The 57671-nt window shown below is 45.7% G+C and carries 56 protein-coding genes (2 of these 56 only partly in view); 20 read left to right on the forward strand and 36 right to left on the reverse strand.

Features of this window, described 5'->3' with window-relative positions; translation table 11 throughout:
* The 9 genes from fabF to MKX30_RS11860 all read right to left on the reverse strand — a co-directional run.
* On the reverse strand, window positions 1–980 hold the 5' portion of the coding sequence (fabF, locus tag MKX30_RS11820) for a beta-ketoacyl-ACP synthase II (protein WP_023988165.1). Its footprint begins 259 nt before the window's first position; 980 of the gene's 1239 nt are visible here — the first part of the coding sequence; it begins with the start codon at window positions 978–980; its stop codon lies beyond the left edge, outside the window.
* Window positions 981–1208: 228 nt separating this feature from the next.
* Complete coding sequence (locus MKX30_RS11825; RefSeq protein ID WP_007429985.1) at window positions 1209–1442, reverse strand: acyl carrier protein; 234 nt, start codon at window positions 1440–1442, stop codon at window positions 1209–1211.
* Window positions 1443–1549: 107 nt separating this feature from the next.
* Entirely contained in the window at window positions 1550–2299 is a 750-nt protein-coding gene (fabG, locus tag MKX30_RS11830) for a 3-oxoacyl-[acyl-carrier-protein] reductase (RefSeq protein WP_023988164.1), read from the reverse strand.
* Between the two features lie 51 nt (window positions 2300–2350).
* On the reverse strand, window positions 2351–3295 hold the full coding sequence (fabD, locus tag MKX30_RS11835) for an ACP S-malonyltransferase (protein WP_339201874.1): 945 nt from the start codon (window positions 3293–3295) through the stop codon (window positions 2351–2353).
* 81 nt (window positions 3296–3376) lie between these two features.
* Window positions 3377–4366 (reverse strand): beta-ketoacyl-ACP synthase III, encoded by a 990-nt coding sequence (locus MKX30_RS11840; RefSeq protein WP_023988162.1) that lies wholly within the window; start codon window positions 4364–4366, stop codon window positions 3377–3379.
* A gap of 8 nt (window positions 4367–4374) precedes the next feature.
* Window positions 4375–5367: a phosphate acyltransferase PlsX gene (gene plsX / locus MKX30_RS11845; protein WP_023988161.1), complete on the reverse strand. Its 993-nt coding sequence runs from the start codon at window positions 5365–5367 to the stop codon at window positions 4375–4377.
* Window positions 5351–5947, reverse strand: a complete 597-nt coding sequence (gene fapR / locus MKX30_RS11850; RefSeq protein WP_007429980.1) for a transcription factor FapR — start codon at window positions 5945–5947, stop codon at window positions 5351–5353. Before fapR ends, plsX begins: the two co-directional genes overlap by 17 nt.
* 282 nt (window positions 5948–6229) lie before the next feature.
* Window positions 6230–6403, reverse strand: coding sequence for a 50S ribosomal protein L32 (gene rpmF / locus MKX30_RS11855; RefSeq protein WP_007429979.1), 174 nt, complete (start codon window positions 6401–6403; stop codon window positions 6230–6232).
* A 187-nt stretch (window positions 6404–6590) separates the two neighbouring features.
* On the reverse strand, window positions 6591–7109 hold the full coding sequence (locus MKX30_RS11860; RefSeq protein WP_023988160.1) for a YceD family protein: 519 nt from the start codon (window positions 7107–7109) through the stop codon (window positions 6591–6593).
* Between the two features lie 355 nt (window positions 7110–7464).
* Here MKX30_RS11860 and MKX30_RS11865 point away from each other — a divergent pair, with 355 nt between their 5' ends.
* Window positions 7465–8700 (forward strand): nucleotidyltransferase, encoded by a 1236-nt coding sequence (locus MKX30_RS11865; RefSeq protein ID WP_341062845.1) that lies wholly within the window; start codon window positions 7465–7467, stop codon window positions 8698–8700.
* Here the strand turns inward: MKX30_RS11865 and MKX30_RS11870 are convergent.
* Window positions 8690–9721 carry a YlbL family protein gene (locus MKX30_RS11870; protein WP_341062846.1) on the reverse strand — a complete coding sequence of 344 codons (1032 nt, stop codon included), beginning with the start codon at window positions 9719–9721 and terminating at the stop codon, window positions 8690–8692. The genes MKX30_RS11865 and MKX30_RS11870 overlap by 11 nt on opposite strands.
* 197 nt (window positions 9722–9918) lie before the next feature.
* On the opposite strand from MKX30_RS11870, the gene MKX30_RS11875 reads away from it, so the two are divergent.
* A complete protein-coding gene (locus tag MKX30_RS11875) occupies window positions 9919–11202 on the forward strand; it encodes a nucleoside recognition protein (protein ID WP_053325226.1) in 1284 nt (427 codons plus the stop codon).
* On the opposite strand, the gene coaD is transcribed toward MKX30_RS11875, so the two are convergent.
* The 8 genes from coaD to MKX30_RS11915 all read right to left on the reverse strand — a co-directional run bounded on the left by coaD (window position 11165) and on the right by MKX30_RS11915 (window position 18355).
* A complete protein-coding gene (gene coaD, locus MKX30_RS11880) occupies window positions 11165–11686 on the reverse strand; it encodes a pantetheine-phosphate adenylyltransferase (protein WP_013309846.1) in 522 nt (173 codons plus the stop codon). The genes MKX30_RS11875 and coaD overlap by 38 nt on opposite strands.
* Window positions 11679–12320, reverse strand: a complete 642-nt coding sequence (gene rsmD / locus MKX30_RS11885) for a 16S rRNA (guanine(966)-N(2))-methyltransferase RsmD (RefSeq protein ID WP_028542741.1) — start codon at window positions 12318–12320, stop codon at window positions 11679–11681. The genes coaD and rsmD overlap by 8 nt, the downstream gene beginning before the upstream one ends.
* 315 nt (window positions 12321–12635) lie before the next feature.
* On the reverse strand, window positions 12636–12758 hold the full coding sequence (locus MKX30_RS11890) for a cyclic lactone autoinducer peptide (RefSeq protein WP_023988155.1): 123 nt from the start codon (window positions 12756–12758) through the stop codon (window positions 12636–12638).
* Window positions 12759–12763: 5 nt separating this feature from the next.
* Complete coding sequence (locus tag MKX30_RS11895) at window positions 12764–13279, reverse strand: accessory gene regulator ArgB-like protein (RefSeq protein ID WP_341063004.1); 516 nt, start codon at window positions 13277–13279, stop codon at window positions 12764–12766.
* The gene (locus MKX30_RS11900) at window positions 13272–13904 is read right to left on the reverse strand and encodes a hypothetical protein (protein ID WP_023988153.1); all 633 of its coding nucleotides are present in this window, start codon (window positions 13902–13904) and stop codon (window positions 13272–13274) included. The genes MKX30_RS11895 and MKX30_RS11900 overlap by 8 nt, the downstream gene beginning before the upstream one ends.
* Before the next feature lie 171 nt (window positions 13905–14075).
* The gene (locus MKX30_RS11905) at window positions 14076–15194 is read right to left on the reverse strand and encodes an acyltransferase family protein (RefSeq protein ID WP_068940628.1); all 1119 of its coding nucleotides are present in this window, start codon (window positions 15192–15194) and stop codon (window positions 14076–14078) included.
* A 313-nt stretch (window positions 15195–15507) separates the two neighbouring features.
* Window positions 15508–17325, reverse strand: a complete 1818-nt coding sequence (locus tag MKX30_RS11910; protein WP_023988151.1) for an APC family permease — start codon at window positions 17323–17325, stop codon at window positions 15508–15510.
* Between the two features lie 193 nt (window positions 17326–17518).
* On the reverse strand, window positions 17519–18355 hold the full coding sequence (locus MKX30_RS11915; RefSeq protein WP_023988150.1) for an AraC family transcriptional regulator: 837 nt from the start codon (window positions 18353–18355) through the stop codon (window positions 17519–17521).
* 138 nt (window positions 18356–18493) lie between these two features.
* Between MKX30_RS11915 and MKX30_RS11920 the strand changes: the two genes are divergently transcribed.
* From MKX30_RS11920 to MKX30_RS11930, 3 genes are all read left to right on the forward strand, one after another.
* Window positions 18494–20521 carry a beta-galactosidase gene (locus MKX30_RS11920; protein WP_254348077.1) on the forward strand — a complete coding sequence of 676 codons (2028 nt, stop codon included), beginning with the start codon at window positions 18494–18496 and terminating at the stop codon, window positions 20519–20521.
* 69 nt (window positions 20522–20590) lie between these two features.
* Entirely contained in the window at window positions 20591–21817 is a 1227-nt protein-coding gene (locus tag MKX30_RS11925; RefSeq protein ID WP_254348076.1) for an MFS transporter, read from the forward strand.
* A 210-nt stretch (window positions 21818–22027) separates the two neighbouring features.
* The gene (locus MKX30_RS11930; protein WP_023988147.1) at window positions 22028–22663 is read left to right on the forward strand and encodes a hypothetical protein; all 636 of its coding nucleotides are present in this window, start codon (window positions 22028–22030) and stop codon (window positions 22661–22663) included.
* Window positions 22664–22736: 73 nt separating this feature from the next.
* Here MKX30_RS11930 and MKX30_RS11935 read toward each other — a convergent pair whose 3' ends face one another.
* Window positions 22737–23567 carry a DegV family protein gene (locus tag MKX30_RS11935; RefSeq protein ID WP_025718529.1) on the reverse strand — a complete coding sequence of 277 codons (831 nt, stop codon included), beginning with the start codon at window positions 23565–23567 and terminating at the stop codon, window positions 22737–22739.
* A gap of 21 nt (window positions 23568–23588) precedes the next feature.
* A complete protein-coding gene (locus tag MKX30_RS11940; protein WP_071640431.1) occupies window positions 23589–24026 on the reverse strand; it encodes a MarR family winged helix-turn-helix transcriptional regulator in 438 nt (145 codons plus the stop codon).
* A 191-nt stretch (window positions 24027–24217) separates the two neighbouring features.
* Here MKX30_RS11940 and MKX30_RS11945 point away from each other — a divergent pair, with 191 nt between their 5' ends.
* A complete protein-coding gene (locus MKX30_RS11945) occupies window positions 24218–24685 on the forward strand; it encodes a GNAT family N-acetyltransferase (RefSeq protein WP_023988144.1) in 468 nt (155 codons plus the stop codon).
* A 188-nt stretch (window positions 24686–24873) separates the two neighbouring features.
* Here MKX30_RS11945 and MKX30_RS11950 read toward each other — a convergent pair whose 3' ends face one another.
* The 3 genes from MKX30_RS11950 to MKX30_RS11960 form a co-directional block, all read right to left on the reverse strand.
* Window positions 24874–25455 carry an NAD(P)H-dependent oxidoreductase gene (locus tag MKX30_RS11950; RefSeq protein ID WP_028542747.1) on the reverse strand — a complete coding sequence of 194 codons (582 nt, stop codon included), beginning with the start codon at window positions 25453–25455 and terminating at the stop codon, window positions 24874–24876.
* A 73-nt stretch (window positions 25456–25528) separates the two neighbouring features.
* Entirely contained in the window at window positions 25529–25951 is a 423-nt protein-coding gene (locus tag MKX30_RS11955) for a MarR family winged helix-turn-helix transcriptional regulator (protein WP_053325221.1), read from the reverse strand.
* Window positions 25952–26291: 340 nt separating this feature from the next.
* Entirely contained in the window at window positions 26292–27413 is a 1122-nt protein-coding gene (locus tag MKX30_RS11960; protein ID WP_028542748.1) for an NADH:flavin oxidoreductase, read from the reverse strand.
* 245 nt (window positions 27414–27658) lie between these two features.
* Here MKX30_RS11960 and MKX30_RS11965 point away from each other — a divergent pair, with 245 nt between their 5' ends.
* On the forward strand, window positions 27659–28255 hold the full coding sequence (locus tag MKX30_RS11965) for a TetR family transcriptional regulator (protein ID WP_023988140.1): 597 nt from the start codon (window positions 27659–27661) through the stop codon (window positions 28253–28255).
* 95 nt (window positions 28256–28350) lie between these two features.
* On the opposite strand, the gene MKX30_RS11970 is transcribed toward MKX30_RS11965, so the two are convergent.
* Complete coding sequence (locus MKX30_RS11970) at window positions 28351–29502, reverse strand: iron-containing alcohol dehydrogenase (protein ID WP_023988139.1); 1152 nt, start codon at window positions 29500–29502, stop codon at window positions 28351–28353.
* Window positions 29503–29753: 251 nt separating this feature from the next.
* Between MKX30_RS11970 and MKX30_RS11975 the strand changes: the two genes are divergently transcribed.
* The 7 genes from MKX30_RS11975 (at window position 29754) to MKX30_RS12005 (ending at window position 38536) form a co-directional block, all read left to right on the forward strand.
* Complete coding sequence (locus tag MKX30_RS11975) at window positions 29754–30788, forward strand: C40 family peptidase (RefSeq protein WP_069080042.1); 1035 nt, start codon at window positions 29754–29756, stop codon at window positions 30786–30788.
* A gap of 239 nt (window positions 30789–31027) precedes the next feature.
* A complete protein-coding gene (locus tag MKX30_RS11980; RefSeq protein ID WP_254348074.1) occupies window positions 31028–31558 on the forward strand; it encodes a GNAT family N-acetyltransferase in 531 nt (176 codons plus the stop codon).
* A 160-nt stretch (window positions 31559–31718) separates the two neighbouring features.
* Window positions 31719–32090, forward strand: coding sequence for an iron chaperone (locus tag MKX30_RS11985; protein WP_028542750.1), 372 nt, complete (start codon window positions 31719–31721; stop codon window positions 32088–32090).
* 172 nt (window positions 32091–32262) lie between these two features.
* On the forward strand, window positions 32263–32940 hold the full coding sequence (locus tag MKX30_RS11990) for a tetratricopeptide repeat protein (protein WP_254348072.1): 678 nt from the start codon (window positions 32263–32265) through the stop codon (window positions 32938–32940).
* A gap of 228 nt (window positions 32941–33168) precedes the next feature.
* The gene (locus MKX30_RS11995; protein ID WP_023988134.1) at window positions 33169–34581 is read left to right on the forward strand and encodes an efflux RND transporter periplasmic adaptor subunit; all 1413 of its coding nucleotides are present in this window, start codon (window positions 33169–33171) and stop codon (window positions 34579–34581) included.
* Entirely contained in the window at window positions 34578–37658 is a 3081-nt protein-coding gene (locus tag MKX30_RS12000; RefSeq protein ID WP_254348070.1) for an efflux RND transporter permease subunit, read from the forward strand. Before MKX30_RS11995 ends, MKX30_RS12000 begins: the two co-directional genes overlap by 4 nt.
* Window positions 37655–38536, forward strand: a complete 882-nt coding sequence (locus MKX30_RS12005) for a TetR/AcrR family transcriptional regulator (protein WP_254348068.1) — start codon at window positions 37655–37657, stop codon at window positions 38534–38536. The genes MKX30_RS12000 and MKX30_RS12005 overlap by 4 nt, the downstream gene beginning before the upstream one ends.
* A gap of 104 nt (window positions 38537–38640) precedes the next feature.
* Here MKX30_RS12005 and MKX30_RS12010 read toward each other — a convergent pair whose 3' ends face one another.
* From MKX30_RS12010 to MKX30_RS12055, 10 genes are all read right to left on the reverse strand, one after another.
* Window positions 38641–39279 (reverse strand): GDSL-type esterase/lipase family protein, encoded by a 639-nt coding sequence (locus MKX30_RS12010; RefSeq protein ID WP_254348066.1) that lies wholly within the window; start codon window positions 39277–39279, stop codon window positions 38641–38643.
* Between the two features lie 71 nt (window positions 39280–39350).
* The gene (locus MKX30_RS12015) at window positions 39351–39773 is read right to left on the reverse strand and encodes a GNAT family N-acetyltransferase (protein WP_023988130.1); all 423 of its coding nucleotides are present in this window, start codon (window positions 39771–39773) and stop codon (window positions 39351–39353) included.
* A 42-nt stretch (window positions 39774–39815) separates the two neighbouring features.
* Window positions 39816–40370, reverse strand: coding sequence for a nucleotidyltransferase family protein (locus MKX30_RS12020; RefSeq protein ID WP_023988129.1), 555 nt, complete (start codon window positions 40368–40370; stop codon window positions 39816–39818).
* Between the two features lie 19 nt (window positions 40371–40389).
* On the reverse strand, window positions 40390–41643 hold the full coding sequence (locus MKX30_RS12025; protein WP_028542757.1) for an MDR family MFS transporter: 1254 nt from the start codon (window positions 41641–41643) through the stop codon (window positions 40390–40392).
* A gap of 54 nt (window positions 41644–41697) precedes the next feature.
* Entirely contained in the window at window positions 41698–43413 is a 1716-nt protein-coding gene (locus tag MKX30_RS12030; protein ID WP_071558900.1) for an ATP-binding protein, read from the reverse strand.
* A 49-nt stretch (window positions 43414–43462) separates the two neighbouring features.
* On the reverse strand, window positions 43463–44527 hold the full coding sequence (locus MKX30_RS12035; RefSeq protein ID WP_254348064.1) for a cobalamin B12-binding domain-containing protein: 1065 nt from the start codon (window positions 44525–44527) through the stop codon (window positions 43463–43465).
* 193 nt (window positions 44528–44720) lie between these two features.
* The gene (locus MKX30_RS12040; protein WP_013309820.1) at window positions 44721–45182 is read right to left on the reverse strand and encodes a MarR family winged helix-turn-helix transcriptional regulator; all 462 of its coding nucleotides are present in this window, start codon (window positions 45180–45182) and stop codon (window positions 44721–44723) included.
* A 199-nt stretch (window positions 45183–45381) separates the two neighbouring features.
* Complete coding sequence (locus MKX30_RS12045; RefSeq protein WP_023988125.1) at window positions 45382–45831, reverse strand: VanZ family protein; 450 nt, start codon at window positions 45829–45831, stop codon at window positions 45382–45384.
* Complete coding sequence (gene rpiA / locus MKX30_RS12050; RefSeq protein ID WP_023988124.1) at window positions 45831–46499, reverse strand: ribose-5-phosphate isomerase RpiA; 669 nt, start codon at window positions 46497–46499, stop codon at window positions 45831–45833. Before rpiA ends, MKX30_RS12045 begins: the two co-directional genes overlap by 1 nt.
* Before the next feature lie 60 nt (window positions 46500–46559).
* The gene (locus MKX30_RS12055; RefSeq protein ID WP_028542760.1) at window positions 46560–47030 is read right to left on the reverse strand and encodes a GNAT family N-acetyltransferase; all 471 of its coding nucleotides are present in this window, start codon (window positions 47028–47030) and stop codon (window positions 46560–46562) included.
* Between the two features lie 467 nt (window positions 47031–47497).
* On the opposite strand from MKX30_RS12055, the gene MKX30_RS12060 reads away from it, so the two are divergent.
* The 3 genes from MKX30_RS12060 to MKX30_RS12070 all read left to right on the forward strand — a co-directional run bounded on the left by MKX30_RS12060 (window position 47498) and on the right by MKX30_RS12070 (window position 54225).
* The gene (locus MKX30_RS12060) at window positions 47498–49267 is read left to right on the forward strand and encodes a methyl-accepting chemotaxis protein (protein WP_023988122.1); all 1770 of its coding nucleotides are present in this window, start codon (window positions 47498–47500) and stop codon (window positions 49265–49267) included.
* 144 nt (window positions 49268–49411) lie between these two features.
* Window positions 49412–53107 (forward strand): non-ribosomal peptide synthetase family protein, encoded by a 3696-nt coding sequence (locus MKX30_RS12065; protein WP_071558901.1) that lies wholly within the window; start codon window positions 49412–49414, stop codon window positions 53105–53107.
* Window positions 53108–53226: 119 nt separating this feature from the next.
* Window positions 53227–54225, forward strand: coding sequence for a polysaccharide deacetylase family protein (locus MKX30_RS12070; protein WP_053325209.1), 999 nt, complete (start codon window positions 53227–53229; stop codon window positions 54223–54225).
* Window positions 54226–54315: 90 nt separating this feature from the next.
* Here MKX30_RS12070 and MKX30_RS12075 read toward each other — a convergent pair whose 3' ends face one another.
* Window positions 54316–54936, reverse strand: coding sequence for a TraX family protein (locus tag MKX30_RS12075; protein WP_339201865.1), 621 nt, complete (start codon window positions 54934–54936; stop codon window positions 54316–54318).
* Between the two features lie 22 nt (window positions 54937–54958).
* A complete protein-coding gene (locus MKX30_RS12080) occupies window positions 54959–55669 on the reverse strand; it encodes a CBS domain-containing protein (RefSeq protein WP_028542764.1) in 711 nt (236 codons plus the stop codon).
* Between the two features lie 185 nt (window positions 55670–55854).
* Here MKX30_RS12080 and fsa point away from each other — a divergent pair, with 185 nt between their 5' ends.
* The 3 genes from fsa to MKX30_RS12095 all read left to right on the forward strand — a co-directional run.
* Window positions 55855–56502 carry a fructose-6-phosphate aldolase gene (gene fsa / locus MKX30_RS12085; protein WP_013309811.1) on the forward strand — a complete coding sequence of 216 codons (648 nt, stop codon included), beginning with the start codon at window positions 55855–55857 and terminating at the stop codon, window positions 56500–56502.
* Window positions 56503–56703: 201 nt separating this feature from the next.
* Entirely contained in the window at window positions 56704–57159 is a 456-nt protein-coding gene (locus MKX30_RS12090) for a MarR family winged helix-turn-helix transcriptional regulator (RefSeq protein ID WP_341062847.1), read from the forward strand.
* Window position 57160: 1 nt separating this feature from the next.
* A protein-coding gene (locus MKX30_RS12095) for an MFS transporter (RefSeq protein WP_279831061.1) crosses the window boundary here: on the forward strand, window positions 57161–57671 show its start. 689 nt of this gene lie beyond the right edge of the window; 511 of the gene's 1200 nt are visible here — the first part of the coding sequence; it begins with the start codon at window positions 57161–57163; the stop codon falls past the right edge of the window.

The raw sequence follows: 57671 nt of genomic DNA on the forward strand, positions 1-57671 counted from the left end.
TTATAGGCATGCTCTCCCAGCGTTTTCTTGACTGCTTCCGTTTCGGATTTATCACCGACTGGCGTAGATGTACCATGTGCATTGATATAATCAATCTCTTCAGGATTCAATCCAGCATCACGGATCGCCATTCTAATGCAGCGTGCTGCTCCCTCTGGATCAGGCTCCGTCATATGATGGGCATCGCCAGAAAGACCGTAGCCAATCACTTCACCGTAAATACGCGCACCACGCTTCAAAGCATGATCCAACGATTCTAGAATAAGAACACCAGAGCCTTCGCCCATAACAAACCCGTCTCTTTCGGTATCAAAAGGACGGCTTGCCTTTTCAGGCTCGTCGTTACGCGTGGACATTGCTCGCATGGAACAAAATCCAGCCATACCAATCGGACGAATAGTCGCCTCAGCTCCTCCGCAAATCATGGCGTCTGCGTCACCACGCTGAATCATGCGGAAGGAATCACCAATAGCATGACTGCCCGTGGCACAAGCCGTAACCGGTGATGTATTGGGGCCTTTAGCACCGAGTGAAATTGACACTTGACCGGAACCCATATTAGCAATCATCATCGGGATGAAGAAAGGGCTTACGCGTTTAGGTCCTTTTTCAATCAGTGCGTTGTGCTGATCCTCCCAAGTTCCCAATCCACCAATACCGGAACCGACAGATACACCAACACGCTCAGCATCCGCATTTTCTCCGATTACAAGTCCGCTGTCCTCAAGCGCCAATTTACTAGCAGCAACCGCAAACTGCACAAAGCGGTCCATTTTACGCGCATCCTTACGTTCAATATAATCCTCTGGATTAAAATCTTTAATGGAAGCGGCTATTTTCGTAGTGTACTCACTTGTATCGAAAGCTTCGATTTCACTGACGCCGGATTTTCCAGCCATCAGATTATCCCATAGTGTGTTCAAATCCTGTCCCAGCGAAGTGATTACACCCATTCCTGTTATGACAACACGTTGTTTCAAAGATAATCACCTCTATGTCTACTGCATATTGTATTTTAAGACCGCACTCTCTTGTGCGTAAAAATAATATAGAATCAACTAAAGTTAGTAATGCCGCATACTCCTCAGCCTTTGACTAAGTGAAGCTGAGCCAGACTCAAAAACACGCGGCAATTCCGTCTTTAGTTCAATCTGTATAATTAGGAGAAAGTCCCGCCTGTAACAGAACGGGACTTTTGATGACATGAATTAGGTATGAGATTGTATGTACTTCACAACTTCACCTACAGTTGTAATTTTCTCTGCATCTTCATCAGAGATTTCCATATCAAACTCATCTTCCAATTCCATTACCAATTCAACTACATCGAGAGAATCAGCGCCTAAATCATCTTTAAAAGATGCTTCAAGTGTAACTTCGGCTTCGTCGGCTCCCAAACGGTCAACGACAATGCGTTTTACGCGCTCCAATACATCGGACATCCGGCTCACCTCCTCTTAGGTATTATACGAAAATTACAATTAAAATGCCATAGAAGAGAGTTTTCATTGACAACTCTTCATCGGGGCATGCGGATTGCAACATGCTACTACATATACATGCCGCCATCCACATGCAAAGTCTGGCCCGTCATATATGAGGAAGCATCCGAGGCCAAGAACAGCACCACGTCAGCAATTTCCTCAGGCCGTCCAAGACGGGCCAGCGGAATACCGCTCAGCATATTGTCACGCAAATCATCAGCCAGCACCTGCGTCATCTCAGTATCGATGAATCCAGGAGCCACACAGTTCACTGTAATACCTCTCGAAGCAAGCTCTCGAGCAGAGGATTTGGTAAGACCAATTACCCCTGCTTTAGCAGCAACGTAGTTGGCTTGTCCTGCGTTGCCAAGTACACCAACCACGGAGGAGATATTGATAATTCGGCCAGAACGCTGCTTCATCATTGGACGTGTTGCCGACTTAAGACAATTAAACACACCCTTCAGATTCGTTTCGATCACCTGATCGAATTCCTCTTCCTTCATGCGCATGATTAAATTATCTCTTGTTATGCCGGCATTATTCACCAGGATGTCAATCTTGCCCCAAGCGCCAATCACATCCTTGATCAACTGATCTGCTTCGTCAGCGCGACCGACATTTGCCTGAACTGTAATAGCCTCTACACCTTTGGCACGAATCTGCTCTGCTACCTCAGTCGCAGCCGCTTCACTACCAGCATAGTTTACCGCCACATTAGCACCTGCTTCAGCCAGCGCCAGCGCAATACTACGGCCAATTCCGCGCGACGCTCCCGTAACGAGCGCCGTTTTTCCACTCAATGGCTTAGACATCATAGTCCCCCCCTTGCAAGTATATAACCCGTTAAGGCAATGATTATACTTTTAACGGGCCTCCAAGGCTTCCGTTACAGAAGCAAACGACTCCAGGCTGCTTATATTATACAGCTTAACCGATTTGTCGATTTTTTTAACCAGTCCAGTCAATACACTTCCCGGTCCAAACTCAACAAAGGTGTCAACACCTTGTTCTAGTAGCCATGTTACACTGTCTTCCCACAGTACCGGAGAATAGACCTGATCCACCAACAGTTGGCGAATTTCGCTCCCCTCACGTACAGGTTTAGCTGTTACATTGGCAACAACCGGAACCTGAGCTTTGGAGAAAGTTACAGCCCCCAACTTGCCGGAGAGCTTGATCGCTGCTTCCTTCATCAGTGACGAGTGGAAAGGACCGCTAACCTCCAGAGTAATAGCGCGCTTGCCTCCTGCTTCCTTCACACGTTCAGCGACAGCAGCTACGCCCTCCTTCGTACCAGATACAACAATTTGTCCAGGACAATTGATGTTGGCTAGTTCGACCAGTTGACCAGACTCTGTAATATCACGGCACAATGCTGCCAATGCTTCACGATCAGCTCCCAACACAGCAGCCATCCCGCCTTGCCCATCAGGAATGGCCTGCTCCATGAACTCGCCACGTGTACGAACGATTTCAACCGCATCCTCAAATGCGAGGACACCGGAAGCGACTAGCGCGCTGTATTCTCCTAGACTGTGTCCAGCCACATAATCGGGATGAATGCCCATTTTTTCCTTGAACGCTTCATACAACGCAATGCTCGCCGTTAACAATGCAGGCTGCGTATTGGATGTTTGCTTCAAAGCTGTGTCCGGCCCTTCAAAAATCAGTGTGCTTAGTGCGAACCCTAACCGTTCGTCCGCTTGGCGAAATACTTCTGTTGCAGCTGGAACTGCTTCATAAGCATCTTTAGCCATACCTACAGCTTGTGAACCCTGACCGGGAAATATAAATGCCGTTTTGCCCATCGTGTATGCACCTCTCTGTATCCAATGCTTGTCCTGTAAAACACTACACAAATTCAATATTATATCAAAACTTCCATCTTATTACCAGACAAGAACCGACGCTCCCCAGGTCAAGCCACCGCCAAAGCCCACCATTAATACACGGTCGCCTTCCTTCATGCGGCCTTCCTCAGCTGCTTCCACAAGAGCGAGAGGGATTGATGCTGCCGATGTATTCGCATATTTATGAACATTAACAACTACCTTTTCCTCTGGTAAATCCAGACGTTGCATCGCCGATTGGATGATGCGAACATTGGCTTGATGCGGAACGAACAGATCAATATCATCTTTGGACAGCCCTGCTTTTTCCAACACATCGACCGTTGCCGTTCCCATAACACGAACCGCGAACTTGAACACTTCGCGTCCGTTCATGTAAATATAGTGCTGTTTATTTTCCAGTGTGTCTGCACTCGCAGGCAAACGCGAGCCTCCTGCTTCCAACTTGAGTAAGCTGCCTCCGGCACCCTCAGCCCCGAGATCAAAGGATTGGAATCCTCTACCTTCAGGCACTTCGCCAATCACTACAGCTCCTGCACCATCTCCGAATAGAACACAGGTATTGCGGTCGGTATAATCTGTAATCCGAGAAAGACAGTCTGCCCCAATGATTAATGCATTATTATAGATACCTGTCTTAATGAAGCTCGTTGCCGTAGCCAGTCCGTATACAAAACCCGAGCATGCCGCAGACAAATCGAAAGCTGCTGCGCCTTTGGCTCCCAATTTGTCCTGAAGAATGCAGGCAGTTGACGGAAACGCCATATCCGGTGTAACCGTAGCTACAATAATTAAATCCAGATCCTGTGCCGTCATACCCGCGGACTCCAACGCCTTAATTGCTGCTTCATAAGCTAAATCAGATGTAGCCTGCTCTGGAGCCGCAATATGGCGCTCCTGAATCCCTGTACGGCTGACAATCCATTCATCACTTGTTTCTACGATTGCTTCCAAATCTTTATTGGTCAGAATTTTCTCAGGTACGTATTTCCCTGTTCCGATAACACCAACCGGCCGTAATTTATTCATATCGTCACTCACTTCCTGCTGATTTCCTTGGATATACTTTCCACCAACCGGTTTTGCAAGGCCGTACGAGCCTGCCTTACCGCATTTTTGACGGCAACGCCGTCAGACGAACCGTGACTTTTCAGGACGAGTCCACTCAAACCCAGCAAAGGAGCCCCGCCATGCTCTTTATAATCCAATTTACCTTTCAGACTGCGAAGCTCAGGCATAATCAAGGCTGCCGCAAGCTTGGTCTTCAAGGATTTGGTGAATTGCTCTTTTAAGAGAGAAAATATGGCTCCGGCTGTACCCTCTAGCGATTTTAGCATGATATTTCCAGCAAATCCATCGCACACCAGTACATCGCAATTCCCGGTTAACACATCTCTCGATTCAACATTACCCACAAAATTGACAGGTAACTGCTCAATAAGTGGATATGCCAACTTCGTCAGTTCATTGCCCTTCCCAGCTTCGGTCCCCACATTCAGCAGACCCACCCTTGGAGAAGACACACCGTGAACTTTCTGACGATACAAGCTCCCCATCAGTGCATACTGGGCAAGATGCTCAGGCTTGGCATCCATATTGGCTCCCAGGTCCAGCGCTAGAATACCCTGATCATCTATCGTTGGTATCATCGGCGCGAGAGCCGGACGTTCAATGCCCTCCATTCTTCCAACCACCAGCAACCCTGTGGTCATTAGCGCGCCTGTATTACCTGCGGATATCATGGCATCCGCTTCGCCTTCTCTGACCATTCGACCAGCTACGACCATCGAGGCATCCTTTTTACGGCGCACTGCCTTTACAGGCTCGTCCTGCGCATCTATCATTTCGGATGCATGGCGAATGCTGAGGTTCGTCGGCAACGCCCTACCGTTCAGAACCGATTCAATTCGTTCCAGGTCACCAACCAGCGTAATGTCCGTATCCTTCCATTCCGCTGCCGCAGATAGCGCGCCCTCTACTGTCGCCTCAGGAGCATTATCTCCCCCCATGGCATCAATGGCGATCCGCATGCTGACTTCCTCCTTCGCTATACTCTTCCTCCGTGGAGCGATAAATGACAAAGTTGCCTTGGAACACCATTTCTTCTCCTACGTAGGCAAAGACTTCCACTTTAGCCTTCCCTTTTTGTTCTGGATTTGAGCGTACATATGCCTTGGCAATGCACTTCTCACCTAAATGAACCGGGCGGACAAAGCGTATATCCGCTGATGCAGTCAATGCTATCTCATCATTAATCACGGCAACGGCCAATGAATTGGCCTGAGCAAATACATAATGCCCCCGCGCAATGCCAGTACGCGAAAAAATATGTTCCTCTTTAATCTCAAAAATCGAAATACCGCTTCGATCCAACTGTAGATCAACGATATCCCCGATCACTTCATGCAAAGGCAAGGAACGAACCTGGTCGTAGGAGCGCTCAGCCATCAGCTTTAGCCGTTCCCGCAATTCTGGGATTCCCAGTTCCATCCGGTCCAGCCGAATAGTCTGAATACTTACCTTCAGCTGTCTTGTCAATTCCTGATCCGTTACGAACGGATTATCATCAATTAATTGAGTCAGCCGCTGCTGTCTCTGTCTCTTCGGCAAACGTTCGATGTCAGTGACGCCTCCTTTCCCTACAATAAACTGTCGTTCAGACGACAGTTCGGGTTACTTTACTTCACTTTCTAACGGCGAAACTTCAAGCCGATTTGTCTTCTTGTATGTATAAAGGAACCTCTTCGGCCCTTCTTTCTTAGAACCTGGTACTAAAACAGTATATAGCATGCTGACGTAAAAAGGAAGCATGCAGACAAAAAAAAGTAGCGCCTCACTGAAGTGAAGCGCTACTCTTCCTGCGAAGATTCCAAAGAATCCGCTTATCGGACATTATTGAGAGATGATCTCTCTAGCTTTGTACGTTCCGCAAACTTTGCACACATGGTGAGCAAGTTTCAATTCGCCGCATTCGGAGCATTTCACCATACCTGGTACTGCCAGTTTAAAGTGAGTACGACGTTTGTCGCGACGAGTTTTGGATGTTCTCCGTTGAGGTACTGCCATTATTCCCACCTCCTTAACCAGATCACCCCCGCATAGCGGGTATGACTTCTTATCTCATTCAAGACTGAAAGAAAATGCCAGAAGCAATTATCTTACAGCCGGTGAATCAAGCCTGCAACATCCACGCATCGGTTCAGTAACTCTCCGGCACAAGCGGATGATGATTTTTCAGAATTGAACTCAATTCTCATTTAAAAAAATCCTTAAGCCCTGCCAGACGCGGATCAATCTTTTCCGTATCACCATCGTTACTGTCATCGGAGCCAATACTCCAGTTTTGTCCGGTCTTTGGTGCGATTCCCTGACAATCCTCACTGCACAAAGGCGCAAACGGCACATGCAGTACAAACAGTTCTTCACAATACGGTGCAATGTCGAAGGAGTCCTCCGTCACTGCGATAAAATCGCCATCTTCATCCTCCTCTTCAACACTCGAAGAGGTTTGCTTGAACCGTTCACGGAATTCAATCTTTAAATCCTCGTGCATCGGGCTTAAACAGCGTGAACACAGCATGTCCAGACCTGCGGTCAACGTGCCTTCCACGCTCATCAAGCCTTGACCCAGACTAACGGCGACCAAGTCGGTCTCCAGCGGGGAAACGGCCGTAACATCAGCACGATCATCCACCAATTCACTCACATTAAGAGATTCACGGATAGGAAAAGGACCGTCACTTGTTGCTACTTTTCGAAAAAATAGTTGCATCACTATCACTCCAAACAAACAAAAATTATTATACCGACTGATCGAGTCGTTTGTCAACACCTTTCACTTTACACCACTCACAAATCCACTGGTTTTCCAATGGTTCGACAAGTTTTATGCAGAAGCAAAAATGCATTGTGCTAAACATGTACCGATGAGTATTCGTACCCCCGCCACTCTTCGTGTACAATAATGCGAGTATAAAGCTTTTTCGTCCAGGTCTCAATGGTCTTGTTCATGCCGACGATGAAAAACAGTATAGCTGCCCTGAAAACAATCATTCACGGGTACTTAACCATTATTATCAAAATAGTTACCCAATAAGTTACTTTAAGAAAGGAGCCGACATACGGTCTTGAAAACACTCGGTATGATTGTAGAGTACAATCCTCTGCATAACGGACATGTCCATCACTGGGAGGAGTCTCTTCGCATCACTGGTGCACAGCGCACAGTGGCTGTGATGAGTGGTCCTTTCCTTCAGCGGGGTGAACCCGCGATTACAGACAAATGGTCCCGCACCGAAATGGCACTCGCCATGGGTGTGGACCTGGTTCTGGAGCTGCCTGTGGCCTATGCCGTCCAGCCTGCAGAATGGTTTGCCCGCGGAGCGGTCGCCCTGCTCCATGCGACGGGCATCGTCGATGCGCTCTGCTTCGGTAGCGAGAGCGGAGACATCGCCCCGCTGCGCGCGCTGGCCCGCGTGCTGGCGGCAGAGCCGGCCGAGCTCAAGGCCGGCATCGCGCAGCGCCTAAGCAGCGGCGCGAGCTATCCCGCTGCCTACGCGGGAGCCGCAGCCGCGCTGGCGGCCGAAGGAGAGGACGGCGCTGCGCTCGCCGCCCTCATGCAGCAACCCAACAATACGTTGGGGCTGCATTACTTGATTGCGCTGGAAAGGCTGGGCAGCACAATCAAGCCCTTCACGGTAGCCCGTACGGGATCGGGCTACCATGAAGCCGTGGCCCCTGCGGACGGAGTCATCGCCAGCGCCACGGCCATCCGCCGTCTGCTGCTGGACGGCGGGCCGGTGGCAGCGTCGCCATACATACCTACGGCGACACTGGAGATTTTGCGGCGCGAGTGGCAAACCGAACGCGCGCCGCTGCATTGGGAAGCGTTCAGCCAGCCGCTGCTGAACGCCCTGATCACACGTAGCCCGCAGCAGCTGGCGGAGCTGCACGAGGTCACCGAAGGGCTGGAGCATCGTCTGCGACAATCGCTGTACACGCTCCCCCAGCCTTCTGTGGAGGCCCTGCTCGCCGCTATCAAGACAAGGCGCTATACTCGTACGAAGCTTCAGCGGATGTGTACACATATTTTGCTGAATCATGCCAAAACCGATATGACTCCTGCTGAGCTGGCGAAAGGTCCTGGCTATATCCGCGTGCTCGGCTTTAACAGGGCTGGACGCGAGCTGCTGGCACGTATGAAGCAGACAGCCACCCTTCCGGTATGGGTCAAGCTGTCTGCCGGATCACATCCTCAGCTGGACTGGGATACAGCCGCAGCCGCCATACACGCAGCCGGGATGCCACGTCCCGCCATCCGCGACATGTATGCTGATTACTTGCGACCGCCCATTATGGTTTGATGGGCAGCTTTTCCATATAATTCAGCGCATCGCCAAGCTTGCGAACCGGAACAAGCTTCATCCGGGTTCCAATTTGCTCAGCTTTGGCCTTCGCCTCTTTATAATTATCTGCAGGGACGAAAAACAAATCCGCATCCTGACGGTCAGCAGCAACTATTTTATACTTTGCACCACCAATCGCTCCAACCTGACCGTCCTTATCAATAGTACCCGTACCGGCTGTACGATATCCCTTACTCAGATCACCTGGTGTCAGTTGGTTATAGATTTCCATGGTAAACATCAAACCTGCCGAAGGACCGCCAACATCCGTAGATGTAAAATGAATCGTTTTACGTCCATCCTTCGGCTGTACCTTCTGTACCGTGGCAATACTGACGCCAAATCCAGAACGTTGCTTGCCCGTCTCACTGTCCTTGATGGTCGTTAAGGGAGCTTGCACGGTCAGCAACTTTCCATCACGCTTTAGCTTCACTTTAGCCATTGTTCCCGGTTTTTCGTCCTCCAAAGCCTTCCGAATGGAACGATTATCGGTCACCCTCACTCCGTTCAGCTCCAATATTTCATCTCCAGGCTTGAACACGCTGTTCGAGCCCGGGACCTTAAATACATACACGTAATCTGGCACAATCCGATAGGGGACATGGGCACGGGTGTATGCAGCCTCCATTGCGGAAGATTGGGAATCCCCCATATACCATACCTGCTCTGCCGCATATTCGTCTTCACTTCTTCCATGCAGACGATCCTCTTTGCGTTGAATCTCCGAATTGCGGTCCAACTTGGACAGGCCCAACATGATAACATTGGCATAACGCGCCGATACCGTCGTCATCATAAAAGTCCCCCGTTCGATGCTGTCACCCTCCTGGACTCTAACCATCGGTTTGATCTCGTTTGCCCCACCTGGTCCATAGATCAGATAAGGGGTTGGCATATAGACCAGCACATAGACCATTGCAGCCAGCATTAAGACATAACCGGTTGTAAAAAAAGCTCTTTTCCGGTTTATTCGTTTCATTGCTTCTCCCCCTTGCAGCCTAACTTCTCCTATCTTACCCAAGTGCCTCTACGCCACCTGTTCTCAAGCCTTCCGAAAAAGCATACATTGTTTACGACAACGTATACGAACAACCTATCCCAAGACAACGAACGTGAATAAACGCTGGAGACAGCATCCGACTCTCCTTAGTATATTTATGAGAGGTGAATTCTTTGATGCAAAAGGAAGCCCATTCCGCTCCTTATTGGACAACCGTACTGCTTGGCCTTGGAGCCATTTTACTTGTACTGGCTGTTGTCGCCTCACCAGAAAAAGTATTTCAAGCCTCTACTCAAGGCCTTAAGCTATGGTGGAGTATTATTTTCCCGGCCATGTTGCCTTTTTTGATGCTGTCCGAAATGCTCATCGCCTTTGGTCTAGTACATGGACTAGGTGTCCTGCTGGAGCCGTTTATGCGATTCTGGTTCCGTCTACCCGGGCGAAGCGGCTGGGTGTTGGCCCTCGGCCTGACCGCAGGATTCCCGGCTGCTGCGGAAGCAGTGCGCCAATGGGCACAACAGGAGGATATGACCGCGTTTCAGCTTCGACGTCTAACCGCTATCGCTCATTTCTGCAATCCGATTACCATCCTGCTCGTCATCGGGACAGGGCTACTGCACAATGCTGCCGCAGGTGTGATGTTACTTGCCGTTCACTGGATTTCCGGGCTGCTGGCAGGCTGGATCACAGCCAGACTACCTGTACCGTCCAAAGAATTGCAAAAACGGGAAACGCCAGCTGCCCTCCGGCGCACCTCAGTTTCCCGTACTTCTCCCTCCCTGATCCGATCCGCATGGGAAGCTACCCGCTCTGCCAGAGAACGGGACGGCCGCAGTTTCGGAAAACTGTTGGGCGAAACCGTATCCCATGCTGTACAGACGCTGATGGTGACAGGTGGATTCATTATTTTCTTTTCCGTACTGATTCGACTGCTGTCCATATATACAGGCCAAGGATCGCTTTCTTTCATATGGCCTGCCTGGATGGAAATCCATCTGGGTTCCTATGAAATCAGCCGTCTGCCCTTTGATCTCCGTACACAAGCAGCCCTGATTAGTGCTGTGTTGGGCTGGGGTGGCCTGTGCGGCTGGCTTCAAATTACCGCCGTCACCAGGCCTTCCGACAAGGGCATCACCTTCACCCTGTCACGAGTGCTCCATGGGATCATTGCTTTTGGACTTACCTTGGCGACATGGGTCCCGCTTAGCCGCATCTTCAGCAATACAACTCCCGCTTACGTCAGTCGCAGTTCTGTGTCTTCTTTTGCGGAAAACGTAAATGAATCCGCCACGCATCCTGTCATGGCCGAAGCCAGCGGCTTATTAACACAAATTGAAGGAACATCTATGTACCCCTGGCAACTAACCGTACTGTCCATTGCACTGCTAGGTACAATTATAGTTACCCTGCTGGCCTTTTCCTTTATGACTTCATGGTGGAGCCGCCACGATTCGCGTTGACCTTCGCACGCAGTGCGTCTTCCACCTCCGGTGCCACCAGATCTACAACCTTGCCATCAAAATGCGCAATTTCCTTCACCATACTGGAACTCAGATATGAATAAGCTGGATTGGTCATCATAAAGATCGTTTCCGCATCCGGGTTCAGCTTATGATTTGTAGAGGCTAATTGTAGCTCATATTCAAAATCAGTCACCGACCGAATTCCTCTGACAATAACCTGGGCCCCTTTTTGACGTACATAATTAGCTGTCAGATCACGGAAGCTGTCCACTTCAACGTTCGGGATATCGCGAGTTACCGTTCGCAGTAACTCCATTCGTTCCTCAAGTGAAAACAGCGGATTTTTACTAATATTGTTAAGAACCGCGACAATCAATAGATCAAACTGTCTGGCTGCTCTTTGAATAATATCCTGATGCCCCATCGTCACGGGATCAAAAGTTCCCGGATATACAGCAATACGTGGTTTGTGCTCAATCATGATGGTCCTCCCCGTCTGATTCGCTGATGCCGAATTTGACCCCTCCGGCTTCTGTATGTTCTACGACATCCGACAAAACATCGGCTGCAAAATGATAAATAGATAACGCCGTTTCACCATAAACTGCTTTTCTGACCTGTTCGAACGGCCCGAAGCTTTCCGGATATTCATGTCCCGATTCATACTCCAGCACGATGATTGCATCTGAACGAAGCAAGTTCAACTCAGCCATACGGCTCATTAATTCATCTCCGTGTTTGAGACGATAGGGTGGGTCCAGAAAAACAGCATCAAAAAGAGCTCCACGTTTTGCCAGCACCTTGAGCGCTCGTCCGGCATCATTGCGGAACACTTCAGCCTGTCCTTCCAATCCAGTTTTTCGCAAATTTTCTTTAATGACATCAATGCTTTTGGATTCCATATCAATAAAAACAGCCTTGTCCATTCCCCGGCTAAGCGCCTCTATACCCAGGCCACCACTGCCAGCAAACAGATCAAGTGCGACTCCCCCATCAAAATAAGGACCTATCATGCTAAATAGCGCTTCCTTGACCTTATCCGTGGTCGGCCGCGTCCCTGTGCCGGGAACTGCCTTTAACGGCCTTCCTTTGGCACTACCCGATACCACTCTCACGCTGAAACTCACCTATTTTCTATATGTGTTCATAACCATATAAGATTATGACGCTATCGTACCACATGCACCGCCGTTTGAAAAACTTAGGATGAGGCAGGTATAAAAAACCATTCCCTGGGCATCCTTAGGATATCGGCATTCAACCAATGTCGTAGACAACCGCGGAGAAGACTTACGTTTCCCCATAAGCTCTTCGTCCGGTTTCTCCTCTCCCATTCGGGCGCTCTTTAATGGAGCGCCTGATTTTTTTTGCATAAAAAGAAGCTGCTTAATAGCAGCTCTATGTATCATTTTTCTATTTCAGTATTTTGTTTATTTCAGCAGTTCCTCGGGTGTATCCCCTTGATAAACATACACGTAACTCGCCACTGATACAGCAAATGTTGCAAACATAGACAACGATGTAGCTAATCCATATACCATTTTCCTCATCATTCCACTCACCTCCTTCCCCGGATCAATGTTAGGCTTTGGACCAAAAAAGCAATAGCCACTACAGAGGAACCGATTACAAAATTAGTACATACAAGCAAGGAGGATAACAGTCGCAAGAGGGGATAAAATTGTACTGGAATGCGCGACTGCTTTTCAATTCTGGACGGGGCAAAACATAAAACGAGAATGAGAGCTATTCCGGTAAACAGGTTTGTCCACCAACTATTTAAGGCCATGCAGGATATGTAAGTAAAAGCTGCTGAGGTCACCAACACACATGCCATGCCCGTTTTCAAATGAATGCCTCCTGATATTTGGCGCAGCAGGGCGAAAGCGACGAGAATCATTAGAGCCTCTGCCATCCGCCCCGTGAAGATTGAGGCGAATAGTGTTAACACGATGATCATGGACGCATTCAGAATGAGAGCAAGTGCGTATTTAAGTACCGCGACAGAGGCCGGATGATCAGGCACAGTACGTTTGATCTGGTTAGCAAGTTTGAAAGCCATCGCTTCAATCATCCCGGTATTCCTTTCCGATTGCATAATAGATGAAAAATCCCGAAACCAGTGCAAAAAATATCATATTTAACCATACCTCGTTATAGTAGAGCACAATAGAAGTTGAAATGAGCGACAGGATAATCAGCGTGATGACAATTCCATATTCCTCTTTGAACTTTAGCTTCTTGAAATTAGGGGAAAAGCCGATCCCTTTTCGATACAACATCAATGAAATAAGCAGTCCTACTGCCGCGCTTACCACTTGTAGCAGATAGCCCTTCAAGGACCCATCCTGCAGCTCAGAAACCGGAAGGTTGCCGAACATGACTTTTAGGAATACCGACTGAACAACGGCATATGCAAAATAACCTGTAACCGTCATAATACCGGACCACACAATCGGAATCTTCACGACCGTAGCAAGTAAAAAAATAAAAAGCAGCATATTAACGACGGGCACCAAATACGAAAAGGAAAACTCCTCTCGGAGCATATAACTTTGCAAATTCATAATCAGGTTAACAAAAATGGCCTGCCATAGATAAGGGGTCATTTTAACTTTAAAAATACTCAAAATCAGCGCAAAAACAGCTACTCCCTCAAGCGTGGAGAAAAGCAAAAAGCCGATTGGCTTCAAAAGCATGCGTGCATCTCCTTTACAATTCCAACAAACCTCATCGGTGTATTCAAAAACTTGGATGTACATCGAATATAAAGGGCTGGGAGCTACTTTTCAAGAGGTCTTTTCAATTATTTCATAGATTTATTCAAGCACTTCAACCAAATGTTATCGGATGCTGCTTCAAGTTGCAGCTTAGGCAACACTTTCTTTGACCGAATCTCCCTGCTTGTGCACAGGCTTCATACGTGATATAAGCTTTTTCCCCCAACGGATGCCGGGCTGTTCAATCCACGAGTAGGTAAACCAGGATAGTCCGATGGTGAATAGCAACGTCATGATAAACATAAGTGTGAGGCTGACTAGGGGAGCAAAAGGTAGTTTAACCTGTACGATTAGTCCCAGAACCAGCATATGCGTCAAATACATGCTGTAGCTAAGGCGGCCGATCCATGACCACACCCGATTAAGCAGCCAGATCGGCTGCCAGTGATACAAAGCATACGCTCCCAGCAGCAACCCGACACCCATGAGATAATCGGTCATGCCTCCAAAAAACGCAAATAGCACAGAAACCAGCAGCCAACCTCCACTGACCCGGTCTATACTTTTCCAATGCCGCTCGTCTTTCCAAATGAAAAACAACAATATACCTAGCCCAAAGACAGGCAATTGATTCGGAAACCATAAATACAGATAGTGCCCCCATAAAGAGTGATCATTAATCCATGGATATTGAACAAATACCGTATTTAGCCCGAAGCTTACCACAAGTGCCATCACAACAAACCAGGTCGCATGGCGGACTGATCGGATCAGCTTAAATAATAGGGGGATAAACAGATAAAACATACATTCCACCGCAATGGACCATTCCACACCAATAATGCTGTTGATCCAGTACGGATTCAGACCATTCAAAAACAGGAAATGAGCAGTGATATTGGTGGCAGTGACTCCCTCCTGATCTCCAAGCCAAAATCGTGGACCTGTCCCGTTCACAACCAAATAGATTCCTAACATCACGTAATACAAAGGAGCAATTCGAAAAAAACGACGCAACAGGTAAGCTGAAGTTCTTTCCCTCTTGTCACCTGAACGTCTGCTCAAGGACAGAAATAGTGTAAAAGCGCTGGCCATATAAAATAAAGCGACTCCTTTAGCTCCTATACTCAAGCCTTTTTGCAACCATCCGTTTAATCCGTCTACATGCTGGCTGACATGCACAAGTAAAACTCCAATAATAGCCAGCGCCCTCAGCGTATCTACAAATTGCAGCTTGTCATCTTCCATTTTCCCCTTGGCTTCGGGCATCGTATCCCTCCATAACAGTCTCGAATGATACATTTCGTATCTATAATACACAAAATGTATCACCAAAGTAAATATCTCCGTTATGCAAAAAAAAACACCCTCCGACCGCAAAGAAATGCGGCCAAAAGATGTTCATTTTGTCCTTGCTATAGTCAGTTCACGCAAATGAGTTGGGCTAATTGGCAGTGACTTTATTTCAGGATTTTGCAAAATTCGATTCCAGTCGCTCCGAAGTGCAAGATATAGATGAACTAAAGCATTTCGATCTATATCCTGTTCATCGGAAGTCGCTTATGGGATTTTTGCAAAATCCTCATTTGTTTAAATGAAAAGGTACGGTCGTTACGATCACGTCTTTGTAATTAATCAAATAAGCTCTCATCAGTAAGCTGGTCTGATTGTGTAGAATATTTTCCCACCAGTGCTTGGTGATGAATTGTGGAATGAGAACAGTGATATGGTCCTCGTCTGCTTTTTTCCACTCTACTGTATCGATGAACTTGCGGAGCGGATTAATGATGCTGCGATAACGGGATCTCAGCACTACTAAACGTATGCCCACGTCCCACTCTTCCCACTTCTGTTCCATTTTTTGAATCGCCTCATCATCCACACCCACATATACGGCAACCACATTATCCGACAAGGTTTTGGCATAGCTGATCGTATTCATAACGACTCGCGTAATACCTGCCACCGGAATAATAATCGTATTGCCTTTCACCATAGGTTTATCCTTGGTAATATCAATGCGCAGTTGTTCAGCCGTATTTTTGTAATGCCTGTTGATCTTCATAAAGAAATACAGAACCAAAGGCAGAAAGATAAAGATTACCCACACCTGGCTAAATTTGGTGAAAATAAAGATGAGCGTAATCGACAGCGTGGTCAGCATCCCAACCGTATTAATAGCAAGTTTGACGATCCAGCCTGGCGGTTTGAGCTTGATCCAGCGAATCATCATGCCAAGTTGCGAGAGCGTGAACGGAATAAATACCCCTACGGCATAAAGCGGGATCAGATTTTCTGTGTTGCCGCCAAATACGATAACCAGCAATGCCGAGAAGATACTCAGAAACAGGATACCATTAGAGTATCCAAGCCGATCTCCACGAACCATGAACATGTGCGGCATGTATTTGTCCTTCGCAAGCATAAAAGCAAGCAATGGAAAGGCCGAATAGGCTGTATTCGCCGCCAAAAACAAGATGAGCGCCGTTACGCCCTGAATGATGTAATACATCACACCGCGCCCGAAAGTGGCGTTCGCAATTTGCGAAATGACCGTTTCATGCGGATTAGGACGAACACCGTACCAATAAGCCAGCAAACTAATTCCGATAAACATACACCCGAGAATCAAACCCATCATCATTAGTGTAGTTGCTGCATTTTTGGCAGCTGGCTTGCGGAAGTTCGGAATGGCATTCGAGACAGCCTCTACCCCAGTTAACGCCGAGCAACCCGAGCTGAACGCCTTCAGTAGCAGGAACAGGCTGACGTTGGATACCGTAGCTCCAAATTGCGGTGCTGCAGCATGAGCTCCCCCTGCCACGTAATGAATGATACCGCTAATAATCAAAACAAAAATAGCAACAACAAATAAGTAAATCGGTACAGCCAGCACCGAGGCAGATTCTGTCACCCCGCGCAAGTTCATAATAGTCAAAAAGATAATCATAATCAGAGCAATGGCGATCCGATGATCATGTAACGACGGGAACGCAGATGTAATGGCATCTGTACCTGCTGATGAGCTAACTGCTACCGTCAGAATATAATCGACCAGCAAAGAACCACCTGCAATCAGACTCGGACTCTTTCCCAAATTGTCCTGTGCAACAATGTACGCTCCGCCACCACCAGGATAGGAAAATATGGTCTGTCTATAGGACAGGATCAGAATGATCAGCAAACCCAATACCGCAATGGATATAGGAATGGAATACCATAGGGCAGCGAAGCCAGCTGTAATTAAAACCAGCAGAATTTGCTCCGTTCCGTAAGCTACAGAGGACAAGGCATCTGAGGACAGAATGGCCAGTGCCTTGAGCTTATTCAGTTTCTCATCTTCAAGGGCCGTCGACTTTCGCGGACGACCGATTAATAATCTTTTGACTTTACTCAGCATTTCGTTGACTCCTTCTTTGGATGAGGGTTTTGCAAAAGAACTATGGATCTTATGTTTATTATGTCACCTGCACATCAGTTTGATGAAACAAATGAACTATTATTTTATACTCCCTCATCCTGAAAAAAACAATAAGGAATGCTCCCTAAAAAGAGCATTCCCGAGTAAGAAAGAGTATTTCGATAAAATACCCTTATGTATACAGTAATTTGAACCTTTCCGGGGTAATTCCTTCAGCTCGGCGGAAAGTTGCCACAAAATGACTGGCATCTCGGAATCCTACTCGCTCCGAAATCTCCTTTACTGTTAATTGCGGATATTCCGTCATCATTTCCTTGGCCTTCCGCAGCCGAATTACAATCAGATAAGCATAAGAAGTCACACCAAACGCTTGCTTAAATAATGTATTTAAATGACGGGAGCTGACATTCATCATAACTGCCATATCACCTAGGCCCACATCTGGACTGGCATAATTTTGCTCCATAAAGGCCAGTACAGGGGTTAAACGTTCCACATTATGGGATAGGGAAGGCATCGAGCTATGTTGTCCATGTTTACGCAGTAGAGTCAGAAAACGATACATATTGGCCGAAGCATCTAATCCAGACAAATCACGTTCACTAACCATGGAATGGAGCATAGTTTCCCCAAAGCTGTGCAGCTCGCTATCCGGGTCCCAATGATACCCACGCGTATGCTTCAATCCCAGTGCAGTCAATACAGCAGCGGCGATGGGGCCGTCAAATGTAATGTATAACGTTCGCCATACCTTGGTCGCCCGTCTGTATGCATGGGATTCCCCGGGCAGCAACAGAACCCCGGACTGCTCTCCCAGACGGAAGGTCCCCCCTTTAAATGTAAACATCCCTTCACCAGACACCGTCTGAATCCAGTGAAAGCACGGATAACCCTCTGGACGGGACACATCCTCCTGCCTGCTGTTAAATCCGATACTTTCAATAAAAAGGGGTAAAGAGTGCTCACGTGTAGTCAGGAAAAATCTTAAATGATGGGGAGTTAAAATCATAAAAAGCACCTCCGGCGTATGCGGGTATGTATTCTTCATGTAGATCCATATTGTTATATACATGTTCATTTTATTATATTTAAAAGCAGTTATTTGTATTATAAGATAGAATTATTCTTATATACAGAGGTGATTGGCATGATAAGCAGCAAACTTCCTAAAGTATTTTACGGTGGAGATTATAATCCTGAGCAATGGGATGAGGCCACGCATCAGGAAGATTTACGGATGTTCAGGCAAGCAGGGATTGATATCGCCACGGTCAACGTATTCTCATGGGCTAAAATTCAGTCCGACGAAATCACATATCATTTTGAATGGCTGGATCAATTGATTGACAGTCTTTATGAAAGCGATATCTTCGTTTGTCTAGCTACTAGCACGGCAGCGCACCCTGCTTGGATGGCTACCCGCTACCCCGACGTTCTCCGGGTAGACGCTGACGGACGGAAGCGGAAATTCGGTGGCCGCCACAACTCCTGTCCGAACAGTCCAACGTATCGAAAATACGCGGAGCAGATGGCTGACCGAATTGCAGAACGATACAAAAACCATCCCGCGATCCTCGTGTGGCACGTGTCCAATGAGTACGGCGGGGATTGCTATTGTGATAACTGCGCGGCCGCATTCCGGGTGTGGCTCAAGCAAAAATACGGATCACTGGAAGAGCTAAACCGGGTGTGGAATACTTCCTTCTGGGGTCACACCTTCTATGATTGGGATGAAATTGTACCGCCAAATAACCTGAGCGAGCATTGGGGAGAAAATCACTCCTGCTTTCAGGGCATATCCCTCGATTATGCGCGCTTCAATTCAGACAGTATGCTGGATTGCTACCTATTGGAATATAACGCGATTAAAAAACATGTTCCCGATGCCGTGGTAACAACCAATCTGATGGGCTTTTTTAAGCAACTGGACTATTTTAAATGGGCTAAGTACATGGATATTGTATCTTGGGACAGCTATCCCGGGGCCAATACTCCGATAAGCTATACGGCGATGGCGCACGATCTGATGCGCGGCTTGAAGGATGGGCAACCCTTTATGCTGATGGAGCAAACACCGAGCCAGCAGAACTGGCAGGCGTATAATTCGCTTAAACGGCCCGGCGTTATGCGGTTATGGAGTTATCAGGCAGTCGCGCATGGCGCGGACACGGTCATGTTCTTCCAGCTTCGCCGCTCGATCGGCGCTTGTGAGAAATTCCACGGGGCCGTCATTGAGCATGCCGGGCATGAGAACACACGTGTATTTCGCGAGGTGGCACAGCTTGGCAGTGAGCTTGGCGCATTAGGCAACACACTACTTGACGCGACCGTTAATGCCAAAGTAGCCATTTTATTCGATTGGGATAATTGGTGGGCTTTGGAAAAATCAAGCGGCCCTTCTGTTGCCTTGAAATATATGGATCAGGTACACAAGTATTATGCTCCCCTCTTCCGGCGGAATGTACAGGTAGACCTGGTTTCTGTTGATGCAGATTTCCAGAAATATGATCTCATTATCGCGCCTGTACTCTACATGGTCAAGCCGGGTACCGCCGAGAAGCTGGAACAATTCACAGAGCATGGCGGCACCTTCGTAACGACCTTTTTCAGTGGCATTGTAAATGAAAACGATCTGGTCACAACCGGAGGATATCCTGGTAAACTGCGTAACTTGCTCGGGATCTGGGTGGAAGAAATTGACGCGCTTCTGCCGGAATCACACAATCGCATTGTATTGAAAGAAAAGGTGGGCGTATTACAAAGTGAATATAAATGCGGTCTACTCTGTGACTTGTTACATAGCGAAGGCGCCGAAGTACTGGCCGAATACGGCGATGATTTCTATCAGGGCATGCCAGTGCTGACACGCAATCGTTTCGGTCAAGGTGAGGCATGGTACGTTGCTTCAGACCCTGAAGAAGCTTTCCTTGATGGCCTGCTGGGCTACATTTGTGAGCAAAAAGGGATTCCATCCCTGCTGCGCGCTCCTGCGGGTGTAGAAGCCACTGTACGGACCAAAAATGGAAAATCATATCTATGCGTTCTGAACCATAACGCCCAGACGCAGCAATATCATCTGGATGATCAGAAAGGGAATGAGCTGATCAGCGGTAAATACCTGGAAGGAGAAATTTCTATTGAAGGCTACGGCTTTCAAGTACTGGAGCTATCATAATCACTCAGATTTGACTCATGCAGTTTAGCTTGCCGCATGAGTCAAATCTAGGTATCAAAGGAGTTCATCATGAAACGACTGCTATGGATCGGCAGCTTATCTTATTTTTTAATCGGCCTGGCACACGTGGTTGTAGGCTCCCTACTGCCTGTGTTGTTAGAGCATTACGGTAGAAACTATACGGATGGCGGAAGTCTAATCTTCGCTCAATTTTCCGGTTTTCTGGCTGGAGTCCTGCTGTCGCCGTGGCTTGCCCGGAGTTTCGGCAAACGCCGAAGTCTGGTATTCGCCCTGCTCCTGCTATGCGCGGCGGAAGTGCTGTACTCATTGCTGCCGTCTTGGGGTTGGCTATATGCCGTCGGGGCAGCAGCCGGGTTTGGCTTCGGTATGGTAGAAACACTCATTGGCACTATTATTATCAGCGGTATTACTCAAGGAACGGGCGCGGCTATGAGCCGTCTGGAAGTCTTTTTTGGGATTGGCGCTTTGGCTATGCCCGCTATCGCCAGCCAGCTCATTGCACTCGGTTGGTGGCGATTGGCCTTTCCCATCATTTCCATGTTTGCAGCCGTCACCGTTATAGCTTGGCTGCGCGGGTCCTTCGGCACGCTGGACGCTGTATTAGACCAACAGGAACACCAAGGTGACAACCATACGCGTTCCACTAACTCACCCAAATCCCCCACGGTGGAGGCTTCTAAGGGTAGCCCTATAGGCAATTGGAAGCTACTTGCACTATTTATCGTCTTTTTCTTTATCTATGTAGGGACAGAGATGAGCCTGGCTAATTTCCTGCCCTCCATGTTCATCGAACGGCTGGGTCTCACACAAGCCGAAGCAGCACTTAGTGTCACCTGCTTCTGGTTAGCAATGGCTACTGGCCGGTTATTCACAGGCTACATTGCCGATCGATACGGCTACGGTGTCTTTGTCGCCCTGAGCTCACTGGCAGCGACCGTGCTGCTGTGCGTGTTCCCGCTGATCAAAGGGACTGAAGGCGCCTTTATCCTTATTGTACTGCTGGGGCTGGGCATGTCCGGCATCTTCTCCATCGCACTTGTTTTTGCCAGCAAAATGATGCCGGGTACAGAAGAATCTACCACTAGCCTGCTTATCGGCGCAGGTGGAGTTGGGGGAGCTCTGCTGCCTTTATGGCTCGGAAATAGCATGGATCGTGGTGGAGCAGTCTCATCAGCGTGGTTGCTGGCAGGCTTCGCCTGTATCCTGTGCCTGCTTGGGGGCATCTTGTACGCCCTATATGTGCGCAAAAAACGGCTTCAAACCGCTTCATCATGAGACTCGTCTCTACTGGCGCCTTTGTCTGTTCCTTGGTTGTCATCCAAGTGCACATTCAAAGGTGCTTTTTTACATACTAGACGAATGCACCTTGTACAGCAGCCCGTTTTTAGTCAAAATAGATCGTTTCCTATGAATCACAGGACAGATATCCATGCCTCCTCTAGATGAATGGAGTAGTATACAACAAACCATATGGAGGTGTTTGTATTGGGTCATCCTGAATTAAAACGAAAAAAAGGCCGTAAAAAAAATGTTTTTGTCCGTGCCTGGTTTGATAAGTTAGAAAAAAAGTTTGAGGAGAAGCCCCCAAAGAGAAAAGTCCGCTCGAAACGGAAAGGGGTTGGAAAAGATATCATCGTCAAAAAGCAACTTGTAAGTGTGAATATTAATCATAGCGCTTTAGGGCCTGAAGGGGATCCTGGAACCATAGGTGATTTAGCGCAGTTCGGTTATATTTATAATGTGAAGCCCCAAGTTGTTCCGATTGAAGGGGATGTCATTTTGGATACGAACGGTATACTTACACCTGGAATTGCTCATGTTCCAGGAACTACACAGATTGCTGTATCCGATGCTGGAAAATATGAAGTTCACTTTTCGGTGTCCGGTGTGGAACCTAACCAATTCGCCATCTTTATTAATGGCGCACTGGCTGTGGGAACTGTATACGGCTCAGGAGCCGGGACACAACAGAACACAGGGCAAGCTATCCTCGCTCTGGCATGCGGTGACGTCCTTACTCTGCGAAACCATAGCTCTACTACTGCTGTTACCCTGCAAACACAAGCCGGAGGAACTCAAGCCAGTATAAACGCTTCTGTCCTCATTAAAAAATTGAGATAGGCTTGAACTCCCGCAAAGTCTCAGTGTACTAAAAAGGGTTTATCCATACAGCGAGGATAAACCCTGAATATTTTTAAAAAGCCATAATGATCCCTTTGTCATTGGCATACATTGAACTAATCCCTCTGGTGGACACAATATGAATATCTTTAAATTGATAGCGTTTCTTCAGCGCATTCATTAATTTTTCCGCCAGCCCAGGATTATTGCAGTGAGTAATGACGATGCTTTCTCCTTCGGTAGCCCGGCCACTTTTTTCAATAGTATCTGCCAGCTTTTCGATAATTTGATTCTGACCGCGTGCTTGAGTAAAAAATGCGATATTCCCGTCACCATCCGAGCCTAAAATAGGCCTGATATGCAAGAGTGAAAGTATCTTTCCTGTGATTTTATTCATCCGTCCGTTTTTAACCAAATTATCCAGATTTTCTAAAACAAAGTACGTTTTCATCTTGCTGATAAAGCTCTCCAAGGAAGAAATAATTTCGCTTTTATGATAGCCCTCGTCGATTAGCTTGCGTAGTTTTAGAGCTAACAAGAGCTGTCCAGCCGAAGCGCTTTTCGAATCAAATACATGAACATCCGCCCCCTCTTCTTCCGCCATATCTTTTCCTACCAATGCACTGGAATAAGAACTGGACAGGTTGCTGGATAATGTAATGGCAAAAGAAGTATGCGCACCTTGAAAGGCTTCCTTATACAGCATAGGTGACGGTGATGCGGATCCAATTTTGGTTGTACAGGCTTTCATTTCTTCCATAAACTGAGGCAAGTCCAATGTGTCATCATCTACGAAGCATTTATCTCCTAGCGTCATATTTAACGGAATCGTAGTAACTTGCATCTCTTCTCTAAGCTCTCTCGTTAAATCACAGCAGCTGTCTGCTATTATTTTATATCTCACCCGGTACACCCTCACATTATGTTATTTTTCAATAGAACCCGCATTCATAATACTCAAAGAAAGCTCAATTAACCGTATAAATTCCTTCACATTCTTCTCACCCAAACCTACTACAAGCGCTTCAAAATAACCTTCAATTCTCTGTTGCTTCTGTTTGATCAAGGATTCACCATCTACTGTGAGCCTTACACACATTCGTCGTCTGTCATGCTCAGACATTTCCATAGTCACATAGCCTTTTTTCCTTAATCCCGTAAGCGCTGCCGTAATTCTTGATCTGGATACATGCAGATGATCGCTGAGTAAGGAAGGATTAATTTCATCATCCCGATGCTGAACTAAATATTGAAGCACATGGTTTTCCCCCTGAACAAGCTCCGTCAGGCTACTGAATAATTCCATGTCATAAATCCGGTTAACGGATTCTCTCAATTCGTCTCTTAGTTCATAATCTTTCATAGTGAACCTCCGCAAAACACATAATACATACAGTTAACTATTAATACTATGTACTATAATGAATTGCCCACGATAATAACAATGAAATATTTGTGAATTTTAATACAAGGGTTAATGAGCTCAGCGTCGAATAAGAAAAAATACGCTTGATCACCTCTTGCCAGTTTACGGTAAAGGAGTTGTTACATAAGATGAAACGGTTTACTCTTCGCCAATCCCACAATTCGGATATTGAAAGCATTGCTAATTTACGGGCGATTGTACTGCGGAACGATTTAACCAGATTAGGAAGGTTTGATGAAGAGAAAGTTCGTCAACGCTTTCGTGATGCATTCGATTCTGTCCATACCTGGATCATTGAGGAAGACTCTTCTTTTGTGGGCTGCATAGCTTTTAAACCGAGATTAGACGGTTATTTATTGGAGCATTTTTATATTCATCCCAGTTACCAAGGTAAAGGAGTCGGCAGTCAAATATTAAAAAATCTGCTAGAACAAAATCATGTAAAAGGAAAACATGTAACCTTAAATGTTCTGCAAGGAAGCTCAGCCAGACGTCTTTATGAACGGTTTGGTTTTAAAATTGAACGTGAGGACCCTATTGACGTTTACATGTACTTAATCGTAGAGGGACATTCCAAAACCGTCGAAAGATCATAGAGTCATGCTTCAACACACCCTTGAATGTCCAGTTATATCTGCCCCAAGATGCTATTACAAATTCAAAAGATCTATGAACTGGGATGTTGGAGATATATAAGCACTATAAGAAAAGGCCAACCACTAAATACGGGTTGACCTCATCATTTAAAGAATGTCTTACGTTTCTAAGAGAACATAAACTGACTTTACAGCACCGTTTTAACCGTGTCTTGGACTTGCTTCAGCAGTCCTTTATAACCATCTTCATCAAGGTAACCAATACTTCCAAGCAGCAAGTGACCGACGGATTCAATTCCAACGAAATCAAAAATTCCCGTATCTGATGTGATCTTCAATCCTGCGGTCATACCGATTTCATCGTAGATCGCGTTGGGAGTACCATGTGTATTCACGATAAAACCTTTTTTACCTGTAAGCAGCTTATTAATCCCTTCCGCACCAGCCGTATATGCAAATCCGTATGCAAATACACGGTCAACGTAACCTTTCAGGATGGCAGGAAGACCTGTCCACCAGATGGGAGAAATAAAAGTAATTGTATCCGATTGTGAGATGTATTCCTGCTCCACTTTGATATCAGCCGGAGTTTGCCCTGCTCTCATAGCGGCAGTATCCTCAGGTTTTAATACAGGTTGAAAATCAAGGGCATATAGATCACGTACAACGACTTCGTCACCTTTTTCTTTCAGAGTATTTACAACCGTTTCGAGTATCGCGTGATTAAAGCTTTCAGCGTTAGAGTGAGCATAGATGATAAGATGTTTCATTTAAATAACCTCCAGAAGTTTTATTGTTATTTTGATATTAATATAGATATCTATGCATTTATTCAAAAAAAAATTATAATCTGTTTTTTACATGCTCTAACAGATATTCCAGTTGTTCTTTTTCCTCGTCTTTCAGACCACCATAGATGGTTTCTTTTAATCTATTGGAGATCGCCGCAAACACAGGCTCCAGCTTTCTTCCTTTATCGGTCAAATATATCAGGGTAACTCTGCTATCCTCCCTTTCTTTTTTTCTTTCGACATATCCCAACTTCACTAGCTTGTCGATCAAAACAGTAACAGTGGGTTGCTGACGAGAAATTTTTTGCGTCAATTCCTTAATGGAAAGCCCGTCCTTTTGATAAAGGAACATTAAGATTCCGCCATGAGTAGGAACAATCCCTTCAATTCCATTTGATTCGAGCTCAGACACAATCAATTTATTGATCGAGTCTCTAATGGTTCCTATCAGTGCAGCTGCATTATTTTTTAACATACAAGCATTATTACATAGACATCTATATATATCAAGTGTTTATGTCAGTCTGATTTGGTTTTAACGTATGAAATGCTTCAAAGAATTAAGAATAAGTTTGTTATAATGGGATCTAAAATAGATAGGAGCTTATTAAATGGAGCAGCTTTTAAAGAAAATTAAATACTTGAGTACCCAAGAAAAGAAAACTTTAAAGCAAATATGACTTAATCTAAAATGGTTCATGGTGACTACTGTCGCAGACGCATTAAAAAGCCAAAATACCCGAAGTTCCTTACCTGACTTTGAGTATTTTGGCTTACACTGTTTATTTAAAGAGGTATTCGAAGTATAAGATGTTTTAGTTGAGCGTTTGAAGTACCTCAGGTGTAAAGGTTTGAAGATCATGAATTCGGCCTTCACGTATTTTTGTAGCCCATGCAGGATCACCCAGAAGCGCACGCCCAACAGCTACCAGATCAAATTCATTGTTGTCCAGCCGTTCCAGAAGTTCATTAATATCTTGGTGTCCTGCCCCTTTCCCTTCCGTATAACTTACAAAATCCTCATCCAGACCTACAGAGCCAACCGTAATCGTGGTTTTTCCAGTCAGCTTCTTCACCCATCCGGCAAAGCTCAAATCGGAGCCTTCAAATTCAGGTACCCAAAAGCGACGTGTCGAGCAATGGAAGATGTCCACGCCCGCTTGTACTAACACATTCAGGAGCTGCCCCAGTTTATCCGGTGTATCGAACGGCTTTGCGTTGTAATCATTCATTTTCCATTGGGATAGGCGCATGGCAATAGGGTAATCAGGGCCAACCTCAGCACGAATAGCTTCCACAAGCTCAATGGCGAATTGTGCACGTTTTATGATATCGCCACCATAGCGATCCGTACGTTGGTTCGTTCTCTCCCAAAAGAATTGATCAACCAGATAGCCGTGCGCTCCGTGAATTTCAACGCCGTCAAAGCCCAATCGTTTTGCATTCGCAGCTGCATCGACATAGGCCCCAATGACCTTGACGATTTCTTCTTCTGTCATCGGCTCGGTCACTTTTTTCCCTTCCAGATCCAGCCCTGATGGACCAATCGACAGCGCTTCTGGGTTCGGCTGAGATCCCAAAGGGCGAGCCATCCCCATATGCCAAAGCTGTGGAAAAATTTTACTACCGGCTTCATGAACCTGTCTGACCACTTCAGCCCAACCGTTTAAAGCCGCTTCTCCATAAAAATTAGGTATCCTCGGCTCACTTGTTCCAGCAGGATGGTCAATTACTGCACCTTCAGTAATAATAAGACCTACACCATTCTCTGCGCGACGGCGATAATAAGCGGCTACATCCGGTCCTGGCACACCATTTGGTGAAAAAGCGCGGCCCATTGCCGGCATTACAATACGAGTCTGTAGGGTCAGATTATGAATGGTATAAGGTTGAAATAAAGCTTCTGTTGAATGGACATTTTGCGGTTGATTACTCAAGGATTGTACCTCCCCATTTTCTTTTATCGTTTTTAGCGATATATAAAAAGCTCGTGCACCATCAAACGGGGTGCAAGTGAAATGTTAGCAATGTTTAATTTATCATTCAACCGACAAAATGTTCATTCTGTTGCTTAACCAAAAGGGTTATAAAATTGTTGTATATCTAAACTCACTTGTTGACAAAACAACACATGTTTATAATGGGGGAATCATTTGATTTACCTGAAAGGAGTGTCTTGAGGATGCCTGGTGTAACTTCACCCAACCCAAACGATCCGCGCGTCATTCGAACACGTAGATTAATTCTCGACGCATTCGTTGACCAATTAAATAAGAAAGACTTCTACACGATTACGATCAATGACATTACCCAAAAAGCCACCATTAACCGTGCCACGTTCTATGCACATTTTCAAGATAAATATGCACTGCTTGAAACCCTTTTGTCAGACGCATTTTTGGAGTATGTTATCAAGAGGATTGATGCTGAGGCACGTTTGTCGGAGGAGATCATTCAGAAACTTATTCTTTCGTTATGTGACTATCACGACTCAAGTAACCAATGCGTTCATAAATATAATTCAGTGGCACCGATCCTGGAAGAACATATTAAGAATCAATTAGAGCAATTCATACTTCAACTCATAACAAGAGAAGCCAATAATACAGACCAAAGAACGTTAGAACTTGCCGCGACCATTTTAAGCTGGTCCATTTATGGTGTAACCTTTCGCTGGAATGTGGAAGGAAAAAAAGAGTCTCCTACAGATTTAGCCGAGAGAGCTGTGCCTTTAATCTTCAATGGGGTTGTCTTATCTCTAGTCTCACAAATCTCTTAGCAGAAAATGCGAATAAAAAGGGCCGTTCCCAGTATACTTCGATCAGTTCCTGGGACAGCCCTTATAGTATTTAGTAAAATAATTGCATCTTTTATTTAAAGAATTTTCTTAAACATCTCGATAACTTGTTCTTTGCTAGGTATGAACGGATTGCCCGGAGCGCAAGCATCCTTCATTGAGTTCTCGGCAAGCAGATCCAAATCCACTTCATTTACACCCAGTTCAGAAAGTTTGGAAGGAATCCCTACTTCCTTCGACAGGTCTTTGATTCTTTGGATTACATAGTCTGCGCATTCCTTATCTGTTTTCCCCTTATCTTCAAAACCGATGACCTTAGCGATGGCACGAAACTTCTCTGGTACATGCTTGGCATTCTCCTCCTCCACAATCGGCAGCAGCATGGCATTACAAACACCATGAGGCAAATCGTATACGCCGCCAAGCTGATGCGCCATCGCATGAACGTAACCCAATCCGGCATTATTAAATGCAAGTCCTCCCAAGAAAATAGCGTATACCATTTGCTCACGTGCTTCTATATCATGACCGTTGCTCACTGTACGAGCCAAATGATTAAAAATAATCTCTACTGCTGCCAACGCAGTCGCATTCGTTACAGGATAGGAACCTGGCGTAACCAAAGCTTCAATAGCATGGGTCAAAGCATCTAGTCCTGTAGCTGCCGTTAACGCGGCGGGTTTGTCTACCATCAGCTCAGGGTCGTTGACCGAAATCGTAGCTACACTATTCTTATCAACCATAACCATCTTGACCTTGCGCTCTTCGTCCGTAATGACATAATTGATCGTGATTTCAGCCGATGTTCCTGCTGTGGTATTAATAGCTACAATAGGAAGCGATTTATGCTTGGATTTATGAACGCCCTCATACTCGGTTATATGTCCCCCGTTGGTAGCAATAATGCCGATTCCCTTAGCCGTATCCTGTGGTGATCCTCCGCCAATCGAAATTAAAAAGTCACATCCGTTTTCTTGCAGAAACTGAACACCATCATGTACATTTTTACAGGTCGGATTTGGTTTTACTTCATCGTATACCGCATAGTTCAATCCAATATCATCCAGCAAAGATGTAACCTTGCCTGCAATGCCACTCTTCATCAAAAATTTATCCGTAACGACTAGAGCTTTGTTTAAATTCAGTTCTTTTATATACGGCCCAACTTCATGCAAACAGCCTGTTCCCATAAGATTGATAGATGGTACAAAAAATACATGTGCGCTCATATAAAATCGGCCTCCTAAAGGATTCACTTCTTGTTGCCTCGCTAAATACGGAATTATTCTATAAAGTGAAATATTTCACATTTATAATTTTATCTTTATTTTATTTTGATGTCAATAATAAAACACAGATATTTATTGGTTTTATTTTTGTTTGTTTTGTTTTTTTAGTGAATCCAATATTTGGTACACAACTAATCGGAGGAAGCCTCGTACAACTTAGATGAACACATTAACAACGAGGTGATGACAGCATGACAATCAACAAGGGAGTATTGCTGGCTCTGCTGGCAGTATCGCTGCTCCAAGCAAACCCGTCTTATGCGAAGTCGGTACCACTGACTCCAGTGACGACCGTTTATGTGGATGACCACCCGCTTCAGCTTGCCGCCGAGCCGCTGCTGCTAGACGGGACAACGCTCGTCCCCATGCGTCAGTTGTTTGAGGCGCAAGGAGCTGTGCTTTCCTGGAACGGATTCAGCAAAACCGTAACAGCAACCAAAACCGACACGGTGCTGACCTACCACATCGGGGAACTCGTTGCTACCCTAAACGGCAAAACGCTGTCCCTGAATGTTCCGGGACAGATCGTTGAGGGCAACACGATGATTCCACTGCGTTTTGTGAGCGAAGCACTTGGGAGCACAGTGAAGTGGGATGCCCTTACCCGGACAATCCGGATTGCCTCCAGGGACGATTTTTTCACAACAGTTCTTTCCAGGGTCAACCTGCGCAGCGAACCGGATTCATCGGGAGCTTCCCCTTCCCTGCGGCTTATTCCAGCCAGCGAAAAGGTTCACGTCATCCGCGAGGTCAATGCTCTCTGGCTGGAAGTGCGCACTAAAGACAACCTGACCGGATACATATCGGCAAAACCAAAATACAGCGACTATTCCAGCCCATCCCTGGCGGAACGGCAGGGAGATGAACTCATCGCCTACGGAGAGAAATTTCTCGGTACCCCTTATGAATTCGGCGCAGCAACCGGACAGACATCGACCTTTGATTGTTCTTCTTTTGTGGGGGAAGTGTTCCAGCATACGCTCTCTATCGACCTCCCCCGTGTCTCTTACGATCAGGCTAAAGAAGGGCGGGAGGTCGGGCTGAACGAGCTGCGCAAAGGCGACCTGCTGTTCTTCAGCGCACGCGGGCTAGAGATCGGCCATGTGGCTATCTATGCAGGGAACAACAAATTGCTGCATACATTCTCCAAAGAACGCGGCGTTCATTTTGACACGCTTGACGATAAATGGCAGAAACGTTTCGTAACAGCGCGCAGGCTGTTTTAGGACGAACCAGATAGCCAGTAACAGTAGGCTATTCCAGTCCACATTCATTATCTTCTAATTGCCTTTTGCCGGACGCTCCCTTGCGGATTGCGTTCAGGCGGCAAAAGGTCTGGATTCATTGTAAAATGGAGGTCATAACGTTTAAAGACTACGTTCGCTTAAAAAATTGGATTGAGGTATTAATCGTTTTGAAATACTAGGTAGAGTCTTTTGACTATAGACAGGAGGAATAAATAATTATGCAATTTGAGACAAACCGGCTCATCATTCGTGATATTTTCAGATCTGATTGGGAAAGTATACATACGTACACGTCATTGCCTGAAGTTACTAGATATACAGCCTGGGGACCGAATACAGAAGAAGATACAAAGGCATATATAGAACAAGTTTTAGCTTCGCAGCAGGAACAGCCACGACAAGACTACGAACTAGCCGTTTGTCTGAAAAATAATGGAATCCTGATCGGCGGTATGGGTATTCATGTCAAAGATACTAATGCAGAATTGGGTTACATTTTGAATCCAGATTATCAAGGGAAGGGTTATGCAGCAGAGGCAGCACGAGCGTTACTAGACTTTGGATTTAGCACACTTGCTGTCCACCGTATTTATGCAACATGTCGTCCAGAAAACAAGGCTTCTGAGAAGGTTATGCAACAGATCGGAATGCAACGTGAAGGTTTGATGCGTGAACACTGGTACTATAAAGGCGAGTTTCATGATTCATGTTTGTACTCTATTCTTGCTGAGGAATATAACAGGACATAAACGGTGTTTTTTATATCTAAATATATTTTTGATTATTCAACAGACAATTACTCCTTGAGAAACATGTTACTGCGATAAAATGATATTTAAACCATTTAATGAGAAATAAGTTTGAGGAACTTTTCTGCACGATATAATTTTTAATTAAGGAGGGAACAACATGGAAGCTTTTGCAGAATATTTAGAGCATATTGATAACCCCCAACATCGGGCCCGAACGCAAGAGGTTTTGGCTTGGGTAACCAAGAAGTTTCCAAATTTAATGGAAAAAATTGCGTGGAATCAACCTATGTTTACGGATCACGGCACATTTATTATTGGCTTTAGCGTAGCCAAACATCATTTGGCCGTTGCCCCTGAAAAGGCAGGGATTAATCATTTTTCGGAGTTAATTGTGCAGGCTGGCTATGATCACACCAAGCAGTTGGTACGTATCCAGTGGGATAGTCCAGTTGATTTCTCATTACTTGAGAAAATGATCGAGTTTAATATTTTGGATAAGGCAGACTGTTCAACCTTTTGGCGGAAATAAAAAAAGGTTCCTTTTCTCGTAAAACTATACATCGAGCATCACAAATAAGTATTTCTCTTCTCGCCCCCTCTACCATCCTTCCAAATCTCATCATGCTAATGACCCTTAAAGTGACCCTATGCTATAATGTGGAAAGTATGGATTGTTACATGCACAGGAGGATTGGAGCAGAATGATTGGGAAATTTTTAATTTTCTCTCTACTATGGAGTTTGCTCGGCAACCCGTTTTTGGCAATGCTCGTACTCCTAATCGTGATCTATATATTAGATCGCAGCTTTGTCGGTGTATTGCCCAGCATCAGCAAACCATGGAAAAGAAGACGCAATGCCGCTCGATTGCGCCAACAGATTACGCTAAACGCCAACGATGTGGCTGCCAAGTTCGATTTGGCACGTATCTGGATCGAAAGCAAGAAATATCCGCAGGCTTTGGAGCTGTTATTGGAAATTGAATCCCGTTATGAAGAATCAGCAGACTATTGGAACGCACGGGGAACGGCTGAAGTACACACAAACCATCTGGAGGTTGGAGAACAGCATTTATTGAAAGCACTGGATATTAACCCGCGGGTGCAATACGGTGAGCCTTATTTGCATTTAGCCGCTGCTTTCAAAGAACGTGACGTAAATAAGTCACTTCATTATCTGCAGCAATTTCAGGAGATTCAGTCTTCTTCCAGTGAGGGCTATTATCTGACAGGCTTGATGTACCGTATGCTGGGACGCAAGGATGAAGCCACTATAGCCTTTAACCAGTCCATTGCCGTCTATCGCTCGCTGCCCAAATACCACAAACGAAGTGAGCGCAAGTGGGCTGCACGCAGCTTATTCCGTAAATTAATCGGCTAAACAGCTTATATTTATTTTCTTAACGACCTTTCTCTTCTTTTGAGAAAGGTCGTTTTTACGTTTGTCTACCATGTACTTCCACGGACCTGAATCGGCTCCCTTTCGCTTCCTGAATTTGGGGCATTTTTTTGTAATCAGTTGTTGACATGCCACAAATCAGGTCATATAATCCGTTTATGAACTGATGAGTTTATGCATAAACTTTAAAGTACAAAAAAGACAGAAAGGATGATCATCTTGTTAAAACCCAGTCTCTACATATCTGCTATATTCATTCTTCTGTTCACCTCAGCTTGCTCATCTACAGGATCGAGTGATCAAGAAGCAGCAGAACAACAAAATCAAAAGGTAGAAGCGATGGTTGTTAAAAAAGAACCGCTGTCTGCTTCTTTTGACCTTTCAAGCACGCTACAGCCCTATGAGGATACCTCCGTATCTTTTGAGTTATCCGGACTGATTCGCGACACAGTTGTCAATGTGGGAGACTCCGTATCCCAGGGGCAGATCTTGACGATGCTTGATTCATCCAGCTACCAGCTACAACTGGAGCAGGCTAGTACAGCTATCCTTGAAGCACAGGCAGGTATCAAAAATGCTACAGCTGCCATTTCAAGTGCAGATGCCTCCATTCAATCCGCCGACGCGCAAAAGGCAGCAGCTCAAGCTGGAGTTAACAAAGTGAACAAGGGTGCCCGTGAGCAGGAAAGGGCACAGGTCCGTACCAAAGTGCAAAGAGCACAGTCCGCTTTGACTAAAGCACAGGCTACCGCTGAACGCACCAAGCTTTTATATGATCAGGGAGCTGCAACCAAAAACGATTATGAAAATGCACAGCTTGCTTTAACCAACGCCTCCAGGGACCTGGAGGATGCACAAGATGCCCTCTCCTTAATACAGGAGGGAGCGACAATAGAAGATCGGCAATCGGCAGCATCCAGCTTGCACCAAGCCCAAGCCGGGAAAGAGTCTGCCATCGCCGCGAAGGAACAGGCAGTAGCCACTAAAGATAACGCTACTGCAGCATATCAGCAAGCGGTCATTGCCAAAAAGCAAGCCGAACTTTCCCTCTCCAAGACAGCTTTAAAAGCCCCCATTTCCGGCGTTATTCTGGAGAAAAAAGCAACGGTGGGACAATTGGCGAGCGCTGGACAGCCGGTATATCGTATCGGACAAATCGACAAGCTCAAGGTGCTGCTCCCTGTTCCCGATCATGAAATCACGAACTGGAAGCAAGGTCAGACCGTCCAGCTTCAACTGTACGATGAGAACAGAGAAGGAACGGTCAGTAAAATTTATCCGGCCACCAACACCAATACGGGCAGTATCAACGTGGAAGTGATTGTTCCTAACACCCAGCATGATTGGGCCCCGGGACAAGTCGTAAAGGCAGGCCGCCAATTGACCCAAAGTGAGCAAATTTTGCTCCCAGCCAAGGCTGTCATTAATAACGGTACAGATACTTTTGTCTATAAAGTGGTGAACAACAAAGCGGTCAAGACGGTCGTGAATGTCGGTCAGATGTCCAACAATAAGCTCGAAATTACCAAGGGGCTGAATGTCGGGGATCGTATCGTTACCACCGGAGTAAACCTGATCTACGATGGGCTGCTCGTTCAGATCATGGGGGGAACGAGCAAATGATTGCATATTTTATCAAAAAGAAAAAACTGACCCTCTTTATGTTTATCATGTCGATTGTTGCCGGGCTGTATAGTGTCTCTCAGCTTCCCCGGCAGGAAACGCCGGATATTATCAAGAAAACCGCTGTGGTCACGACCCTCTACCCTGGAGCTACACCCCAAAAGGTAGAACAAACGGTCACAAAGCCTCTGGAACAAAAAATGAAAGAAATCAATCATATTAAAAAGATTTCTTCTACATCCGAAAATGGACTTTCGACGATTATCATTGAGACAGAAGGCAACGCCAATGCCACAGAAGCCTGGGATACATTACGCAAAAAAATGAACGATGCCCAGTCTTCTCTGCCCACAGATGCTCAAAAGCCTCTCGTTAACGATGATTTGAATAAGGTATTTATCCATTCCTACGCCATCACGGGGGACTCTGTGGAGCAATTGTATCAACTAAATGATATGGTGAAATCGTGGAAGGATCAATTAAAAACCATTCCCGGTGTATCGGAAGTAACAATCAAGGGATTACCGGATCAAGAGGTTCAGATTCAAATTGATGCTCAAAAGCTCCAGCAGTACCATATCAGTTGGGAACAGCTCATGAGTGCAGTGCAGAAGGAAAATGATCAATATCCGATAGGCAATCTGGATTACAATGAACGTACCTATCGCTTGAATGTAAAGCAGTCCAAGGATGCTCAGGATTTGAGTAAAGTCATTATTTCCAGAACAGACAGCGGCGCTCCTGTGTATCTCAGTGATGTGGGCACCGTATTGCTTACACATAACACCAGCAGCTATATGGCCTTTTTTAACGGTAAACCAGCTATTACACTGACGATTAACGGTAATACCGGCTCTGACGTAGACACGATTTATAGCAAAGTAAATAAAGAAATGCAGTTGTTAAAACCAAATCTGCCTAATACGTTTCAACTGAATACGTTATTTTCACAGACCGAGCGGATTGATCATATTTTTCATGGCTTGACCCGTGAATTGCTGTTTGCCATTGCGGCGGTTGTGATCGTATGTACATTGGGCTTGAATCTGATTACATCCTCTTTTGTGGCACTGGCTATTCCTATTTCAATCGCCATAGGTCTCATTATTCTCCCTATGCTCGGAATAACATTGAATCAGGTTACGGTCATTGGCTTAATTATTGTAATGGGGATTCTAGTCGATGATGCTGTGGTGGTTAATGATAATATTGAACGCAGAATGATGACCTTGGGCGAGAGTCCCAAGATAGCAGCATTAAATGGAACGAAAGAAGTTTCCATTTCCATTTTGACCGCAACCCTGGCAACTGTAGCCTCCTTTGCCCCGCTGTTCTTTTTATCAGGCGATGCAGGCTCCCTTATCAAACCATTACCGTTTGCTGTTATCTTTACGTTATTGGCTTCCATGCTCATGTCCTTTACCGTCATCCCAATCTTTAGAGAATGGTATGGACAACGAAATCAAAAAACGCCCAACTCCACCATGAAGCCGTCGGGACTGCTGGGAAAACAAATTGATGCTCTTCGTAACGTATATACCAGCAAGCTGATTCCGAGAGTCATTAAGCAACCTGGATTATATGCTGCATTAGGATTATTGATCAGTACCACGCTGTACGGCATACTTGCTCTGATTCCGATCGACCTGTTCCCCAGAACCAACGATCCGGAATTAAGCATTAATGTGCGTATGCCTACAGGTACTTCTATAGAAGAAACCAAGCGGGTCACCGAGGATATTGCCAAATGGGTGAAGCAGCAACCTCATGTGGAAACGATCAGTTATGCGGCTGGCGGCGACGCTCCCCGGTTGTTTCAAGATATGACCGCTGACGCCAAAACAGGCACAACCGTGGGTCAAATTGCTATTATTGGGGAAGAAGGTGCATTTGATCCCGATGAAATGGCAGACAAATGGCCCTCCATCTTAAAGGATCGTTATCCGGGTCAATCCATTTCCTTGAAAATAGCCAAAGTGGGGGTGCCTCTCGGTAAGCCGATCTCCATTCGGATTTTAGGCAATGATGTAGATCAGTTGCGTTCGTTGTCACAGCAGTTAAAAGAAGGCATTATGGCTACCAGAGGAACACAGGACATACAAGACAATATGGAAAATGAAGGCTATACGTTGGATTTCCAAATCAACAAACAAGCGATGGATCAATATCAGGTAAGCAATAATGATCTGACACGTACACTCTTGTTAATGGGTAATGGCGTGAGCTTTAGCCGATTTGATACGGGGAAAGATTTGATAAATATTAAGCTGAAGCTAAGCCAAACCGATCAAAATCCTGAAATTTTGTTTCAGCAATTGAATGTGACCAATGCCAATGGTGTTCAAATCCCTTTATCTCAATTGGCTGAGTTGAAGCCATCCTTTGCAACACAAAAAATTAACCATTATAATTTAAAGCGTTCGATTACTGTTGAAGCTGAAGTTCACGGGCGTACAGCTTCCGAAGTCATGAAGGACGTCAAGCTTAAATTGCAGGACATTAAATTTCCTCCAGGCTACACTTGGGAAATTGGCGGCGAGATTTCAGGACAAGATGACATTTTATCAGAAATAGGATGGTTATATGTTGTCGTCATACTATTAATCTTCATGCTGATCTTTTTGCAATTTTTTTCTTTCTCGACTCCACTCATCATATTGACTACCGTGTATATGGCAGCAGCAGGCGGATTTCTTGGCTTGTTCATTCTAAATACGCCGGTTAGTTTTATGGGCGTGTTGGGCTTAATGACCTTGGCAGGTATTGTCGTACGTAACGGCATTGTGCTGATTGAGTTTATTGAGGATGCAAGACGTGAAGGGATCGAACTGAAGGAGGCCGTTGTTGCAGCGACCAAAGCGCGTTTCCGCCCCATATTGCTTACTTCGCTGACAGCCATTGTCGGTCTGATTCCGATTGCTCTTATTGGGGAACTTATGTTTAGACCTCTGGCGTATACCATTATGTTTGGATTGATGTACTCGACCATTCTTACGATGTTTGTGGTTCCGTCCCTGTATATGGTTATTGCCCGCTGGAAATTAAAGAGACAGAGCAAAAAATTGGGGGTACAATGAAAAAAATAACAAGTGAAGATATCATATATGCTGCCCTTTCCCTATTTTCAGAAAAGGGATACGATGCCACCTCGGTCGATGAGATTGCACGTGAAAGCGGGATGGTGAAGGCTTCCTTTTATAAATACTTTCAAAGTAAAGAAGAGTTGCTGCTGGGGACAATCGTCCTGATTGAAAAGCTTCTTGATGCAGATATTAAAGAACTTTATTTGAAGCACCAGCTACCTTCCCGTGAAAAGTTGAGACAACTGTATTTGATTGCGCTGAGCCGGATTTATAAGAATAAAGTTCATTTGCTGGTATACTCCGTTCCTTTAATCGGTTCTAAGGAAGAAAAAATCGCACAAGCCATTGATCGTGTTGAACATCATTTATCTAACGTGATGATTGATTTATTAATTGATGCTTATGGAGAATCCATAAAAAACTATGCGTATGATATTGAGTTTGTCGTCAAAAGCATGATTGTCAATTCCCTCCGATTGAGCGATTCAGAGCTGTCCTGGACGGAGCAGCAAACACTGGCTGAATTTATGCTCAGCATTACGGATATGCTAGCACAAGGAATGCTGAGCCCTGATGTTCAACATCAAATCATGTGGGGCCGCGATTCCGTATTCCATGAAGATTCTGATCAAATCTGGACCAAGGGAAAACAAATCTCCTATGCACTGCAACGTATGGATACGGTTCTGAAACAAACTAAATTAAATGAAGCTCCCCGGAATGAATATGTGCAAATCCTAAGCAGATTAAAGGGTGAACTCTCAGAAGAAAACGTGGAAATAGCTCACGTGAAAGCCCTCCTTCTATTTTTGGGTCAGCTGCCCGAGTTACAGGCGGACTGCACCAAGTTGAAAGCTATATTGGAGATTTAGCACGCCGAAATGCATAAAAAGAGGTTCATGATGGTCAGTTGCTACTGCCATGATGAACCTCTTTCTTTAATATACTTTGTCCGATCCCAAGCATCCTCTCACGCTCAGCGTAACGGCGCATAACCAAGCCGATTCAGCTCTTCCGCAATCACACGATAACCACGACTGTTCGGATGCACCCGGTCTAACGAAAGTAGTGCCCGTTCATAGCCCTCAAATGCGGGATAAATGTTCGCCACCCGGTAATTGGGTCCGCCCAATGTGTAGAGAAACGAGTTGTACTGGCGCACATATACTCCCGCCTCCCTTACCTCAGGAAAAGGATTATATAATCCCACCATCCGGATGATACATGGCTCACGCTGACCGGATTTTATCTGATACAGGGCATGTACAATTTGGCGCACATGTTCTTTGGTGTGATTCAGCGCTTGCGAAATGGAAGAACCTGACGAGCCGGAACCTCCAGCAAGGGCGCTGATGTATGGGCGCAGATCATTCCCGCCGATCGTTACCGTTATAAGTTCAGCCCGGCTGAGCGCCGACCGAAAAAGCGGATTGTTGCGGACCATTGACAGCAACTCCTGCGATGTCAGCCCGTTGATTCCCAGATTCTCGTAACTGACTGGCGTACGGAGATGTCTTTCTGCCATTCGCCGATAGATAGGTACAAATCCGCCGCTCAGCAACGTCCCCGCACCTGTTGTTAAAGAATCTCCAATCGCTGTATAGTGGTACGCCAATGAAACCCACCTCCCTCTTTCTACATAACATATCTTATGTAGAAAGAGGAACGCGGGACCCGGAGATTCGCTTATTCTTCGTCTATTTCATATACACAATGGAATTGCCCACCATCCGGCAAATCCTCTGATCCATATACGGCAAAGCCCACATTGCGGAAGAAATCTGCCCCCTCCGCATCCGTGTCCACAGTAAGCCGTTTCGGATTACGCTCCTGAATAAGCGTAAGCAGCATACCTCTGGCATATCCTCTATGACGGTTTTCAGGCAACACGGCCAGATGGCGAATTACGGTTGTTCCATCCTCCTGCTCCTCAAAGCCAACAATACCTACAATAAGTCCTTCATCTTCTACACCGAACAGCTTCCAGTCATCCGAGGCTTGATAGGTACGTAAAGCTGCTTCTCCGCGTTCAGGATGATCCAGCACAGCGTAGGTTAACAGCTCCAGAACCTCCTCACGATCTGAATCTGTTTTTATATTTTTAAACATTGTATGTCGTCTCTCCTTAATATCCTGAAATTAGGATTACCTCTAATTCTCCATAATAAGCAACGGCCAGTTATCAAGCCACTGCTTCTCAAATACACGCTGACGAAAAGCCGTTGTGTGACGAAACAAAGGACTTTGCCGTACCCGCATATCCAGCAGATCTTCCAATCCATGCGGACAAATGACCTCTATTTGATCCTTGTCATTCAATCTAACCGCCACAGCCGTTGCCGTCTCTGGCCAGCGGCTCATCGCATCCTCTATCGAGGAATAAGGAGCCTCTCCGTTGCGAATATGCATCCGAGCCTGATTTTTGACAGACCAGTTACGTCCAGCCTGCTTACGGTTCAAGGACAATTCTAGATACTCATCTCGTTCCTCTAGCGTATTTTTCGGGTCAAAGTAAATAACATCAATATCGTTTAAAGGTGTAGCAGTTGTATAGCCATGGAGCTTGTCCCAAACCCGGTTACGTACATAGCCTGCGGCAATACATCCTTGCGGCAACTTCAGCTCTCGCACATATCGCAAGTCTTGCAGTACCTGCGGATCATTCATATATTGTATGATTCGTAGCACATTTTCTTCCGACTTCATCCTGCACTCAACTCCCTTTTTATGATGACAGTTGCTGCACCGATTCTCCTCCTTGAGCCGCGATCCGTGCTGTACGCTGCGCCAGACGGCGGCGTGCGACCAGAAGAAACGGAATGCCAATCACAACCGACAGGGCAACCGGAACAAAAACGGCAAGCGGCGCCGTTTGACCATAGATATCCAGCAACCAGCCACCAAATAAAGGAGCCAGCACGCTTCCCAAATTATTAAAGCCGATTGTACCGAAGTAGGTCCCTTTATATTGAGCATCTGCAATTTGGTCAATCAGTACGTCCAACATCGTGAACAATAACACTTCACCAACCGTAAACAGCACCATATCCAGTATAAACATCCAGCCTGAGTTTAGCATACCGCACAGCAACAGGCTGACCGCAATACATATATTCCCTGCAATCAAGGAATTCACCGGGGAAAATCGACTTGCCAATCGCACCAGCGGATATTGAAATGCCAATACACAAACCGCGTTGACCGTCAGCATGTATGTAAACCATCGGGTTCCTTCTGCGAAGGATAAGGACAAGAATTGAGGCATTGTGGAATTGGAATGAGCATAGCCCATCACACAAAATACCGTTCCCAGCAAAATCGGCATAAACACCGGATCACGGCTGGCTGTACGGAATGCCTCGCCCATCCGCAGTGGAGCCTCTCCCGCCGTTGTACCTATATGCAGATCCGATGCATACCGGGCAAATTGGATCAACAACAGTACCCCGTACAATGCGTACACACCAGCAGCTACCATAAACGGCGTCCCCGTGGATGCAGATCCTAACATTAAACCAAGCAACGGCCCTGCCACCACCCCAACATTAATGGCTGCATATCTCATATTGTAGATAAGCAGTCTTTTCTCCTTCGGGGTTACATCTGATAACAGTGCCCGTGAGGTTGGCTCGAACAAGGATCTGCACAGTCCATTCAGAGCATTAATGACAAAAAAGGCCCAGGCCGCTTCCGCCAACGCAAAAGCAACGAATACAAGCGCCCAGCTCGCAATGGACACCAGCATCACCTTTCGCCGTCCGATTCGATCTGAAATATATCCACCGTAAAAGCTGGCAAAAATGCCGACCAACGAGCTGACCGATACGATCACCCCCGTATGAAAGGGGGACACCCCTAGACGGGTGGTAAGGTAAATAGACAAAAACGGGATACTCATGGATGTCGCCATCCGTCCAAAAATTGTACCGACAATAATCGTCCAGGCCAGCGGGTGAATGGAACGTAACTGTTCTTTCATATATGTCTCTTACGTCCTCCTTCCGTATGCAAGTCTAACAAGGGGGAAACCTGTCTAGCACTGGTGAATATAGCGTTCCAGCTCTAAACACGTTGCTTGATAGACAGATTGGAGCGCAGACAACTTCGCTTTCGCATTCTCAAGTCGGTTCTCCCGTGCAAGCTGTTCAATATCGGACAGCAACGAGGACAAACGCCCGACACCCAGACTCACGCTGCCTGATTTCAACTCATGAGCAGCCTCTACTACTTTTGTGGCTTCGCCCGCAGCAGCCAGTTCTCTTAACCTATTGATTTTGGCAGGTGTATCACTAGTATACATTTCGACCAATGACTCCAGTAGTCCCGTGCTGCCATCCTCGTCCAGCATCATAATTTCACGTATAACTTCCTCATCCAAAATCGGCTTGGTTTCAGGCTTTGGAAGCCATTTGACAAGCTTTTCAGAGAGCCTTTCAATCGTTACTGGCTTCATCAAGTAATCGTTCACTCCAACCTCCTGGCCCCGTGCCTGATCCTCCTCGGACACATTTCCGGTCAAAGAAATGATTGGCACAGGTGGTTGCTGGTTTTCTGCTTCCCGCTGGCGGATCGCTTTCGCCGCATCATGACCATTCAGCAGAGGCATATGATGATCCATTAGAATACAAGCGTAGGATCGTTCGGAGGCCGCTCTTACAGCAGCTTGTCCATCCTCAGCAAAATCAATATGCTGGAATCCCAAGTGGTTAAGCTGTAATTGCACCACCTGACGATTTACCCGATTATCCTCAGCCACCAAAATAGTTTGAGAATGACTGTGCTCACGCAGCAACTCGCTAAACACCTTCAAATCACCAGTTTCATGCTTCTTCATTTCGTCTGCCTGCTCCGATCCTTTCATGAAGGGAATTTCAAACCAGAACGTAGAGCCTTGGCCTTCTTCACTGACGACCCCAATTTCTCCCTGCATGAGTTCCACAAATGAACTGCATATCCATAGCCCCAGACCCGTTCCTCCATATTGGGAGGCGCTTCCTTCACCGGCCTGTACATAGGGCTGAAACAGCTTATTCTGATCCTCCGGTGAAATCCCAATACCCGAATCCTGCACCTCAAACCGAACACGTTGGGAATCTTTTGTTTCCTCCACTAATTTTGTTCGAACGATGAGCAATCCTTCACTCGTAAATTTATTCGCATTGTTCAACAGATTGAGCAAGATCTGCATGATCCTTGCCGAATCTCCCTCCAGATGCTCTGCCACACTGGTATCGGTCTCTATACTCAACCGGTTACCCATCTGATAGATTTGCGGCTCCAACAACTGGGCAACGTGACTCATAATCGCCTGAACTCTGACATTTCCGATCTCCAGTTCCATCTGTCCTGCTTCCACTTTGGATATATCAAGCAGATTATTAATCATGTTCAACAACAGGGAGGCTGACTCACGTATCACACCGATGGCCTGCCGTTGATCTGGGGAAAGTTTGGATGAACCTAACATTTCGATCATTCCAAGTATTCCATTCATTGGCGTTCTGAATTCATGACTAACCACAGCCAGAAAAGTGCTCTTTAGGTCATTAGCCCGTACCGCTTCTTCCTTCGTCCGTGTTAATTCCGCATTACTTTTGGCAAGCTGACGCTGCAGATTGACCAGTTCGTTGTTCATTGATGAAAATTCATTCAGCAGCTTTTCTTCCTCAGCCTTGCTTTTCACAATCTCATCCGTTAATTGTTCGACCGTTTTCCGCAGGACAGCCATTTCTGCTGTCGGTTCCTTCATATTAAAAGGCCCCCTTTACAAAATGACTTACAGGTTCACAAAACTAACCTTATTTCCTGAGCGAAAGTAAGTCACCTGCAACCTCCAGCGCTTCCTCCGCACCTGGCGCGTATCCGTCCGCCCCTACTTCCTGCCACAAGTGGGAATCGAGATTAAAAGGCCAGCCTCCGACCATAATTTTCACATGGCTAGTAGTTGGGTCTTGCCGAATGAGAGCAATCAACTCTTTCACTAAATGGACATGGTAAGCCATGGTAGCTGAGATAGCCACCACATCCGCCTTGTAACTCACAATGGCCTGAAGCAGACTCCGGTTAGGTACATTGGCACCTAAATAATACGTATCCCAACCATCCATTTCAAATATATCAGCCAGCATACGCAGACCAAATTCATGCTGCTCGCTGCCTACACACGCCGCCACGAGGCAGCGTTCCTTACTTCCACTTCCCATCCATCTGGGGTACAGGCTGGAAATAATAAATTGAGTCGCGGCAGTGCAAAAATGCTCTTGACCGACGGTGATTTTGCCTTCATGCCATAGACGGCCTATTTCATATTGCGAAATTTGAAAAATATATTTATACGTATGTTGAATAGAGATACCCTCATCCAGCAAACGGACGATCCAATCCAAAGCCTGTCTGCGATTACCTGAGAGTAAATATTCCAAATATTGAGCCGCATTAGCAGCATAAGGATTATCATCTGTAATAAAAGAGGCATACTCCTCTTTCTTCCCAATTTGCTGTATCCCCAAATCCAGATGCTCCAGCACCATGGTTTTATCCGTATGATCGAAGTGCTCTATCAACGTCTGCTGGATTAATCTGAAATTGATGCTCAAATCTTCTTGGGTTATGCCGAAACCCTCCAGAAGCTTTTTTAACCAGGAAACATACTGTGTAAATAAAATAGGGCTGTTCATGATTACACTTTCAGCTAAATAGTTCAAACTATATATAGAATCCTGTTTTGTCTTTATTTTACCGTTATCCCCAAAACGCTGCAAAAGATCGGGCTGTAATTCGTATTGCTTATGGGTAACTAATTCAGCCAAAGCTCCTGCTTGCATCAATAGCGATTCACCTGCGGTATATTGCTGTATACTCATGTACAGCTCCTTCCCCGACAAGGTATTTGTATTCGAAACAGATACTGGGGATTTGTTCCAGACGTGACTATTAGACAATTATACCTGATTTGCGTCTCTACATTAACCCTACTCCCCAAAATACGACAAAAAAATAAAATACCGAGAAGTCGGTATTTTATCTAAAAGCAGTTTTAACCTGCATACGCACAATTTATGATCCGTTACTCTTCTGCCCCTCAGCCGTTAGTCCAAGCTTTTTTAACAGATGAATAGCCTGCTCTTTCTCTTCCACAGATAAGCCATCTACGGTCTCCATAATGACACGATGATGCTGCGGGAATATTTGCTCAAAGAAATGACGTCCATCATCAGTCAATTCTGCATAAATCACACGCCGATCATCTTGTGATGCACGACGGGTAAGCAAGTTTTTTTTCTGAAGTTTATCTACCACGTACGTAATATTCCCACTAGAGATTAGTACCTTTTCTCCAATCTTCTGCAAAGGCTGTGGTCCCCGATAATACAGCAGATCAAGCACTCCAAATTCTGTTGTATTTAATCCATGACTATGAATGTCCCGATTTGTACGGGACGTGACCGAATTATAAGCACGAGCCAGAACAACGAACAAATTAAGTGCTAAGTCCTGATCATCTGGTTTTACAGACATATTAACAGCCTCCGTTACTCATATCTTTATTCCAAGATATCTTAATTGTGCACTTTTGTCAAGTTTAAGCGTTCCTTTCCCTGCTCTTACGGCCTATAAATGGAGGAATTACCGTCTATTATGAGAAGGTTACAGTTCATTATGTAAAAAAAGCCCGCTCTCAGCCAGTCTTAAAGCACTGATCCAGAGAGCGGGACGATTATGTTGTTATCCCTAACTTCTTACGTACAAATACGTAGGCAACACGGCCGCATAATACTCCCAGAACATTCAGTATGATGTCATCTACATCCATTGTACCTGCGCCCAGTAGCATTTGGGACACCTCAAGAATGACCAGTGCGATCACTATCGTTAACAACAGACTGCCTATACTTCGCATGGACACCCAAATGATAGGCACAAGGATACCGAAGGGAATAAATACGCCAATATTACCGAGCAAATTAACACCCCATACCCGAAAAGGAAACGACTCCATTGCCCGCCAGTATTGCCTAATCGTATCAAACGGAACAATATTATACGAATACGGGGGGCCTGGTCGTAATGTACGACCAAAACCGAGAAACATCCAATATAATAGAAGCCCTGTATATAAAATCAATAACATCAATGCCACATGATGAAGCAGGCGGGTCCTAGACATTACTTGTTACGGACGTCGATCTGTCCATTGGCCCGTGCGATAATAACCTGGTCCGCCATATTAATGAACAGTCCGTTATCGACTACACCCGGAATTTGATTCAAGCGGATTTCCAATTCCTGCGGATTCTCGATCTTACCATAGCGACAATCGGCAATATAATTACCATTATCCGTAAGGAAGCGCTCGCCGTCTTTCATACGCCATTCTGCTTTACAGCCCGTCCCCCGCAAAGCCTCCAACGTCCACTCACTGGCAAAGGGTACGACCTCAACGGGTAAAGGAAATGCACCCAGCACCTTCACATCCTTGGACTCATCGACAATAATGATTAATCGGTCGCTATTGCTTTCCACAATTTTCTCTCTCAGCAGGGCTCCGCCTCCACCTTTCACCAGTACCAGTTGCTCGTTCACTTCATCTGCACCGTCGATGGTAACGTCAAGCCTTCCAATCTGATCAAACGGAATGATGGGAATTCCCAGCTCCCTGGCCTGATCCTCCGAGGCTTGGGATGTAGCTACAGCCTGTATATGTAATCCTTGTGCTACACGCTCACCGATTTTTTGAATAGCCCAAAAGGCTGTCGAGCCTGTACCAAGTCCTACTTTCATGCCGTCCTGAATCGCCTCAACTGCTTTTTCGGCCGCTTTTTGCTTCAAATTCATTATCATCTCTCCCGCTATATAGGCTAGTATTGATCATCATCCATTTTATAAGAGAACGCTTTATAATAACAGAGACAGCTTTTTACCATAACAAAGGCTGTTTTCATCGTGTTCATACTCCCCAAACCGTTCAATAGGTTCGTATCCCCGCTTGGTATAGAGAGCAATCGCTTCAGGTTGAGCCGCTCCGGTCTCCAGTTTAATTCTTACAACTCCTCGTTTGCTGGCTTCCTCTTCCAAAAAAGATAATAGACTCACCGCAATTCCTTGTCTGCGATAAGAGGAATCGACATAAAACCTTTTGAGCTCCATTTCTTCCGCATCTATAGGCCTAAGCCCTCCACAAGCCACCGGTTTTTCGTCCACATACACAACAGCGAAAACCATTTTTTTAACTTTCGGATTGGAAAAATCGACCAAGTAAATTTCGTCGGCAGGATACCTTTCCAGCAAGTCCTCATCCAGCCTTTGAATCAACTTATGCAGATCCTCATGATTACTCTCAACCTTTAAAATCGTAAGCTTGGACATTCTTCTTATCCCTCTTCTCTTTACATGGATATAAGGACTCATTTCGCAAACAATTCACAAAAACCGCGCTAAATCAAGCATTTCCAACGTCAAATATGAAAAATGTCCCAAATTGATAAGTGCATTTGACTCTATTATAAAGTATGATGGTTTCTGTTGAATAGTTGCTTATGGACTGTAATGAAGTCGAATTTCAAGTAGAAGTATAAATTGGAATATACTGAAACACAGACAGCGTTTACCTATTAAAAATTAATTTTTTATTGTGTAAGGTATTCATTTCAAGGGCTTTTCGTACGACATATATATAGGGATATCATACTTGTCTATAAAAGGACTTAAGACCTATTACTTAAAATTCAAGGGTCTATGATCTCGATTAATATGTTTGTAAGGGGGACTTGATTATCTCATTCGATAAGCGGTTCAACACCATATACAAAAATACAACCAGGGAGTGGAACATTTTGAAAAAGTGGAGTAGCTTATCATTCTTCACCAAAAACTTATTATTATCCTTCTTCAACATCGTATTGATTGGGCTAGTCCTTATTGTGTCCAGTTATTTGATCCAACGTACGATTTTGATAGACCAATTGCATGGGCAAGTGGAAAAAATCACATTGAAGTGGGCCCAGGGCATTAATTCCGATGAAGTAACCCAAGCGGTTCAAGAGAAAAATTATGATGGACCCGTTCAAACCAAACTCCGCGCGTATCTAGATAACATCATGGCGACGAATCCGAATATCTCTCATGCTTATATTTTCGGGACGGAGCTCGAAAATGGCAATCTAACATCTATTGTGGCGATGCCAACGGATCTCAGAGAAGCATTTGAAAAAGATAAGCTGCTCGTTGGCTCCATGTACGAGCAACCCAATGTCGTAGCAGTAGGCGTAACCGGTATGCTGGACAGTGGCAAACCAACATTCACCAGCTTCTACGATGATTCTTTTGGTACATGGACGACTTTGATGACTCCGATTAAAGATCCAAGTGGCAAAATCTTTGCATATTTTGCAGTTGATGCAGATGCCGGTGCCGTACCTGCAGGATTGACCAAGCTGCTCATTAGCGGCGCTACCATTTTAGTGATTTTCCTACTGATCTGCCTGGCGCTTCAATATTGGGTTGTGAAACGCACGCTGTCCCCGATTAAGCAACTGATGTACGGTATCAGTGAAGTAAGCAGAGGAAATCTGGATGTTCAAATTCATGCAGGTCATGATGATTTGGGGCTCGTGAATCAGAACTTCAACAATATGGTAAGTCATATTAACAGCATTATGACCAAAGTGAAGCAGACAACGGATGAAGTCAATGAATCTGCCAAGGAATTACTCGCAATCTGCGAGCAAAACGGAATCAATTCCAACATCATCAATCAAAACATCAGTGAAATCACGGAGAATATCCGTTCGCAGGAAAAAGCAACAGGTGATAGTGCACGTGCCATGGCTGAAATGGCTTCGGTAATTCAAAATATTGCCACTAGTTCTTCCAATGTTGCGGAGGAAGCCAATTCGGTAGAGAAACGTTCTAATGAAGGCAACGAGATTGTAGGTAAGGTATCATCCCAAATGCACTTGATTACCGATACAGTAACCAATACTTCCCGTATCATCAAGTTGCTGGACAGTCGTTCGCAGGAAATTGGCAATATCATCAGTACCATTTCAGGCATCTCCAGTCAAACCAACCTGCTCGCTCTGAACGCTTCTATTGAAGCTGCGCGCGTTGGCGAAGAAGGTAAAGGCTTTGCCGTTGTTGCCAGTGAAGTACGTAAGCTGGCAGAACAATCTGCGGATGCAACCAAACAAATTACGTCCCTGATTGAAGAAATTCAAAGTGAAATCGGACAAGCTGTGAAGTCGATGGAGCAAGGAAACGTTGAAGTTCAAAACGGAATCGTCGTTGCCGGACAAGCAGGCGTGCTGTTCAATGATATTCTTCAAGCAACTAAAAATGTAGCATGGCAAATCCAAGAAGTATCCAGTGCTACTGAGCAAATATCTGCGGGTACACAGGAAATGACAGCAACAGCAGACGATCTTTCTTCCACCGTAACCAAAACAGCCAATAACAGTGTTCACATTGTGCGAACGGTGGAGGAACAAAAAGCTTCTTTGGATTCGATCATTGATTCATCCCATAAATTGACATCCATGTCTGAAGAGCTTCAAGAAATTACATCTTATTTCAAAATTGCAGACACCAACCGTACCAAATCATAATAACCATTTATCGACTCCAAAATTTATTTCATAAGTAAATCATTCGGTAATGCCTCCCTCCTGTTCATGCATTTGAAGGGATCGGAGGCATTTACTGAGTTTATCATTTATATTAAGACATCATACATTCAGGAGGTTAGCGTAATGGCTTCATTACTACAAAACAGCACACAGACAATCCCATCCCCATTCCTAGTTCCCTTGGATTGTGCACGTATACAACGCAAGCATACATCCTCTACTTATCAAGTAGAGTTAGAAGCGTCCATCTCGGAACAATTAAATCAGCAAAAAACTGCGGAAGACAAGCAAGCGTTGCTCTTATCAGCATATACTGCATGGGTATATCGCCTATCCGCAGAAGAAGAAGTTTCTTTTTCTACATTTGTGCCACAAACCGGTCTGCTTACAGCTTCGCTGACAGTCGAAAAGGAAACGACTTTTCATGAACTAGCAGACTTATTTCAGGACATGCTCCGTGAGCCTAATGCATACCTTGCGGAACCACAAGCCGATACTTCATTTTCGGCAAATCTGCCTACGGACAGCGGTGTAGAATCCCGTATTATGGACTGGGCTGTTAGTGAACACAATGGCGCTTATCAAATACAGATACGTTATGATCAATCACTCTTGCTGGAAACAACGGTTGTCCGATACGCAGAATACTTTGAAACCCTTTTGCGTGGCGCGCTAACCAACAGCCATGCACTTGTGAATTCCATTGATATATTATCGGATGCGGATCGAGCTGCTCACGAAGCTTTAAATAATACAGTTGTGAAATATCCTGAGCACCAAACTATTCATGGAATGTTTGAGGAGGCGGCTTCACAATATCCTGATCGTCCGGCTATTGCTTCACACACTGGAGAGTACACGTACCGTGAGTTGAACGAACGTGCTAACCAAGTCGCACGTGTCTTGTTATCCAAAGGTCTTACCAAAGGTGAATTCGTGACTATCTTCATGGAACGGAGCTTAGAGACCGTCATTTCACTGCTTGGTATCCTGAAAGCCGGAGGTGTATATGTACCTGTTGATCCCGCCCACCCTGCTGACCGGAGTAGCTACATTGTCGAAGACACGCGTTCTCCTTTTGTCTTAACAACTTCCGCACTCATGGAACAAGCGACTGAACTGTGCGGTTCGATTGAGACGGTAAAAGAAATTTTAGCGATTAACGGGCCACTGGCAGGCTATGCTGCAAGCAATCCGAACGTTAATGTAAGTCCGGATGATCTAGCTTATGTCATCTATACATCCGGCTCTACAGGCAAACCGAAAGGTGCCCTGATCGCTCACCGTGGTGTCGTTAACCTAGGAGCTGTCGTGCAACGCGATTGCGACATTACACCTCAGGATGTGTTGACCCAATTTGCGACCTACAGCTTCGATGCATCCGTTTGGGATACAATTGGAGCCTTGTTTTACGGTGCAAAATTGTACTTGCTGTCTTCCGAAGAACGTGTATCTGTTGAAGAATTCGCTGAAGCCATTGCACGTACAGGCACGACGATTATTACCATTTTGCCGACCGTATTCTTTAATCAGCTATCTACGTACTTGTCAGACGAAGGCTATCGCAAACTCGCTAAGGTACGGATTGTTACCGTGGCAGGCGAAGCGCTGTACGGCTCACAAGTTCGAGCGTTCCAAAGCAAATTCGGTACAGATACCGACATCGTAAACGTATATGGACCGACAGAATGCACCGTAGCAACGACGACCCATCGGGTCCGTGGTGCCGTGCCTGAGCATGTCGTCAATATTCCGATCGGCAAGCCTATTTACAATTACAAAGTGTATATCGTTAACGATGATAACAAGCTTTGCCCTGTCAATATTCCGGGTGAAGTATGCATTGCTACTCCTGCATTGGCCCATGGCTATCTCCATCAGCCAGAACGTACAGCCCAATCATTCGTGGACAATCCTTTTGTTCCGGGTGAAAAAATGTACCGCTCGGGTGATATCGCCAAGCTGCTGCCAGATGGTACAATTGAATACGTAAGCCGCAAGGATTCACAACTCAAAATTCGGGGGAATCGGATTGAAATTGGAGAAATTGAAGACCATTTTTCCAAACATCCAGGTGTTCAGGACGTCGCTGTAGTAGCCGTCAAAGATCACACAGATCAGAACATGTTAGTTGGCTATTTTACCACTTCGGATGGACAATCCATTCCACAAGACGTTATTCAGTCTTATATTGGGGGCAAGCTGCCTTCTTATTTTGTACCAAGCCATGTCGTTCATCTGGAAGCCATGCCAATTTCACCAACTGGCAAGATCGATCGCAAAAAGTTGGCCCTGCGACCACTTCCGGAAGCGTCTGATCTTTCATTTGGCGGGGAACCTCTCCGAGAAGGAACCGAAACACTTATTGCCGAAGCATGGACTCAAGTGCTTGGTAAAAATAACATTGGCGCTACCGATGATTTCTTCCTGATTGGGGGCGATTCGCTTCGTGTCATTCATGTGCTGGCTATTCTAAAGCCGCGCTATGGCGCGCTGCGCATCGGAGATTTTTTCCGCTACAAAACCGTTCGCGAGCTTGCTGAATATGTGGAACAATTAGGTACGGAACAAACGCCGCAACGCAAGCCACTTGCGATTTCTCAAGAAAAAATGGACTTGAATGAGCATCCTATTGAGTTGTCTGGTGCTTCTGACTTAGCTGAAGTCCGCGACTTGCGCGTGATCTTGTTGACCGGTGCTACAGGCTATCTGGGCTCGCACATTCTGTATGACCTGCTTCAACGGACAGAAGCCAAAGTATACGCGATGGTACGCCCTTCTCAGGACGGTCCATCCGGTATCGAGCGTATTCAGTCCGTATTGATGGGATATTTTGGACAAGATATCTCCAGCTTGATCGAAGGACGGGTAAAAGCTGTCTATGGGGATCTGGAGCAAGCTGATCTTGGTCTCTCTTCCGTCGACCGCCATATGCTGGAGCACCAAATCGACGGCATCATTCACAGCGCCGCTGACGTTCGCCATTTTGGTGATTCGGCAGCTTTCGATCGCACGAATGTGACCGGTACACTGGAACTGCTGAAAATCGCCCAAGCCAAGCCGGGAGTATCGTTCCATCATGTCTCCACTATGGGGATACCGGAGGATCTTGCAAACGAAGGAAAATGGGAGTCGGCATTGGAGCTTTCTGCCTTCCCAGACGAATTGAACGTGGACAACCTGTACACGAACAGTAAACTCGCAGCAGAGAAGCTATTGTTCCAAGCAGCTCAAGCGGGTACGCCTGTCTCGATCTATCGCGCGGGTAATTTGACAGCCCATTCGGCCAACGGACGCTTCCAGCGAAATATCGACAGCAATGCTTATTATCGCATGATGAAGGCGATGCTGCTGCTGGGCAAAGCGCCACAAGCCGATTGGCATACGGACTTCACACCGATTGATTACGCCAGCCGTGCTATCGTAGAGCTGTCCGTTCATCAAAAAAGCGCAAACCGCATTTTCCATATCTGCAATCCGAACCCACTGCCATATGATGAACTGATCGCTATGGTAAACCAACTCGGTTACGCAGTAGAAACCCTGCCTTTTGACGATTACAGCGCTTGGCTGCTGAATCCGTCTTCCGGCATTCAGGAGGATGCACTTCACCTTGCTATGGGACAACTGGAAGGTGACGGAGCCAAGGATTCAGCTTACCGTTACGGATGCTCTGTAACCGCAGCTCTGCTGGAACAAGCTGGCGTTCAATGCCCGGCAACCGACCTTAACTTTATTCGGAACATGATCCAGCATGCCGTCGAGATCGGTTACTTCCCGACCTCTTCATCGGTATCTGTAAAAGCAACACAGAGGTAACAAAGTTGTGATATTTCCCCCGCATGTTTTCGGTATGATAGACTAGATTTTGCTAGTTTCATATTTAGTATAAACCTCTATACTTTCAGAATTTTTTTGCATGCGGGGGATGTCATTCAATGAAACACACTTTTTTTAAAAGAACGTTGCTAATCATAAGTTTGTTGGCTATTTTAGGGATTTTGGTGTATGAAGCACGTAGCATATACCACACACCTACAGTTAAAGGGACTCATCGTACACGTACAGCTCATGCAGATCGACTGGTACGCCATTTATTCTCACTGACGCCTACACCAGATAAAGTATATTACCAAAACAAAGTCATTGTCCTGATGTATCATGAGGTGACCAAGACTCCACCTGATCCCGGCGCTCTCAAGCTTAGTAATTTAACGAGGCAGTTGGACGAAATGAAAGCTAACGGCTTCCACTGGATCACGATGAAAGAGTATACCGACTTTATTTTACATAAAGCCAAGGTTCCTGATAATGCGGTACTCATGACATTCGACGACGGCTATGAGTCCTTTTACACGGACACTTTTCCCGTGTTGAAAAAGTACCAGGTACCGGCAACCAATTTTCTCATCACGTCCACGATCAGCAATCCCAAGCACATTGGTATTCCAAAGCTCACATGGGATCAAATTCATCAGATGCATGCCGAAGGCATTGATTTTTACAATCACACCAATGACCAGCATGCTTACGGATACTCCAACACAGCCCGCACCAAACAAAAGCCGCTTCTGATGGGCCCGGTGTATTCGAAAAAGCTGGGGCGAATGGAAACAGAGAATGAGTTCAAACAGCGGGTTTATACCGACTTGGACATGGCTGACAAGAAGCTGTTCAAGCATCTACACAATGATCAGAATGTACTTGCCTTCCCTTATGGTGGGTATACCAAGGAGACGTTGGAAATTTGCCGTTCCTTGGGAATTGACGTTACATTCACGGTAAAACGGGGGATTAACTCGCCTGGGCAAATGAACGGCTATCGCGTCAATGCAGGTGGAATACACAATATTCCAGAAGTATTGGTGCAATACATGAAGGAAGGTGCTCCTCTTCGCCCACTTCCTTTTGCCCAAGGTCCCAACAAGGTATCCTAAACATTGGCTAGCTTAATAAAGGATAAAAAAGAACCTTTAAAACCATTTATGTCGTGGTTTTAAAGGTTCTTTTGCTGTATGAGATGTAGATTAGGGCCAGATGCGAATTGTCGCGATAACAGCCAGATGTACCGGGTAAAAGCTGCGCCACAACCAACGCGGTACCCGACTATAAAATCCGCTCTCTCCCGTTGCAAAACATACGATCAGAATGCTGGACAGCAGACTAAAGTGTTGGAGATTTGCGTGGTGCACCATATCATACACAACGTTCAAAGCAAAATGGGCTGCAATCATCATATATGAGCGAGTGTATCGATAAATGAGAACCAGCAGTAGACCATAGGCCCCGTAATCCATCTGGCTGAACTCCATGACCAGAGCTGTAAGGACGTACAGACCCGTTACAGCCGCCCAATGCTTCAAGCGGGATGCAGCAGCCAGCGCGAGCAACGAGGCCAGTAGCGTCCAGATTACATTCGGTCTGTATACATCAAACGCCAGCATATAGGGCACCTGAGAAATCAGAGCCAGCCCGAGTAGACGGAGCATATAGCTCCGCATATCTCGGGTACGGGTATACCCCATATACAGCGCGTAGGCATAGATTGGAAAAGCAAGTCTGCCGGCAATTCTCCAAGCCGGATCCGTCGGAAAAAACACAAGTCCGACATGGTCAATCAGCATCGTCAGCATGGCCAACCAATACATACAAGGCCCCCTTATTCATCTTTTACGTTTTTTCTTCTGTCAAGCTCAGAATGGCGTTCATGATGTCCGTTTTCGTAACCCGCCCTACCAACCCTTGAATTGGAGTTGAGGAGCTACATTGCTCGTCCAAAACTGGAAGACAATTGACCTGATGCCGAATCAGTCTCGATATCGCTTCCAGTAAAGAGTCTTCTGGAGCAAGCGTCGTCATTTGGGCCCGGCGCGTCATTGCCATGGTCACCGGGACGGTGTGAAGATCGGTATGCCCCAGCATGACCTTCAGCAAATCCTTGCGCGTAACAATTCCAATGAGCTCCTGCTCCTCCCCTGTGACCATCAGCGTGCCTGTATTTTGCTGAAACAGCATCAGCACCGCATCATAGGCGGTCGTTTCACCGGAAATCAAAATCGGATCACTAAGTATATCCGCCACAGTCAGCTTTTTGAGCATGTTGCCGATATGACTATCATATTTGGGGTAACGTCCTGGCAAGTAGCCTACCTTCGGCTTGGCATCCACCAGCCCGAGCATAACGAGCAGAGCAAGATCAGAACGGAGAGTCGGACGCGTCAGTCCCAGTGTTTCAGCAATTTTATCCCCTGTTACAGGTGCCAGACGCTGGACAATATCAACAATTTCCCGCTGTCTTTCAGACAGTTGAATAATGATTACCTCCTTATGAAGTGGGGTAGTATATATTATAAATGAGCATAGATCGGTAAATTTCAGCATCTTCCGACAATTCATCAAATTTTAATCATAGACAGCTTGTTTTCAAATTTAAAATGTGTCACAATTAAGGATGTAATACATACTAATTATAAGTTTAACGTGTGCAATATGCTACATTTAAATGAGCTAGTGTACATCGCATGTGATATGTATTATGAATTATATAAACCTGAGGAGGAAATCAAATGAAATTTTTCTTGGATACTGGTAACATTGAAGAAATCAAACGTATTGAACGTTTGGGTCTGGTTGATGGTGTAACAACGAACCCTTCACTGATCGCTAAAGAAGGTCGAGTGTTCAAGGAAGTCATTCAGGAGATTTGCAGTATCGTTGAAGGTCCCGTAAGTGCTGAGGTTATTGGTCTGAAGGCTGAAGATATGCTCAAAGAAGCTTATGATATCGCCAAGTGGGCACCGAACGTGGTTATCAAGCTTCCTATGACCGAAGACGGCTTGTACGCTTGTAACGAGCTGACCAAAAACGGAATCAAAACGAATGTAACACTGATTTTCTCCGCGGCTCAAGGTTTGATGGCAGCCAAAGCTGGCGCTACTTTTATCAGCCCATTCGTAGGACGTCTGGATGATATCGCTGTTGATGGTATGAAGCTGATTCGTGAACTAAGACAAATTTTGGACATCCATGGTCTGAAATCCGAAATCATCGCGGCATCCATCCGCAACATTAAGCATGTAGAAGATGCTGCTCTGTCTGGTGCACATATTGCCACCATTCCAGGTTCCTTGCTCCCTTCTCTGTGGAAACACCCGCTGACAGACAGTGGTATCGAACGCTTCCTGAAGGACTGGGAAACTGTACCTAAAGCTTAATTCGCCAGTCATGGCAAACGATATTATATCAACCTAAACAGCCCGTATTTTATGGGCTGTTTTTTTGTTTTGTTTTGTGATGGCAGAATTAAAAACGCCGAACAACTTTTTTTGACAAAATAACTTGTTGTTCATATAATTGTTATAACAACTAATTGATTTCAAAGTAATTTATGTACGGGAAACAGAAAGGAGTACCTTATGAATAACTTGCCTCCCGATTGTTCCATTGGGATGTTGCTCGGGATTACTCACCGCAAAATGAGTCAGCAGCTCCTACAGCGCCTCAAACCTTATGATATTTCCCCAGAGCAATGGTCGGTTCTGTACCAAATCTATCAGGCTGAGGGTTTAAATCAGAAAGAAATTGCAGCTAAGGCCGTGAAGGACCAGCCTACCACGACTCGAATTATTGATTTGTTGGACAAGAAGGGCTGGGTACGGCGTGTGAATAGCCCACAGGATCGTCGGGCCTATTTGCTTCATTTGACTGAAGCAGGCCGACAGCTTGTAAAAGAGATTCTTCCTATTGAATATGATGCCAATCACGATTTTGTAAGAAGAATTTCCTCAGCCGATCTGGAGCAATTCCGCCAGACTCTTTTACAAATTCACGCCAACATGACCGAATCAGAAAAACAAGGAGAGAACGATTAATATGCAACAAGGCAAGCAACCTCTTTGGACCAAGGAATTTATCGTTCTTACGGTTTCCAATTTATTTTTGTTTTTGGAATTACAGATGATTCTATCCTCTATTCCTTCTTATGTGAAAAATACATTCCACGCTAGTTCCGTTCAGGTTAGTCTCGTTACCACTTTATTTGCTTTAAGTGCGATTGCGGCACGGCTCTTTTCCGCCCGTATGCTGGAAAAAGGGCATCGCAGCACTCTGATCTTCGTGGGGCTGCTGTTTGCATTGGCAGGAACGCTGGGGTACAGTGTTTCGCCGACGATTACAGTGCTTCTGCTCATGCGGATGTTATTCGGGATCGGCTTCGGTATGAGCAGTACGGCTTTTCCAACGATGGCCTCTGACGTCATCCCGTCCAAGCGCCTTGGTGAAGGAATGGGTTTCTTTAGTCTGTCCACCAGTCTAGCGATGTCGATTGGGCCAACCATCGGCATTTCGATGCTGCAATACGGGAGTTTTAACCTGCTTGCCTATA

This window comes from Paenibacillus sp. FSL P2-0173, assembly GCF_038008045.1.
GTDB lineage: Bacteria > Bacillota > Bacilli > Paenibacillales > Paenibacillaceae > Paenibacillus > Paenibacillus polymyxa_B.

Coding starts and splice junctions, on each gene's coding strand:
- MKX30_RS11825 (WP_007429985.1), bottom strand. CDS start 1,442: ATGTCCGATGTATTGGAGCGCGTAAAACGCATTGTCGTTGACCGTTTG.
- fabG (WP_023988164.1), bottom strand. CDS start 2,299: ATGTCTAAGCCATTGAGTGGAAAAACGGCGCTCGTTACGGGAGCGTCG.
- fabD (WP_339201874.1), bottom strand. CDS start 3,295: ATGGGCAAAACGGCATTTATATTTCCCGGTCAGGGTTCACAAGCTGTA.
- MKX30_RS11840 (WP_023988162.1), bottom strand. CDS start 4,366: ATGAATAAATTACGGCCGGTTGGTGTTATCGGAACAGGGAAATACGTA.
- plsX (WP_023988161.1), bottom strand. CDS start 5,367: ATGCGGATCGCCATTGATGCCATGGGGGGAGATAATGCTCCTGAGGCG.
- rpmF (WP_007429979.1), bottom strand. CDS start 6,403: ATGGCAGTACCTCAACGGAGAACATCCAAAACTCGTCGCGACAAACGT.
- MKX30_RS11860 (WP_023988160.1), bottom strand. CDS start 7,109: ATGCAACTATTTTTTCGAAAAGTAGCAACAAGTGACGGTCCTTTTCCT.
- MKX30_RS11870 (WP_341062846.1), bottom strand. CDS start 9,721: ATGAAACGAATAAACCGGAAAAGAGCTTTTTTTACAACCGGTTATGTC.
- MKX30_RS11875 (WP_053325226.1), top strand. CDS start 9,919: ATGCAAAAGGAAGCCCATTCCGCTCCTTATTGGACAACCGTACTGCTT.
- coaD (WP_013309846.1), bottom strand. CDS start 11,686: ATGATTGAGCACAAACCACGTATTGCTGTATATCCGGGAACTTTTGAT.
- MKX30_RS11890 (WP_023988155.1), bottom strand. CDS start 12,758: ATGATGAGGAAAATGGTATATGGATTAGCTACATCGTTGTCTATGTTT.
- MKX30_RS11895 (WP_341063004.1), bottom strand. CDS start 13,279: ATGATTGAAGCGATGGCTTTCAAACTTGCTAACCAGATCAAACGTACT.
- MKX30_RS11900 (WP_023988153.1), bottom strand. CDS start 13,904: ATGCTTTTGAAGCCAATCGGCTTTTTGCTTTTCTCCACGCTTGAGGGA.
- MKX30_RS11905 (WP_068940628.1), bottom strand. CDS start 15,194: ATGCCCGAAGCCAAGGGGAAAATGGAAGATGACAAGCTGCAATTTGTA.
- MKX30_RS11910 (WP_023988151.1), bottom strand. CDS start 17,325: ATGCTGAGTAAAGTCAAAAGATTATTAATCGGTCGTCCGCGAAAGTCG.
- MKX30_RS11915 (WP_023988150.1), bottom strand. CDS start 18,355: ATGATTTTAACTCCCCATCATTTAAGATTTTTCCTGACTACACGTGAG.
- MKX30_RS11920 (WP_254348077.1), top strand. CDS start 18,494: ATGATAAGCAGCAAACTTCCTAAAGTATTTTACGGTGGAGATTATAAT.
- MKX30_RS11925 (WP_254348076.1), top strand. CDS start 20,591: ATGAAACGACTGCTATGGATCGGCAGCTTATCTTATTTTTTAATCGGC.
- MKX30_RS11940 (WP_071640431.1), bottom strand. CDS start 24,026: ATGAAAGATTATGAACTAAGAGACGAATTGAGAGAATCCGTTAACCGG.
- MKX30_RS11945 (WP_023988144.1), top strand. CDS start 24,218: ATGAAACGGTTTACTCTTCGCCAATCCCACAATTCGGATATTGAAAGC.
- MKX30_RS11950 (WP_028542747.1), bottom strand. CDS start 25,455: ATGAAACATCTTATCATCTATGCTCACTCTAACGCTGAAAGCTTTAAT.
- MKX30_RS11955 (WP_053325221.1), bottom strand. CDS start 25,951: ATGTTAAAAAATAATGCAGCTGCACTGATAGGAACCATTAGAGACTCG.
- MKX30_RS11965 (WP_023988140.1), top strand. CDS start 27,659: ATGCCTGGTGTAACTTCACCCAACCCAAACGATCCGCGCGTCATTCGA.
- MKX30_RS11970 (WP_023988139.1), bottom strand. CDS start 29,502: ATGAGCGCACATGTATTTTTTGTACCATCTATCAATCTTATGGGAACA.
- MKX30_RS11975 (WP_069080042.1), top strand. CDS start 29,754: ATGACAATCAACAAGGGAGTATTGCTGGCTCTGCTGGCAGTATCGCTG.
- MKX30_RS11980 (WP_254348074.1), top strand. CDS start 31,028: ATGCAATTTGAGACAAACCGGCTCATCATTCGTGATATTTTCAGATCT.
- MKX30_RS11985 (WP_028542750.1), top strand. CDS start 31,719: ATGGAAGCTTTTGCAGAATATTTAGAGCATATTGATAACCCCCAACAT.
- MKX30_RS11990 (WP_254348072.1), top strand. CDS start 32,263: ATGATTGGGAAATTTTTAATTTTCTCTCTACTATGGAGTTTGCTCGGC.
- MKX30_RS11995 (WP_023988134.1), top strand. CDS start 33,169: ATGATCATCTTGTTAAAACCCAGTCTCTACATATCTGCTATATTCATT.
- MKX30_RS12000 (WP_254348070.1), top strand. CDS start 34,578: ATGATTGCATATTTTATCAAAAAGAAAAAACTGACCCTCTTTATGTTT.
- MKX30_RS12005 (WP_254348068.1), top strand. CDS start 37,655: ATGAAAAAAATAACAAGTGAAGATATCATATATGCTGCCCTTTCCCTA.
- MKX30_RS12015 (WP_023988130.1), bottom strand. CDS start 39,773: ATGTTTAAAAATATAAAAACAGATTCAGATCGTGAGGAGGTTCTGGAG.
- MKX30_RS12020 (WP_023988129.1), bottom strand. CDS start 40,370: ATGAAGTCGGAAGAAAATGTGCTACGAATCATACAATATATGAATGAT.
- MKX30_RS12025 (WP_028542757.1), bottom strand. CDS start 41,643: ATGAAAGAACAGTTACGTTCCATTCACCCGCTGGCCTGGACGATTATT.
- MKX30_RS12030 (WP_071558900.1), bottom strand. CDS start 43,413: ATGAAGGAACCGACAGCAGAAATGGCTGTCCTGCGGAAAACGGTCGAA.
- MKX30_RS12035 (WP_254348064.1), bottom strand. CDS start 44,527: ATGAGTATACAGCAATATACCGCAGGTGAATCGCTATTGATGCAAGCA.
- MKX30_RS12040 (WP_013309820.1), bottom strand. CDS start 45,182: ATGTCTGTAAAACCAGATGATCAGGACTTAGCACTTAATTTGTTCGTT.
- MKX30_RS12045 (WP_023988125.1), bottom strand. CDS start 45,831: ATGTCTAGGACCCGCCTGCTTCATCATGTGGCATTGATGTTATTGATT.
- rpiA (WP_023988124.1), bottom strand. CDS start 46,499: ATGAATTTGAAGCAAAAAGCGGCCGAAAAAGCAGTTGAGGCGATTCAG.
- MKX30_RS12055 (WP_028542760.1), bottom strand. CDS start 47,030: ATGTCCAAGCTTACGATTTTAAAGGTTGAGAGTAATCATGAGGATCTG.
- MKX30_RS12065 (WP_071558901.1), top strand. CDS start 49,412: ATGGCTTCATTACTACAAAACAGCACACAGACAATCCCATCCCCATTC.
- MKX30_RS12070 (WP_053325209.1), top strand. CDS start 53,227: ATGAAACACACTTTTTTTAAAAGAACGTTGCTAATCATAAGTTTGTTG.
- MKX30_RS12075 (WP_339201865.1), bottom strand. CDS start 54,936: ATGTATTGGTTGGCCATGCTGACGATGCTGATTGACCATGTCGGACTT.
- MKX30_RS12080 (WP_028542764.1), bottom strand. CDS start 55,669: ATGCTGAAATTTACCGATCTATGCTCATTTATAATATATACTACCCCA.
- fsa (WP_013309811.1), top strand. CDS start 55,855: ATGAAATTTTTCTTGGATACTGGTAACATTGAAGAAATCAAACGTATT.
- MKX30_RS12090 (WP_341062847.1), top strand. CDS start 56,704: ATGAATAACTTGCCTCCCGATTGTTCCATTGGGATGTTGCTCGGGATT.